This window comes from Halopseudomonas sp. Lyrl_26, from assembly GCF_051948695.1.
Classification (GTDB): Bacteria; Pseudomonadota; Gammaproteobacteria; order Pseudomonadales; family Pseudomonadaceae; genus Halopseudomonas; species Halopseudomonas formosensis.
In genome coordinates, this window is the sequence record NZ_JAYJLH010000001.1 from 392,917 (window position 1) to 449,493 (window position 56,577).

The following is a 56,577-nucleotide window of genomic DNA, read 5'->3' on the forward strand; positions in this document are numbered from 1 at the left end:
GGTCGACCTGCCTCCGGAGGAGGCCGAGGAGGTCGCGCCGCTGTTCCGCAGTCATGGTCTGGACAGTATTTTCCTGCTGGCCCCGACTACCACGCTGGAGCGTGCGCGGCGGATCTGCGAGAACGCCAGCGGTTATGTCTACTATGTTTCACTCAAGGGTGTGACCGGATCGGCTGCTCTGAACGTCACCGAGGTAGCAGAAAAGCTCAAGCAGCTGCGCACCATCACCGATCTGCCGATCGGTGTCGGTTTTGGTATTCGTGACGGCGCCTCCGCCGCCGCGATCGCCAGTGTGGCTGACGGGGTAGTGGTGGGTTCGGTGCTGGTCAGTCAGATCGCCGCCAACCTGGGCGACCCGGAGCAGGCCCGCGCCGGTATCGCGGCGATCATTCGCGATATGCGGGCAGCCATGGATCGCTGAGCGATCGGGCAATGTGATCAACCCAGACAACAGATAAGGATTGGCAATGAGCAACTGGCTGGTGGACAAGCTGATTCCCTCCATCGTGCGTTCCGAGGCACAGAAAAGCAGCGTGCCGGAAGGACTGTGGCGCAAGTGCCCCTCCTGTGACGCGGTGCTGTATCGACCCGAGCTGGAAAAGAATCTGGATGTCTGCCCCAAGTGCAGTCATCACCTGCGCATCAATGCACGCCGTCGCCTGGACATCTTCCTGGATGCCGATGGCCGCAGCGAGATTGCTGCTGAACTGGAGCCGGTGGACAAGCTCAAGTTCCGTGACACCAAGAAGTACAAGGACCGCCTGACCGCGGCCCAGAAGGAAATCGGTGAGAAGGACGCCCTGGTGGTCATGCAGGGATACCTCAAGGGCATGCCGCTGGTCGCCAGTGCCTTCGAGTTCAACTTCATGGGCGGCTCCATGGGCAGCGTTGTGGGTGCGCGCTTCGTGCGTGGTGCCGAAGTGGCCCTGCGCGAGCGCATTCCCTATGTCTGCTTCCCGGCCTCGGGCGGCGCCCGCATGCAGGAGGCCCTGTTCTCCCTGATGCAGATGGCCAAGACCAGTGCGGTGCTGGCCCGTCTCAAGGAGGAGGGCATCCCCTTCATCTCCGTGATGACCGACCCTGTCTACGGTGGTGTTTCCGCGAGTCTGGCCATGCTCGGTGACCTCAACGTGGCCGAGCCCAACGCGCTGATCGGCTTCGCCGGGCCTCGGGTGATCGAGCAGACGGTACGCGAGAAGCTGCCGGCTGGCTTCCAGCGCAGCGAGTTCCTGCTCGAGCATGGTGCGCTGGACATGATCATCCCGCGCAACGAGATGCGCGATCGTCTGGCCGGCATCCTGGCCATGCTGACCAATCAGCCGTCGCCGGTATCCGGTCCGGCTGAGGCGAGCGCGGTGGCATCACTCGGTGAGTGACGCCATGGATCTGGCCGCCTGGCTCAGGCGGCTCGAGGGTCTGCACCCTGTCGAGATAGACATGGGCCTGGGACGGGTAGCCGACGTGGCTGCCCGTCTCGGTATCGGCAAGCCGGCCCCGCTGGTATTCACCGTCACCGGCACCAATGGCAAGGGTTCGACCTGCGCGGCGCTGGACAGCCTGCTGCGCATGTCGGGTCGCCGCAGCGGCTGCTACAGCTCGCCCCACCTGGTGCGCTACAACGAACGGGTTTGCATCGATGGCCGACCGGTTGCCGATGAGGCGCTGTGTGAGGCGTTCGAGGCCATCGACCAGGCCCGGGGCGATATCTCCCTGACCTACTTCGAATTCGGCACACTGGCGGCCTTCTGGCTGTTCCAGCGTGCGGGGCTGGACGCGGTCGTTCTGGAGGTCGGACTGGGTGGCCGCCTGGATGCGGTCAACATAGTCGACGCCGATGTGGCGGTAGTGACCAGCATAGGCCTGGACCATGCGGATTATCTGGGTGATACCCGTGACTCGGTCGGTTACGAGAAGGCCGGGATCATGCGCCCCTCCGGTTTGCTGGTGTGTTCCGAGACCGATCTGCCGCCGCGCTTTGCCGCCGAGGTCGCGCGTCTGCAGGTGCAGATGTGGCAGCGCGGCCGTGATTACAGCTGGCAGCAGCAGGATGGCAGCTGGGAGCTGACCGGCCAGCGCGGCGGTGCCCCGGGGCGGGTGGGCCTGCCGCCGGTCAGTCTGCCGCGGGACAACCTGGCGACGGCGGTTCAGGCATTCTGGGCCGCGGGGCTGGACATGCCCGATGCCGGGATTGCCCGGGCCATTGCCGAAACCTCGGTGGCCGGTCGGCTGGATGCCCGTCGCATCGACTGGCGCGGCCAGTCCCGGCAGCTGCTGCTGGATGTGGGGCACAACCCCCAGGCGGCGGAGTTCCTGGCCGGGCACCTGGCACAGGATCTGGCGTCAGGTCAGGCCGCGGTCTTCGGTCTGCTCTCGGACAAGGACCTGGCCGGTATCCTGCTGCCGCTGCGCGGACGCTTTTCGAGCTGGGCAGTGGCTCCGTTGCCGACCCCGCGCAGCCGTCCTGCCGCGGAGCTGGCGGCCGAGCTGGAACGGGCAGGGGAGCGGGCCATGACCTTTGCCGATATCGGCGAGGCGATAGCCTGGCAGCTGGACCACACACCCGTTGATACGAAAATCATCATTTTCGGGTCGTTTTTCTGCGTGGCCGAAGCCATACTCTGGTTGGACAGACAACCCGGCGGAGGCAATTGATGGAACAGGGGCTCAAGCAGCGCATCATCGGCGCTGTGGTACTGGTTATCGCGGCAGTCATCTTTCTACCCATGCTGCTGTCCGAGCAGGATGAGACCGTTCAGGTGGAGGTCGAGGTGCCTGCGGCGCCGGTCATGGACGACAGCGACATGCTGAGTGCGCTGCCCCCGACACTGCCCGAACCTGCGCCGGTGCCGGAGATCCCAGCGCCGCCCGTCCAAGCCGAGCCGGTTTCGCCTCCCGTGGTCGAAGCGCCGGCGCCGGTCGCGCCGCCGGCGGAGCCCGCTCCCGTGGCCGAGCCTCCCACAGCCCCTCCGGCAGCCGAAGTGACGGCACCGACAGCCTCTTCCGCCCCTGCCATCGGTGGCTGGGTCGTGCAGCAGGGCAGTTTTTCCAGCGCCGCCAATGCCGAAAGCTTCCGCCAGACCCTGGCTGGGCAGGGCTACAACGCCTACACCCGGGTGGGGCAATCGGCGGGCAAGGAAATCGTCCGTGTCTATGTCGGTCCGCTCAATTCCCGGGAAGCCGCAGTGCGGGTGCGTGATGAGCTCGAGCGCCGACACAGCAGCAAGGGACTGGTGGTGGCGCACGATGAGTCGACCCGGGCTCCCTGAGCCGGGGGTCGAGGCGAATGCCAGGTGGTGGATTGCCTGTTCCGATGTGCAGGGTCGCTCTGGTAGAATGCGTTTTTCGTTTCTTGGTGCCTGACCGTGACACTCGTCGGCGTTGACTGGGCCATTGTTGCCATAATTGCGATTTCCGCCTTGATCAGCCTGGCCCGTGGCTTCGTCAAGGAAGCGCTCTCCCTGCTGACCTGGGTTGTTGCCGGGTTGGTGGCCTGGTTGTTCGGCGGAGCTCTGGCCGACCTGCTGGTGGACTATATCGCTACCCCATCCATCCGGGTGATCACTGCCTGCGCCATCCTGTTTGTCCTGACCCTTATTCTGGGCGGGCTGATCAATTACCTGATCGGCCAGCTGGTACTGGTAACCGGCCTCACCGGCACGGACCGCTTTCTCGGCATGGTGTTCGGTGCCGCCCGCGGTGCGCTGCTGGTGGTGGTGGCGGTAGGGCTGCTGAGCCTGGCGCCTGTCGAGGGTGATGCCTGGTGGCGCGAGTCAACACTCATTCCTCATTTTCTGCTGGTGGCAGATTGGTCAAAGAATTTCATTCTGGGGCTCTTCGGTCGCTGATGTCGGAGCGTTGAATCGCTTCCGGTGTGTCCAATTTTTCAACGAAAGAAGGTATTCAGCCATGTGTGGCATTGTTGGCATAGTGGGCAAGTCGAACGTCAACCAGGCGCTCTACGATGCTCTGACCGTCCTGCAGCATCGCGGCCAGGACGCCGCCGGCATAGTGACCTGCGACCGGGACAGGCTGTTCCTGCGCAAGGAAAACGGTCTGGTTCGCGATGTGTTCCACCAGCGGCACATGCAGCGCCTGGTCGGCACCATGGGGCTGGGCCATGTACGTTATCCCACCGCCGGCTCCTCGACCTCGGCCGAGGCCCAGCCGTTCTACGTGAACTCCCCCTACGGCATCACCCTGGCGCACAACGGCAACCTGACCAATGTCGAGCAGCTGTCCAAGGAGCTGTACGAGGCGGACCTGCGGCACGTCAATACCAACTCTGATTCCGAAGTGCTGCTCAACGTGTTTGCCCATGAGCTGGCCCGTGAGCGCAAGCTGCGCCCCACCGAAGAGGACATCTTCAAGGCCGTGCGAGGGGTGCATGAGCGCTGCCGGGGCGGTTACGCCGCGCTGGCCATGATCACCGGCTACGGCCTGGTCGGCTTCCGCGACCCCAACGGCATCCGCCCCATCGTCTATGGCAAGCGCGAGACCGACGAGGGCACCGAATACATGGTTGCCTCCGAGAGTGTGGCACTGGATGCCCTGGGCTTCGAGGTGATCCGCGACCTGGCACCGGGTGAGGCGGTTTACATCACCGAGGATGGCCGCATCTTCACCCGCCAGTGCGCCGACAACCCTAAGTATGCCCCCTGCATCTTCGAGCACGTCTACCTGGCCCGCCCGGACTCCATCATTGATGGCATCCTGGTATACAAGGCCCGTCTGCGCATGGGCGAGAAGCTGGCGGAAAAGATCCTGCGCGAACGGCCGGACCATGGCATCGACGTGGTCATCCCGATCCCGGATACCAGCCGCACCTCGGCGGTGGAGCTGGCCAACCGGCTGGGTGTCAAGTTCCGTGAGGGCTTCGTCAAGAACCGTTATATCGGCCGTACCTTCATCATGCCGGGGCAGGCGGCGCGCAAGAAGTCCGTGCGCCAGAAGCTCAACGCCATCGAGCTGGAGTTCCGCGGCAAGAACGTACTGCTGGTGGACGACTCCATCGTACGGGGCACCACCTGCCGTCAGATCATCCAGATGGCCCGCGAAGCAGGGGCGAAGAACGTCTACTTCTGCTCTGCGGCACCGGAAGTGCGTTATCCCAACGTGTACGGCATCGACATGCCTTCGGCCCACGAACTGATCGCTCACAACCGCACTGTGGACGAGGTGGCGGAGCTGATCGGCGCCGACTGGCTGATCTATCAGGACCTGGGAGATCTGGTCGATGCGGTCCGCGAAGGCAACCCGGCCATCACCCAGTTTGACTGCTCGGTATTTGACGGCAACTACGTGACCGGTGACGTCAACGAGTTCTACCTGGGACAGATCGAGCGCTCGCGCAACGATGCGGCCCGCTCCATGGTCAATGTCGACAACGAGGTCATGGGCCTGCACAACGACGGTGGAGAGCCGAAATGAATTCCCAATGGCAGCCGGGCCGGCTGAACAGCGATCTGGATGGAGCCGGATTCGATACCCTGGCGGTGCGTGCCGGGCAGACCCGAGGGCCGGAAGGGGAGCACGGTGAAGCCCTGTTCCTCACCTCCAGTTATGTGTTCCGCAGTGCGGCCGAAGCTGCCGCCTGCTTTGCCGGTGAGCAGCCGGGCAACGTCTATTCCCGTTACATGAACCCCACGGTGCGTACCTTCGAGGAGCGCATCGCGGCCATGGAGGGTGCCGAGCAGGCGGTCGCCACGGCCTCGGGCATGGCCGCCATTCTGGCCACGGTGATGAGCCTGTGCAGTGCAGGTGATCACATACTGGTGTCGCGCAGCGTGTTCGGCGCCACGGTCAGCCTGTTCGACAAGTACTTCAAGCGTTTCGGTGTCGAGGTCGACTACGTCGGTCTGTCGGATATCGACCGCTGGCGAGCCGCCTGCAAGCCCAATACCCGACTGTTCTTCGTCGAGTCCCCGTCGAACCCGCTGGCGGAGCTGGTGGACATCCGAGCCCTGGCCCGGGTGGCGCAGGAGCAGGGTGCACTGCTGGCGGTGGACAATTGCTTCTGTACCCCGGCGCTGCAGAAGCCCCTGGCGCTGGGCGCGGACATCGTCATCCATTCGGCGACCAAGTACATCGATGGTCAGGGCCGCTGCCTGGGTGGTGTGGTCGCTGGTCGGCACGAGCACATGCAGGAGGTCGTCGGTTTCCTGCGTACCGCAGGGCCTTCGCTGAGCCCGTTCAACGCCTGGGTGTTCCTCAAGGGCCTGGAGACCCTGCGCCTGCGCATGGCTGCCCATTGCGCCTCGGCGCTGGAACTGGCCCGCTGGCTGGAGCAGCAGCCGGAGGTGGAGAAAGTCTATTACGCCGGTCTGCCGAGTCATCCCCAGCATGCACTGGCCTGCAGTCAGCAGTCGGCCTTCGGTGCTGTGGTCAGCTTCGAGGTGCGGGGTGGACGCGAGGCGGCCTGGCGCTTCATTGATGCAACCCGGGTGGTTTCCATTACCGCCAACCTCGGTGATGCCAAGACCACCATCACCCATCCGGCCAGCACCACCCACGGTCGGCTTCCCGCCGAAACCCGCGAAGCCGCAGGCATCCGCGACGGCCTGATACGGCTGGCAGTGGGGCTGGAGGATGTGGAAGACCTGCGTGCGGACCTGCAGCGAGGTCTGGAGGCCGTTCGCGGCTGACCCGCGTCAGTGGCCTGTCGCCGCGCCGCTCAGGGTCACGCGGTTGCGGCCGGCCTGCTTGGAGCGGTAAAGCGCCTTGTCGGCCGCCTCGATCAACAGCGGGTAGCCGGTCATGCTGCCATGGATGCAGGCCACGCCCAGGCTGATGGAACAGCGCAGCAGGTACTTGTCATAGGCAATCTCCAGCCGTTCGACGGCCTGACGCAGGCGCTCGGCGAAGAGCGCTGCTCCCTCCAGTGAGGTATCGGTCAGCAGTATGGCGAATTCCTCACCCCCGTAGCGACCGGCGTAGTCGGTTTCCCGCACCATGCCCCGCGTCAGCGCCGCCACCTGGCGGATGACCTCGTCCCCGGCCTGATGGCCGTAGGTGTCATTCAACTGCTTGAAGTGGTCGATGTCGAAGATCACCAGGCTGGCCGGGTTGTTGTAGCGGGTATGCCTGGAAAACTCCCTCTCCAGACAGCTTTCCCAGTGCCGGCGGTTGAGCAGGCCGGTCAGACCGTCATGCAGAGCCAGCTGCTGCAGCTGCGCATTGGCTGCCTCCAGTTGCAGCTTGTTCACCGCTACATTGGTCACGTCATAGATGATCAGACACACATGCCCGGTGCTCGCGTTGACCGTGCGCAGGGGCAGTATGGTGACGTTCTGGTACATGTGGTCCGCCAGGCCGGTGATCGGCTGATAGTTGCTGAACCTCAGCAGGTAGGGGCGTTGCTCCCAGATGGTGAACACCCGGGTGCCGAGCATGCGCGCGGTTTCCACCTTGCTGGTGAACCAGGCCTGATCTATCTCCGGAAACAGCTCCAGCATCGAGCGCTGGCTGACCTGGCTGGCCGGCCTGCCCGAATGGTTTTCCATGAAACTGTTCCATACCTGGATGCGGTACTCCCGGTCCAGCACCACGACACCGACATCGATGCTCTGGACTATGTCCAGCAACCAGTGCAATTCACTGACATCAAGTAAGGTGGACATGCCGGTCTCCGCTTGCATTCTCAGTTGATCAACAGGGCGGTCTTGCGTTGCAGTACCTGTACCGATGCCTCGGTGAACAGCAACAGCAGGTCGAACTTGATGTCATGGTCCTCCAGCGCGTAGCTGATTTCCACCGCCAGGGTGCGCTTCCAGCGATTGCGGTTGACCCGGATCAGCTCCTCGATGGTGCAGTGCTGCCCCAGTACCATGGGGTGGCCCGATGACAGCTGCAGATCCAGCTGTTCACAGATGCCATTGAGGCAGGCACCGATGACAATGGCGGCCAGGTCCAGCTGCAGCTCCAGCGGCGAGCTGTTGCCGGACTGGTGCTTCAGCAACCGGGCAACATCACTGATCTGGGAGTCGTGGAATATCAGCAGGGCCTCGCCGGCAATGCCGCTACCGATATAGCCCTGGCAGATGGCCGAGACCTGGCGGTTGCCCTGGGCGTCAGCCAGGGCCATGTGCAGCTCGGCTACCTCGAGAATGTTGACGTTGGGGACGGGCAGCTTGATGAAGACGCCAAGAACGCGGGCCAGCAGCTCGGCTGCCCGGCCCATGGCGATATTGGCCACCTCACGGAAAGCATCCCTGAAGCCCACGCTGGGCAGATCCAGCTCCGCTGCCGGTAGGCTCGGGTCGATTGTCGGGGCGTGCACCCCCAGGGCCAGCAGCGCCTGTTCCAACTGGCCTGCATCGGCAGGCTTTCTGATGAAGCTGCGCGCACCCAGCTCAAGGGCGCGGCGGATGGCTTCCTCCTGCACGTCGCCGGAGATGACGATCACCTGAGCCTGCAGCCGTTCCTCGCGCATCCGGCGCAGGACCTCGAAGCCGTCCAGTTCGGGCATGGTCAGATCGAGCAGAACTATCTCGCCGAGGCCTGCGCGAATCGCCTCCAGACCGGCCTGGCCGTTGTCGGCCTGGGTGATGCGGAACGGCCAGCCCCTGGGCAGGGCCCGCATGAGCTGCTTGCGGGCCATGCCGGAGTCGTCGCAGATCAGCAGGGGGATCGCATCGGGCACGGCGCTTCCTTGGGTTCGGGTGTAGAGGCATTTTGGCATCAAATGCGGCGGCACGCTATAGAGGCCACAGACCAGACGCGTCGCGAGTGGGACGTTCTTCACAGATCCACGCTCTCGGGCTTCAGCCTGGCGCCGGTTGCAGGTAGCTTGCCTGTGCCGCAGGGAAGCTCAGCGTCATCGATGTGCATCGGTTCAGGTTTTCTCCCTCTGTTGCGGGTCCATTTCCACTAAGGAGAAAGTTCATGAAATCACTGATAAGCGCCATCATGCTGAGTCTGAGCGTCCTGCTCGCCCATCCCGTTCTGGCGGAAGTGAGCGAAGCGCCTCTGGTTACGGTCAACATCAACCAGGCCAGTGCTGCGGAAATCGCCGAGACCCTGAGCGGGATCGGTCTGGCCAAGGCCGAGGCCATCGTCAGTTACCGCGAGGAAAACGGCAATTTTGCCGACGTCGAGGAGCTGGCCATGGTCAAGGGCATAGGGCCGGCGACCGTCGAGCGTAACCGCGACCGCATCGCTCTGCAGTAACTCACCGAGTTCTTCCTCCGCGGCTGTCGCGGAGGAAGGTCTGCAGGTCAGGTCTTCAGCCGGCCCACGGCGGCATTGAGCTGGTGGGCGAGGGTGGCCAGCTGCTCGCTGGTGGCGGCACTCTGCACTGTCTGCATCACCGTCTGTTCGGTGACATCGCGGATCTGGATCACGCTCTGGGTAATGGATTCGGCGGCGATGCTCTGCTGCTCCACGGCCGAGGCAATTTCGCTGTTGCCACCGCTGATCTGGCTGACCGAGGAAGTGATCTCGGCCAGTGACTGACCGGCCTCTTCCACCTGCTGTACCGATTCGTGGGTGAGGCGGGCGCTGTCTTCCATATCGCCAACCGCTGCATGGGTGCCGGTCTGCAGGGCCTCGATCATGCGCTGGATCTCGTCGGTGGAGCTCTGCACCCGCTGGGCCAGGGCGCGCACTTCGTCAGCCACCACGGCAAAGCCGCGGCCCGATTCGCCGGCACGGGCCGCTTCGATGGCGGCGTTCAGCGCCAGCAGATTGGTCTGTTCGGCGATATCGCGGATCACCCGCACCACGCCACTGATCTCCTGGCTGTGGCCTTCCAGCTTCTGCATGTGCTGGGTGCAGCGCTCTATGCTGGTGGCCAGGCCGGTGATGGTCTGGCTCACCCGCAGCACCTGGTCCCGGCCATGGCGGGCGAGGGCATCGGCCTGGGTGGACTGGTCACGGGTCACGGCGGTGTTGCCGGCAATGTCCTGGACGGTTGCGCTCATTTCATTGACGGCGGCGGCAACCATGTCAGTCTCGCCCTGCTGGGTAACCATGCCGTCCTTGACGCCGGCCATCAGCCGGGCCATTTCGTTGGTGCCCTGTTCCAGCTGGCTTGCGGCAAGGCGCACGGTGCCGACGACTTCCTGCTGAGCACTCTGCATGGCGTTGAAGGCCCGGGCCATGGCCCCGACCTCATCACGGCTGGCGGCATCGGCGCGCAGGGTGAGGTCCCCGGTGTTCTGCACAGTGAGCATGACATCACGCAGGGCACGGATATTGGATGTGATGAAGGAGATCAGGATCTGCGACACGGTCAGCACCGCGAGCATCAGCACCAGTACCACCACCGCGTACAAGGGAGCCCGCTCGATGAGCAGCGCCAGGTAGTTCTGCTTTTCTACGCCCAGCAACCGGCCCTGGCCGTCCTTGTTCACGGCCCAGGCGCCCAGCAGAGGGGCTGAAATCGTTACCCGCAGAGCCTCGGCGGGGATCCACACCGGGCTGCCGGAAAGGCGGTTGCCCGCGGAGGACGCATCCAGCCAGCGCAGCCCGTCCGGAGCGCTGGCGGTACCACCGGGGATGACCAGTTCAGCAGCCAGGCGCTTGCGTTCGGTATGGATTCGATCCTGTTCGACCCCCAGGGCAACCAGTACCAGAATCAGGGTGCTGATGAAGGTTACGCTGTTGACAGCCCAGAACTTGTACTTGAGCTGTAGGTTCTGAAAAAAATCCATTTCGACTCCCGGATGGCATTTTCTGCAGTGCAGATTATATGTTGTCAGTCTCTTTATCGGTTGATGGCGATCAATCTTGAACCCTGTTGTCATCATTGATACAGGCAGAGATGGGAGTCGGTTACAACTTCTCGCCAAGTCGTCGCCCGCCGGGGCAGGCGGCTCGGGTATACTTCGCGCCGGGGCCGCATGGCCCGTTACGGAACTGGATAGCTTATGACGTCAACCGAGGCTCCCCCTCACATGATCACCTGCAATGCCGACCTCGCCGCCTGCTGCGAGCGCTGGCTGACGCTGCCCTTCGTGGCGATGGACACCGAGTTCGTTCGCACCGAAACCTACTTTCCCATCGCCGGGTTGATCCAGGTCGGCGACGGCTGCACTTCCTCGCTGATCGATCCGCTGGCAATCAGTGACTGGTCACCCCTGATAGCGCTGCTGCAAGCGCCGGGCGTGGTGAAGGTGTTCCACGCCTGCAGCGAGGATCTGGAAGTGTTCCAGCACCTGTGTGGTGCCCTGCCGGCGCCCCTGTTCGACACCCAGATCGCCGCAGCCTATCTGGGCATGGATTTCTCCATGTCCTACTCGCGCCTGGTCAGCGGCCTGCTGAACGTGGATCTGCCCAAGGAAGAGACGCGCTCCGACTGGTTGCAGCGTCCCCTGAGCCCCCGGCAGCTGCAGTATGCGGTGGACGATACCCAGCATCTGGCAGAGATCTACAAGGTGCTGGCTCCCCGGCTGGATCAAGCCGGGCTGACCAGTTGGCTGCTCGAGGACACCGCCGAGCTGGAGGCCAATGCCCGGCAGCTGCCTGACCCGGATCAGGCCTGGCGCAAGATCAAGCAGGCCTGGCGTCTGAAGCCGTCTGAACTGGCGGTGCTCAGGGTGCTCTGCGCCTGGCGTGAACGGACCGCCCGTCAGCGTGATGTGGCGCGCAACCGCCTGCTGCGCGAGTCTGTGCTCTGTCCGCTGGCCCAGCGTCAGCCTTCAACCCTGTCGCAGCTGTCGCGGATGGAGGACATGCATCCGCGGACCGTACGTCAGGACGGCGAGACCATATTGCGACTGATCGCCGAAGGCCAGCAGGTGCCGGAGCAGCAATGGCCCGAACCCCTGCCTGAACCCTTGCCGGCGGACGCCAACCGCCTGCTCAAGGCGCTGCGCAAGGTGGGTCAGCGCCACGCCGAGCGTCTGGGCATGGCCGCAGAGTTGATGCTGCGCAAGAAGACCCTGGAGGCCATGGTCCGCACCGGTTACCCCTGCGGCCCCTATCGCCTGCCGGATGAGCTCACCGGCTGGCGTCGCGAGCTGATGGGCGCAGAGCTGCTGGCCCTGGCCAATCCATCCGTCAACGAGGGAAACAAGGCATGAAAGTGCTGTGCTCTATCTATCGCAGTCCGCGCAAGGACGGCATGTACCTGTATGTCCCCAGGGATAAGGGGCTCGCCGGCGTGCCTGAGGACCTGCTGCGTCTGTTCGGCAAGCCCGAGCACTCCATGGACCTGATCCTCAGCCCCGAGCGCAAGCTGGCCAGGGAGGATATTCATCAGGTGCTGGAGAATCTGCAGGGGCAGGGGTACCACCTGCAGATGCCGCCCAGGCAGGAAGACTGGGTGATGCATCTGCCGGATGAGTTGCTGACCCGCAACGATCCGGTCTGAGCGGGAAGGGCCTGGCTACCAGGCCTTCTCTATGTTCTTCTGCGAGATCTGCTCGTTCAGCGTCCAGTAGTCGTAGAGCACGCCGAGCAGGAACAGGCCGCCGGTGAAGAAGTAGATGATGGCGGTGACCCACTTGCCCATGTACAGGCGGTGGGCGCCGAACACGCCGAGGAAGGTCAGCAGTATCCAGGTCAGGTTGAAGTTGATCCGCCCGGCGCGGAAGCGCGAATCCGCCTGCCGGTCCATGGACGGGATCAGAAACAGGTCAATGATCCAGCCAATGAAGAACAGGCCCAGGGTGAAGAAGTACAGGGTCCCCGTCCAGGGTTTGCCGTAATAGAAGCGGTGGGCCCCCATGAAGCCGAAAATCCATAACAGATAGCCGATGGCCTTGCTGTGGGTGTCTGTATACGCCATTGAATCTCCCCGTTGCTGGTTGTGCGATACTGGGCCCCTAGACCATACATGACTTCGGGGGTGCCTGCATGGCTGCGTTGAAGAAGCCGCACTGGATCACGGACTGGAAACAGCACGCCCCGGCGCTGGGCAACGCGCGGTTGCGGGTGGGGGTGACCGGGCTGAGCCGGGCGGGCAAGACCACCTTCATCACCAGCCTGATCAACCAGCTGGAGAACCACCAGCGGGGACTGCTGGCGCGCAGGCCCCCCTTTGACCGGCTGGAGGCGGTACGCTGGCAGCGTGACGGGGTAGAGCAGGCCTTCGCCTATCTGGACGCTCTGCAGGCGCTGTCGGACAACCCCGCGCGCTGGCCGTCCTCCACCACCGATCTGTCACGGGTGGTGATCGACCTGCGCTTTCGTCAGACGGGGCTGTTGCGGCGGGTGCAACCCAGCCGGTCTCTGCGTATCGAGATTCTCGATTACCCGGGGGAGTGGCTCCTGGACCTGCCGTTGCTGGAGCTGGATTACGGCCAGTGGTGCGAGCAGATGCGAGACTGGCTCGAACTCGAGCCCCGCCGCGGCCTGGCCGGCCCGCTGCGTGACCGGTTGCTGGCGATCGATCCGCAGGCACCGCTGGATGCGTCCCTGCTGCAGCAGCTGCGCCGGGATTGGACGGATTTTCTCCAGCGCAGCCGCAGCGAGGCGGGACTGTCGCGCAATCAGCCCGGTCGCTTTCTGCTGCCGGGATCCGGCATCGCAGCGGAGATGCTGCTGTTCGTTCCGCTGCTGGCAGGCAACCGGCATACCGCCACCGGGGCGGGCAGCTGGTGGGCCGAGTGTGAAGCGCGGTTCCGCTATTACCGGGACTTCGTGGTCAAGGGCTTCTATGACGAACACTTCAGCCGCCTGGACCGGCAGATACTGCTGGTCGACATGCTCAGCCCCATGGACGCCGGGCAGGCGGCGCTGTCCGATCTCAAGGGGGCGCTGGAGGCAGTGCTGCAGAGCTTCCGTTACGGGCGCAACAGCCTCTGGCGACGGTTCTGGCAGCCGCGCATCAGCCGCCTGGCGGTGTGTGCGACCAAGGTGGATCAGGTCTCTGCGGAGCAGCAGCGCGCGGTGCAGCAGTGTCTGGAGGATCTGCTGACCGACAGCCTCTCCGATGTACGCCACGGCGGCGTGGAAGTGCGCGGCTTTCCGCTGGCGGCGGTCCGCGCCACGCGCCAGGAGGGCGATGCGCTGGTGGCCGGTCTGCAGGGCCAGACCGGCTGGGTGCGTTATCAGCCCGGCAGCATTCCGACCCACCTGCCGCTGGATCTGCAGGTCGATGGCCCCGAGCTGCTGGAGCTGCGCCCGCCGCCGGGTCTGCATCGCAACGAGCCCTTTCCCCATTACCGCATGGATGAGCTGCTGGGCTGGATGCTCGAAGGAGCCGCACTGTGAGCAACAAGACGCGCATACTCGAAACCCTGAATGAGTCCGTTGCACCCGGACCGCAGGCCACCCGCATCCTCGGCGAGGCGGGTATGCAGCCTCCGCCCGAGGTTCGCGAGCCGATCGGCGCCACGCCTCCCGGGCTGGACAACGCACCGCCGCGCAGCCGTTGGCCCGGTCGGCTGCTGCGCCTGGTGCTGGTCACGGTACTGGGGGTGGCCCTGTGGGAGTGGGGGCAGTGGAGCTGGGCGGCCTGGCAGTGGCATCCCGTGGCCGGAGCAATGCTCGGCGGGCTGGGTGCGGTGCTCGCCGGCACCGGTCTCAAGGCCTGGGCAGATGTCCGGCGCCAGCGTGCCCGACTTACCGAAGTGGAACAGCTGCGGCTGGAAATGCAGGCGGCGCTGGCCGATCCGCGCGAGCGCCTGGCGCTGGACTGGCTGGATCGGCTCCAGGCGCTGTATGAGGACACGCCCCTGGCGGCGCAGATGAATGCGGCCTGCGCCGATCTGGACCAGTCCTACAGTGCCGACGAGATCAGTCGACGGCTGAGCCGGCAGTTCTATCAGCCGCTGGATGTCCAGGCGCGACAGATGTTGCAGCGTGACGCCGTGGCCACCGGGCTGCTGGTGGCGACCAGCCCCTGGGTGGCAGTGGATATCCTGCTGGTGCTCTGGCGCAACCTGCGCATGATGCGCCGGATCGCCCTTTGCTACGGCCTGCCGGTCAGTCAGGTGAGCAGCTGGCGGCTGGCCCGCCATGTGCTGCGCAACATTGCCCTGGCCGGTGGGACCGAGGTGGCCATAGGTGCGCTGACCGACAGTCTGCTGTCCGGGGTGCTGGAAAAGCTCGCCGCCCGGGTTGGCCAGGGTGTGGGGGTGGGCCTGTACAGCGCGCGCCTGGGGCACTTCACGCTGGATCTGTGCCGTGCGGTGCCCCTGCAGGATCAGCAGGGGCTGGTCGAGGACAACCGGGGAATTGTGCGGAGCATCCGCGAACGGCTGGGGCGGGTGACCGATGACAAGGCGTAGTGCCGAGTACCGGGCGCGCTTGCAGCGCTGGCTGGAGCAGGGCAAGGGGCAGCTGAAACAGGGGCTGGAGCGCCTGCAGGAGCAGCTGTCGCCGGTACCCTGGCCGGAACGCAGCCAGCGCCTCGGTGCGATCCCCGATGGCCATGCCAGCCGCTGGCAGCCGCGGCCCGGCTCCAGTTCTGCGGAGCTGGCCTTGCTGCTGGCCGATCTGCCGCTGGTTGAGCGTCAGCTGTTGGCCAGTCTGCTGGACGCGCCCAGTGCCGGTGTCCGAGCTTTGGTGGAGGCGGTCGAGCGGCTGCAGCTGGACTGGCGCCAGCGCCTGGATCCACTGCACAGCCATCGGGAATATGCCGCGCAGCTGGAGACCCTGGTCGCCTTGCTGGGGTTACCGGTGGCGGCCCGTTCGGCCTATCTGGAGAACGAGCTGCGCCTGTTCCGTGAGCTGGACAGTCTGCTGCTGGAATCCCTGCCGCTGCGCCTGCGGGGTGAGCTGGCCAACCGCTTCGTGGCGGGCGAGGGCCGCCTGATGCGCTGGTGGCACAGCCAACTGCTGGCCAGAGCCGGCGTGCCGGGGTATGGGGTCGAGGGGCTGGGGGAGGAGGACTGGCCGGATATGCCGCCCGCCTGGTTCGCCCTTGGCTGGATCGCCGGTCTGCGTCAGACCGGCGAGCGCGACCGCTGATCAGGGGCGCCGGGCGACCAGGGTGGCCCGCAGGGGAGCCGGGTAGCCTTCACGGGTGCGCAGCGGGTCCTGCGGGTCAAGGAAGTCCGGCAGGGACTGGAAGCGCATCCACTCGGTGCTGCGCTGCTCCTGCGTCGAGGTGCGGTTCAGGTTGATGCAGCGCACCTGATCATAACCGCAGCGGCGCAGGAAGCGCTCCAGCAGCGGGACCGAGGGCAGAAACCAGACATTGCGCATCTGCGCATACCTGTCCTCGGGCAACAGGCACTGCTGATCATCCCCCTCGATCACCAGGGTTTCCAGCACCAGCTCACCACCGGGTCTGAGACAGGCCTTGAGCTGCAGCAAGTGGTCCATGGGCGAGCGGCGGTGGTAGAGCACGCCCATGGAGAACAGGGTGTCGAAGCCGGCGGTGGGCTCGGGCAGCTCCTCCAGAGTGAAAGGCAGCTGCCACACCGGCGCTTCAGGCACATAGCGCCGCACCGCCTGGAACTGCGTGAGGAACAGCAGATTGGGATCCACGCCGATGACCAGCGCTGCCCCGGCCTGCCACATGCGCCACATGTGATAGCCGTTGCCGCAGCCGACGTCCAGCACCCGTTTGCCGCCCAGGTCCAGATGCGCGGCTATGCGCTCCCACTTCCAGTCCGAGCGCCACTCGGTATCTATGTGCACGCCGAACAGCTCGAAGGGGCCCTTGCGCCATGGGTGCAGACCCTTCAGTCCCTCGAGCAGCCGACCCTGCTGCTGCTCGTCGAGTTCGTCGGCGCTGCCAATACGCACGCAGGGATCCAACTCCACGCTGGCGGGACGGTGCTCGGGAAGCAGGGCAAGGCTGGCCTGCCAGCGGGGCAGATCGCCGTGGCGACGGGCATCCTCCAGACGCTGATCCAGCGCCTGTGGCAGATCGTCCAGCCAGTGATCCAGCGGGGTATTTTCGAGGGTGCGGAAAAGCGGGGAATAATCGATCACGCGTGCGCCACTATCGAGCCGAAGTTGAAACACTGGAACCAGCTGTAGGCCTGACTGAACCCTGCCTGCTCCAGGCGCGACAGGTGAATCTGCGGGGTGTCGAGCAGCATGACATTCTCGATGGCGCTGCGCTTCTGGGCGATCTCCAGGTCGCTGTAGCCATTGGCCCGCTTGAAGGCGTAATGCACCTGCTCCAGACGCTCCTGCTCCTGATCATCGGCGAAACGGAATTTCTCCGAGAGGATCAGAATGCCGCCGGGCAGCAGGGCCTGCCGGATGCGCTGCAACAATGCCAGACGCTGGGGAGGAGCAATGAACTGCAGGGTGAAGTTGAGCACCACCACCGAGCAGGGCTCGAAATCCAGATCGAGAATGTCCGCCTGCATGACCGTGGCCGGCACCAGTTCCTCGATCATGGAATCCTGTGCGCTCAAGTACTCGGCGCAGCGCTGCACCATGGCGGCGGCGTTATCCACCGCGAGGATGCGACAGCCTTCCTGACGAAGATGGCGGCGCATGGACTGGGTGGCGGCGCCCAGGGAGCAGCCCAGATCATAGATCAGGGTACCCGGCTGGGCATAGTGCGCGGCAATCACACCGATGTTCTCGACTATGGTCGGATAACCGGGAACCGAGCGCTTGATCATGTCGGGAAACACCCGCGCCACGTTCTCGTCGAAGACGAAATCGCTTACCTGCGCCAGGGGGGTGGCAAAGAGGCGGTCTACATCACTCATGGTGTGTCCGGTGGTTGCGCAAAGGACACCATTCTACCTCAAACCCGGGGCGCTGCGACGGCTCGGCGTGGCGTCAAGCAGGTGGCGAATCGGGCTTGGCGAGGGCGACAGGCTTCGGAAATTTGACGGTATTGTCGACCAGTTGTATTCGCTTGCTGTCGAAGTAATGTCATACTAGTGGCTATCTGCGGCCCGTCTTGCCAGACCTGGGCGATGCTCCAACCAACTCAGGGACGACTCACAATGAAAATTCAACGCCGACTGATACTGGGGGTGGCATCGCTGGCCGCCCTGCACAGCGGATACGGACTGGCGCTGGGGTTGGGGGACCTGCACCTGCAGTCGGCCCTCAATCAGCCCCTGGCGGCTACCATTGAACTGCGCGATGTTGCCGGCATCGGGCCGGGGGACATCCGCGCCAGCCTGGCCAGTGCCGAGGCGTTCGAGCGCGCCGGGATAGAGCGTCCCTTCTTCCTCACCGACCTGCGCTTCGTATCGACCGTCATCGACAGTCGGCTGGTGATCAGGGTTGAATCCAGTCGACCCGTGCGCGAGCCCTATCTGAACTTCCTGGTTCAGCTGGATCGCCCCGATGGCGCGTTGCTGCGCGAATACACCGTGCTGCTGGATCCGCCGCTGTACGCTCCGTCCCCGGTGACCATCGACAGCGTCGCTGCACCCCGGGCAGCTGTGCAGTCTGCCGCCGCGCCGGTACCGGCCCCGGCGAGGGCCCCAGCGCGAGAAGTGGCGCCTGCTGCCGTTGCCCCTGAAGCGGGGAGCGAGCGCTACCGGACCCGCCCGGGCGACAGCCTGTGGAGCATTGCCCGGACGACGCGCAGCAGTGAAGCCGTGTCCCTGCAGCAGCAGATGGACGCCATCCTCGCCCTCAATCCCCAGGCCTTCGTCAACGGCGACCCGACCCGCTTGCGCAGTGATCAGGTGCTGACGCTGCCGGCTGGCTCCCGGGAGTACCGGGCCCGGGTAGCCACCGCGGTGGCTGAGCCAGCGCCCAGTGCACCTGCCGCAGCCCCGGCATCGGAAAGGGTGGCCGGGGATCGGTTGAGAATCGAAGAGCCGTCGCCGTTACCGGTTGATGTGGAACTCGAGGAGCGCCTGCACAGCCTGGAACTGCGCTTCCGTGGTCTGATGGCCGAACTGGAAAAGCGCGACGCCCAGATCGCTCGCCTGCAGGCCGAGCTGGAACAGCGAAACCTCCACCGGGATAACGGCAAGGAGATCGCGCAGCCTGCCTCCGCAGAGCAGTCGGGCTTGTCGGGCACCGCGGGAGACGCGCAGCCGCTGACCGCGAACGCAGGGGCCGAGCCCCTCTCCGGCGCGATTGAGTCCACGACCGCGCCGGCCGAGGAGCTGGAGTCCGCTGCACCTCAGGACCAGCTGGCGGCGCAGGAGCAGGCAGAAGAATCGGGCTGGCTGGCACGCTGGTGGCCGCTGCCGACCTCGCTGCTGGCGGTGCTGGCGGGGGTGTGGATGCTGCGTCCCCGTCGAGAGCAGGAGCACGAGCAACCAGAGGCACTTGCAGAGCCTGCGCTGCAGCCGGTACACCAGCCGATCATCGTCCCGGGCAGTCGGGAAGTGGATCCCCTGACCGGGGTGGATCTGTATCTGACCTATGGGCGCTTTGCCGATGCCCGGATAATGCTGGAACGGGCGATTGCCGATGAACCCGAACGTCTGGAGCTGCGGCTGCGCATGCTGCGGGTACTGGCAGAACTGGGTGAGGGGGCGGCCTTCGCCGAGCAGGAGCAAGTCGCGCTGGAGCTGGGTGGCGATGCCGACCGCATTGCGCAGCTGAAAGCACGTTATCCGCAGTTGCAGCCGGCCTGAGGTTGCCCGGGAGGCGGTAGCGAAACAGAGAGGGGGCGGCATTGCCGCCCCCTTCGTTCAATCGAACAGGACCCTGGCCACATCCTCGTAGCGCGAGGCAAAGTGCAGGGTCATGCCTTCCTTGAGATAGGTCGGCAGTTCCTCGTAGTCTCCCCGGTTGGCTTCGGGCAGGATCAGCTCGAAGATCGACTGCCGTCGGGCAGCAATCACCTTCTCGCGGATTCCGCCCACCGGCAACACCTGACCGGTGAGGGTTATCTCCCCTGTCATGGCCACGCCCGTTCTGGGTGCCTGATTGCGTGCCAGAGAGAGCAGAGCGCTGGTCATGGTAATGCCGGCGCTGGGGCCGTCCTTCGGTGTGGCGCCTTCGGGGACATGCATGTGCACGAAGGCCTCGTCGAAGAATTTCGGATCGGCCTTGTACTGCTTCAGGTGAGCGCAAACGTAGCTGTAGGCGATCTCCGCCGACTCGCGCATCACCTCGCCGAGCTTGCCGGTGATCTTGAAGCCCCGATTGAGACTGTGCACCCGGTTGGCTTCGATCGGCAGGGTAGCGCCGCCCATGGAGGTCCAGGCCAGGCCGGTAACTACGCCGACGCCCTTGAGCACCTTTTCCGGCCGGAATACCGGGGTACCGAGCAACTCCTTGAGGTCCGCCGGGCGGATGCTGATCTTCTGGTCCGGGTCATCCAGCAGGCGGATGACCGATTTGCGCACCAGCTTGGCCAGCTGCTTTTCCAGGTTGCGCACGCCGGATTCCCGTGCATAGCCCTCGATCACCAGGCGCAGCGCCTTGTCGGTAATACGCAGCTGGCTGCGCTTGAGGCCGGCGCGCTCGAGCTGCCGCGGCCACAGGTGGTTCTTGGCTATGGCCAGCTTTTCCTCGGCGATATAGCCGGACAGTCGTATCACATCCATGCGGTCGAGCAGCGGGCCCGGAATGCTGTCCAGGGTATTGGCGGTACAGATGAACAGCACCTTCGACAGATCCAGGCGCAGATCCAGATAGTGGTCGAGGAACTGGCTGTTCTGCTCCGGATCCAGGGTTTCCAGCAAGGCCGAGGCCGGGTCGCCCTGGTGACTGCTGCCGAGCTTGTCGATCTCGTCGAGCATGATCACCGGGTTCATCACCTTGACCTCCTTGAAGGCCTGAACGAACTTGCCCGGCATGGCGCCGATATAGGTCCGGCGGTGCCCCTTGATTTCCGCCTCGTCGCGCATGCCGCCGACGCTGAAGCGGTAGAAGGGGCGGCCCAGACTTTCGGCGATGGAGCGGCCGATACTGGTCTTGCCGACACCGGGTGGTCCGACCAGCAGGATGATGGAGCCGCCGACCGAGCCCTTGAAGGTGCCCAGCGCGAGGAATTCGAGAATGCGCTGCTTCACATCCTCCAGCCCATCGTGATCGCGATCGAGCACGCGCCGGGCGCGCTTGATGTCGAGCCGGTCGGCATGGCTCACGCCCCAGGGGATGGAGGTCGCCCAGTCCAGATAGTTGCGCGTGACAGCATACTCCGGCGAACCGGTTTCCAGAATCGACAGCTTGGTCAATTCCTCGTCGATCTTCTGTTCGGCGGCCTCGGGCAGCTGCTTGCCTGCCAGACGCTCGCGGAACTGTTCGATATCCGCGGTGCGGTCATCCTTGGACAGGCCCAGCTCCTTCTGGATGACCTTGAGCTGCTCCTTGAGGAAGAACTTGCGCTGCTGCTCGCTGATGGTGCGGTTGACCTCGGCGCTGATCTCGCCCTGCAGGCGCGCTACCTCGATTTCCTGCTTGAGCAGTACCAGTACCTTCTGCATGCGGCGCAGCACCGGAATGGTATCCAGGGCGTCCTGCAGTTCGGTGCCCTTTGCCGAGGTCAGGGCTGCGGCAAAGTCCGCCAGAGGTGAGGGTTCGTTGGGGCTGAAACGGTTCAGGTAGTTTTTCAGCTCCTCGCTGTAGAGCGGATTGAGCGGCAGCAGCTCCTTGATCGAATTGATCAGTGCCATGGCGTAGGCACGCACTTCGTCACGCTCGTCGATCGGCGCTTCGGGGTATTCCACCTCGACCAGATAGGGCGGCTTGCGGCTGAGCCAGTGGGTGATGCGCACCCGGGTCAGGCCCTGGGCGATGAACTGGATCTTGCCGTCTTCCTTTACCGCGTGATGGATCTTTACCGCGCAGCCGGTGCTGGGCAGCAGATCCGGGTCCACCTCGCCTGAGGGCGGCAAGGGGCCATCCATCCAGAACAGCGATATGGCGTGATGGGGGGTATTGGCCACCCGCTCTATGGTTTCCGCCCAGGGCTGCTCATCGATGACAACCGGCATCACCTGGGCGGGAAAGAACGGCCGGTTGGTAATGGGCAGCAGATAGAGTCTGTCCGGCAGACGCTGGTTGGGAATAACCAGGCCAGTGCTCGGGGAGCTGTCATCGCGCTCGATATTGTCCACCCGGCCTTCGTGATCAGTCATGCAGCACCTTTATCAGTCAACTGTCGTTAGGGTAAAGGTGGTGCCTGTTACGCCGATTTCAATGGCAGCACGAGGCGTGACGGATATCACGCCTGGTTCGAACCCTCGCCTGCCACGGCCAGCAGGAAGCTGTATTCCTCGGCCAGCTCCTTCATCGACTGGTAGCGGCCGCTCGCGCCGCCATGCCCGGCACTCATCTGCACCCGCAGCAGCAGCGGGGCATCGTTGGTGCGATGGTGCCTGAGCTTGGCCACCCATTTGGCAGCCTCCCAGTACTGTACCCGCATGTCATGGAAACCGGCGGTGACAAACAGGGCCGGGTAGGCCTGTTCGCGGACCTGTTCGTAGGGCGCATAGCTGCGAATGCGCTCTGCTACCTCGGGATCGTTGGGGTCGCCCCATTCCTCGTACTCGCCAACGGTCAGGGGCAGCTCGGGATTGTTCATGGTGTTCCAGACATCAACAAAGGGCACGTCGGCCACGGCGGTGGCAAACAGCTCAGGGCGCTGGTTGAGTACATTGCCGATCAGCAGACCACCGGCGCTGCCGCCGGCGATGACCAGCTTGCCTGAGTCGGTGTAGCCCTCATCGATCAGGTGCTCGGCACAGGCGATGAAGTCGCTGAAGGTGTTGTGCTTATGCTCCAGCTTGCCGTTCTGGTACCAGGCCTCGCCCATGTCTGCACCGCCCCGGATATGGGCTATCGCAAAGACCCAGCCGCGGTCCAGCAGGGACAGGCGGGCATGGGAGAACCAGGGATCCATGCTGGCGCCATAGGCCCCATAACCGTAGAGGTAGAGCGGGGAGGGGGCGGCCATGGCCGCGGGGCGGCCGACCAGACTGATGGGGATGCGGGTGCCATCGGGCGCGATGGCCCACTCCCGGCGCACTTCGTAGTCGTCGGGGCTGAAGGGCCCTTCCACCGGCGTCTGCTTGAGGATCTGCTGGCTGCCGCCGGCAAGCTCCAGGGCGCGAATCTGCGCCGGGCGATTGAGCGACTCGTAACGCAGGCGGATGCGCGGGCTGCTGTACTCCTCACCGCCCTGCACATGGAGGCTGTAGACCGTATCGGGCATTTCCACCCGGTAGCTTTCACCCGCTGTCGGCATGACCTCGAGCCGGGGCAAGCCCTGTTCGCGGTAGTGCAGCACCAGTCCGTGCTGCTGGACACTGAAATCCTCCAGAGTGCGACCGGGGTCCACATCCACCAGCAACTCCCAGTAGGGGCGCAGTGGTCGCAGGGGGTCGGCCCGGTAGAGGGCGAAATTCTCGCCCCGATCATTGCTGCGGATCAGCAGACCCTGGGGCCCATGATCCACATGGTATTCATGGCCGCTGTGGCGGCGTGACAGCAGCTGCCAGTCGGCCGCGGGCTCATCGGCGGGTACTATCCGCACTTCGCTGGTGTTCTTGCTGTCGCTGGCAAGGATCAGCCACTGCTCGGAGCTGCTGCGATAGGCATGCAGGTAGAAGCGCTGATCGGTCTCATGGTAGACGCGCACCGCCGGTGTTCCGCGCTGCATGCGCCAGAGGGTGGCCGGGCGCGAGGATTCGTCCATGCTGATGGCGAACAGGGTAGTACTGTCGTTGGCCCAGACCAGACTGCCATCGGCGCGGTCCAGCGGCAGCTCGCTGATATTGCCGCTGGCCAGGTGCTTTAGATACAGCTGGTATTCCTCATTGCCCTGACGATCCAGACTGTAGGCCAGCCACTGGTGGTCCGGACTGACGGCAAAGTCGCCCAGCTGCAGGAAGCCGTCACCCGCCAGCAGGTTGAGGTCCAGCAGCAGCTTTTCCTGCTCAGGATCGGTTTCCAGGCTGCCATCGGCGGGGCGCGGGCTGCGGAAGTAGCGCGGGTACTCGGCACCGGCTTCGGTGCGCTGGTAGTACAGCCAGGGGCCCCAGATCGCCGGCAGGGACAGATCGGTCTCGCGGATACGGCCGCGGATCTCCTCGAACAGCTGCCCCCGCTGATCATTGTGTGCGGCAAGCCATTGCTCGGTATGCCGGTTTTCCGCGTGCAGGTGCTGGATCACTTCGTCGCTGTCGCGCTGCTCCATCCAGGCGTAGGGATCGGGCGTGGCATCACGGCGAGCTGACAGGGACATGGGTTTAAGACTCCAGGGACAAAAAAAGATATTATAGCTGTTCGTTCTTTCACTACCGGTTGCCAGCATGTTCAACGAAGCGGAATACCAGACAGTGTGGATGATTTATCTGGCGGCAGCAGTATGTTGCTGGCTGGCCTGGACACAGTTGACCCGCTGGGTCGGCTGGTGGTTCATTCGCGAACCGCTCTGGATCCTGATGGCGGTGATCCTGTTCACCCCGTCCAGGGTGGACCCCATGGAGCCCTGGCAGGCGCCGGCGTTCATCGGCTGGCTGCTGGAAACCCTGTTGGGTACGGGTGGAGATACGGCTGCACTGCTCGCGCAGCTGGCATTGGTGGGGTCGCTGGCGACGGTGGCCTATATCGGCTTTGTCTGTCTGCGGCTGGGCTGGCGGCACTGGCGGGGCGGCAGTACTGCCGCCTGATAAACCGGGTTATTCTTCGCTCTTCTGTTCGTACATCAGGCGCGCCAGGCGCATGATCTGCTCCTGAAACTCCGTGCGCTGGTTGTCGGTCATCGGGCAGATGCCGATCTGCTCGAACAGGCGGTAGCCGCGCACGGAGAAGAACAGCACGGCGGCCTGGGCCAGGCCCAGCGGGGACTTCTCGAGAATGTTGAACAAACCCTGGACATCGTCGGAGGTGGTCTGCAGCAGGGCAGGGTTGCTCGCGGCGGCGGCGAAGATCGCAGAGTCCAGGTTCTTCTCCTCGGTGGACTCGCTCATGTTGCTCAACAGCAGTGCCTTGAGTTCGCGCATGGGTTCGTCCGGCAGCACACTCTCGTAGGCGTTCCAGCGCACCCGGAAGCGCTCCAGGCGGTGTTCGATCATGGCTGTCAGCAGGGCTTCGCGATTCGGGAACAGGGTGCTCAGGGTGGCCTCATCCACACCGGTGCGTTCGCTCAGGGTGGCAAAGGTCAGCTGGGAGGCGCCGAGTTCACTGACAATGGCTTCCGCGGCGCGGAACAGGCTCAGGTGAAGTGATTGGGTCTGTTTCTGTTTGCTGCTGTCCACTGCGGAAACCTCTTGGTCAGGACGTCTGGAGCGAGGCGGCAACAGAATGGCGGGTGTCTGTCGCCCTCGTATCATTGCCGCATAGGGTACGACTTCGGGGCGGCACAGGCGAGTGATTTTTACCTGCCGGACATTATAGTCGGCCAGAAACGGAAAAACCCGGCCACGGCCGGGTTTTCCTCTTCAGAGTCGGGGATTAGCCGATGATCTGAATGTTTGCAGCTTGCTTGCCCTTGGGGCCAGTAGTGATGTCGAAGGACACCTTCTGGTTTTCCGCCAGGGACTTGAAGCCTTGAACCTTGATTTCGGAGAAGTGGGCGAACAGATCGTCACCGCCGCCGTCCGGAGTAATGAAGCCGAAGCCTTTGGTGTCGTTGAACCACTTAACTGTACCAGTTGCCATTTCAGATAATTCCTATCAAATTGAAATACTTGAGCAAATATTGCTCAATTAATAGCGTGGGAATCAAAGATCGCGAGAATGACAAACTTACGTACTGAAAGTGCGCTTGCAGCCTACTACTCTATCTCTTGAAAACCTACGCGCTCACTTTGCCCCTTTGCACCGATCAAGTCAAGAAATTAGTTTTGTCGAGTTGGGGGCAAGCAAACGATTTTCAGTATACGTCAGTTTCCAGAAATAGCACGCCCTTCGTCGGAATTTTTCAAAAAGGCTTGCAGCCTCGCTTCATCGGGGCTGCAAGCCTTCGCCGGCGGCTCGGTTTGATCACTGATCAGACCCGCTCCAGGTCTTTCTCCTCCGGTCGATGGTAGGGGTAGACGTCAATTACCTTGCCCTCGAGAATCTGCTTCTGCAATCCCTTCCAGTAATCGGCGTCGAACAGCTCCCCGTGCATCTGGGAGAACATCCTGCGCAGCCGCACGTCGGCAAACAGGAATACCGGAAACTCTTCGGGAAACACGTCGTTCGGTCCGACTGAATACCAAGGCTCGGAGGACATCTCCTGTTCCGGATACATCGGCTCGGGAATGTGGCGGAAGTTGACCTCGGTGAGGTAGCAGATCTCGTCATAGTCGTAGAACACCACGCGGCCGTGACGGGTGACGCCGAAGTTCTTCAACAGCATGTCGCCGGGGAAGATGTTGGCCGCCGCCAGCTGCTTGATCGCCAGCCCGTAATCCATCAGCGCCTCGCGGGTCTGGCTTTCGCTGGCGGTTTCCAGATAGATGTTCAGCGGAATCATGCGCCGCTCCGTCCAGCACTGGCGGATCAGCACGGTATCGCCCTCCAGCACCACCATGGAAGGGGCGACCTCCAGCAATTCGGCCAGGCACTCGGGCTCGAAACTGTCCCGGTGAAAACGGAAATCGGCAAAGTCCTGGGTGTCGGCCATGCGGCCGACACGGTCATGTCGTTTCACCAGACGGTACTTCTCGATCACGGTGGCGCGGTTGACATGCTTGGAGGGTGAGAACCTGTCCTTGATTATCTTGAACACGGTGTTGAAGCCGGTCAGGGTGAAGACCGTCATCACCATGCCGCGTACGCCTTCGGCCATGACGAACCTGTCCTCCGGATTGCGCGCCATGTAGTCGATCAGTGCCCGGTAGAACTCTGATTTGCCCTGCTTGTAGAAGCCCAGCGCAGTATAGAGTTCTGCGATCTGCTTGCTCGGCATCAGGCGCTTGAGGAAGTTCACCATTTCCACCGGTACCGCCACATCCACCATGAAGTAGGAGCGGGTGAAGGAGAAGATGATCGACACCTCCGATTCGTCGGTGATCAGGGTATCGACACTGATGCCTTCATTGTCGCGGTGAACCAGGGCCAGTACGAAGGGCCATTTCTCCCCCTGGCTCAGGATGCGCCCCACCAGATAGGCGCCCTTGTTGCGATAGAACACCGGCTGGATCAGCTCCACGGTCAGGCCGTGATCGAGCTGGGCCCAGTCCGGCAGGCCCTGGCGCAGGCAGTGCACCATGAGCTGGCAATCACGCTCGTAGTCGGCCCAGGGGGCATCGAAGCTGTATTCGTCGAGAATCTGCCGCGCCAGGCCCATCAGACAGCCGCCAGAGATGAAGCCCCGGGTCAGGGGGATGCGCGACGGTGGGCGCACCGCCGGACGGGTACTGTGAACGAACATGGTACGGTCGCTGATCTGGTCATGGCGGTGCATCTTGAAGAAGACCGAGTTGAACCAGGTTTCCGCCAGGTCATCATCGAACCGGCCGTCGATCAGCTCGATGAAGGCTGCCTTGATCTCGGGCCAGCGGTCGGCATCGAGAATGTCCTTGCAGGCCGGATCGGCCGACAGGCGGTCACGGGTCTCAAATATGCGTTCGTCATAGAGGTTGATTCGCGCCGTCGAAGCTTCCTGTATCTCGGCCCACTGGGCCTGTTCGAAGCGGGCGCGGGCGCCCATGGTCAGCTCGCGGAAGGCCGCGCGATAATCATCGAAGGCGTTCAGAAGACGGCGGGCAATGTGGGCGGCGGAGTCTGACATGTAGAGCACCTGTAACCTGTTAAAGTGCTCAGGATAGCCAGTCGCCGGGGTGGACGGAAGCAGGGACGAGGAAATTCGGTACCGGCCGCCGCCGGTACCGAAGCCGGGATCAGGGTTCCAGTTCCTGCTCGGTGAACAGGTCGCTGAACAGCATGGTCGACAGGTAGCGCTCCCCGGAATCGGGCAGGATCACCACTATGGTGCGGTTCTGCATGGCCGGCTCCTCGGCCAGGCGTACGGCGGCAGCCATGGCCGCTCCGGAGGAAATGCCGCAGAGAATACCTTCCTCACGCATGATGCGCAGGGCCATGTCCTTGGCTTCTTCGTCGCCGACCTGCTCGACGCGGTCAACCAGACTCAGGTCGAGGTTGCCGGGGATGAAACCGGCGCCGATGCCCTGGATCTTGTGCGGCGAGGGCTTGAGTTCCTCGCCCGCCTTGGCCTGGGAAATGACCGGCGACAGGGTCGGTTCCACTGCCACGGTGATGATGGCCTTGCCCTGGGTCTGCTTTATGTAGCGGGAGACGCCGGTCAGGGTGCCGCCGGTGCCCACGCCTGCAACCACGACATCCACATTGCCATCGGTGTCTTTCCAGATTTCCGGGCCCGTGGTCTTCTCGTGGATCTCCGGGTTGGCCGGGTTCTCGAACTGCTGCAGCAGTATGTGGCTGTCCGGATCGCTGTTGGTGATTTCCTGGGCTTTCTCGATAGCGCCCTTCATGCCCTTGGCCGGTTCGGTCAGCACCAGTTCGGCACCGAGCGCCTTGAGTACCTTGCGCCGCTCCAGGCTCATGGAGGAGGGCATGGTCAGGATCAGCCGGTAGCCCCGAGCGGCGGCGACGAAGGCCAAACCGATGCCGGTGTTGCCCGAGGTGGGCTCGACTATGGTCATGCCGGGTTTGAGCAGGCCACGGGATTCCGCGTTCCAGATCATGTTGGCCCCGATCCGGCACTTGACCGAGTGGGACGGGTTGCGCCCCTCGACCTTGGCCAGAATGGTGACGCCCTTGGGGCCGAGACGGTTGATGCGAACCAGGGGGGTGTTGCCGATGGACTGGGAGTAGTCCGCGAAAACATGACTCATGATCTGCTCCTTGAATATTTTTGCTGGCAACAGCCTATGCCCCGACCGGGAAAGCGTCAATCGGGGGCGCGCGCCCTGTTGCGAGCGCACTAGCGGAGACGGAATGATATCGTGAATACCTTGCCTGCGTTTACACCCATTCGGGGCCCGGGATATAGTCCGGGGCTGTTTATCGGTTGATCCCCGGCCAGCGCCGGGCCTGGCTCAAGGAATTTTTCATGAAGTTCGAAGGTACCCAGTCCTACGTCGCCACAGACGATCTCAAGCTCGCTGTCAACGCCGCCATCACCCTGGAGCGCCCCCTGCTGATCAAGGGTGAGCCCGGTACGGGCAAGACCATGCTCGCCGAACAGCTCGCCGAATCCATGGGCGCCAAGCTGATCACCTGGCATATCAAGTCCACCACCAAGGCCCACCAGGGGCTCTATGAATATGATGCGGTGAGCCGCCTGCGTGATTCCCAGCTGGGCGTGGACAAGGTTCACGATGTGCGCAACTACATCAAGAAGGGCAAGCTGTGGGAGGCTTTCGAGTCAGAAGAGCGTGCCATCCTGCTGATCGACGAGATCGACAAGGCCGATATCGAGTTCCCCAATGATCTGTTGCAGGAACTCGACAAGATGGAATTCTTTGTTTACGAGACCAACGAGACCATCAAGGCAAAGCAGCGGCCGATCATCATCATCACCTCGAACAACGAGAAGGAGCTGCCGGATGCTTTCCTGCGCCGCTGCTTCTTCCATTACATCGCTTTCCCCGATCGTGAGACCATGCAGCGGATCGTGGATGTGCACTACCCGAACATCAAGAAGGAGCTGCTCTCCGAGGCGCTGGACATCTTCTTCGACGTGCGCAAGGTGCCCGGGCTGAAGAAGAAGCCGTCCACCTCGGAGCTGGTCGACTGGCTCAAGCTGCTGATGGCCGATGACATTCCCGAGGCTGTGCTGCGTGACCGGGATCCGACCAAGGCCATTCCACCGCTGTACGGTGCGCTGGTGAAGAATGAGCAGGATGTGCAACTGCTCGAGCGGCTGGCCTTCATGACGCGGCGTCAGAACCGCTGAGTGCTTTCACCCTCTCCCCAGCCTCTCCCGTCAAGGGAGAGGGGGTTGTTCCGAGTATCACTGAGGGGCGATAGATGCTACTCAATCTATTCAATGAGATGCGCGCAGCCAAGGTGCCGGTATCGGTGCGTGAGCTGCTGGACCTGATCAATGCACTGAAACACCACGTGGTGTTTGCCGATATGGACGAGTTCTACTATATGGCCCGCACCGTGATGGTCAAGGACGAGCGCCATTTCGACAAGTTCGACCGCGCCTTCGCCGCCTATTTCAATGGCCTGCAGAACCTCGACGAGCTGCTCCAGGCGCTGATCCCGGAGGACTGGCTGCGCAAGGAGTTCGAGCGCCTGCTCACCGACGAGGAAAAGGCCCAGATCCAGTCACTGGGTGGGCTCGACAAGCTGATCGAGGAGTTCAAGAAGCGCCTCGAGGAGCAGAAGGAGCGTCACGCCGGTGGCAACAGGTGGATTGGCACCGGTGGTACCAGTCCCTTCGGTTCCGGCGGCTACAACCCCATGGGCATCCGGGTCGGTGATGCCGGGCAGCGTCAGGGGCGAGCGGCCAAGGTCTGGGAGATGCGCGAGTACAAGAACCTCGACGACCAGGTGGAGCTGGGTACGCGCAACATCAAGGTGGCCCTGCGCCGGCTGCGCAAGTTCGCCCGAACCGGTGCGGCCGAGGAGCTGGACATCGATAGCACCATCGACCATACCGCCCGGGATGGCGGGCTGCTGAACATCCAGATGCGCCCCGAGCGACACAATGCGGTCAAGCTGCTGCTGCTGTTCGATATCGGCGGCTCGATGGACTCGCACATCAAGGTCTGCGAGGAACTGTTCTCCGCCTGCCGTACCGAGTTCAAACATCTGGAGTACTACTATTTCCACAATTGCATCTACGAATCGGTGTGGAAGGACAACATGCGCCGAACCCAGGAGCGGATTCCGACCATGGATGTGATCCACAAGTACGGTTCCGACTACAAGGTGGTGATTGTCGGTGACGCGGCCATGGCGCCCTACGAGATCACCCAGCCCGGCGGCAGCGTGGAACACTGGAACGAGGAAGCGGGGCATGTCTGGATCACCCGCCTGCGGGAGAAATTCCCCAAGATGATCTGGATCAACCCCTACCCGAAGGACGCCTGGGGCTACACCACCTCGACCCGCATCATCCAGGATCTGATGGAAGATCAGATGTACCCGCTGACGCTGGAAGGGCTGGAGCAGGGTATGCGGTATCTGGCCAAATAGTGAAACAGATCATGCCACTCAAGCCCGGGCACTATCGCCACTATAAAGGAAAGGACTATCAGGTCATCGGCATCGCCCGGCATTCGGAGACCGGCGAGCAGCTGGTGGTCTACCGCACACTCTATGGCGACTTCGACCTCTGGGTACGCCCCGTTGGAATGTTCACCGAAGAGGTCGAGGTCGACGGCGAGTCATCTCCACGCTTTACCTTTATCAGCGAAGACGTGTAGGCTCTGGCCCTCCGGACCTGCCGTTCGTCGGCGGGTCGTCGGCTCCGGCGGCGCGGGCCACCGCATTCATTGATTGAGGAACACCAATACCCATGGGAAAAGCACTGGTCATTGTGGAGTCACCAGCCAAGGCGAAGACGATCAACAAGTATCTTGGCAATGACTTTGTGGTGAAGTCGAGCATCGGACATATCCGCGATCTGCCCACCAGTGGCAGCAGCAAGACCGAGAGCAAACCCAAGGGTGCCAAGGCGGCTTCGGACATCGACAAGGCGACCAAGGCAAGGATGCAGCTGGTCAACCGCATGGGCGTTGACCCCGAGAACGGCTGGAAGGCCCGCTACGAGATACTGCCCGGCAAGGAAAAGGTCATCGACGAACTGCGTCGTCTGGCCCGGGAAGCCGACACCATCTATCTGGCAACGGACTTGGACCGCGAGGGGGAGGCGATTGCCTGGCACCTGCGCGAGTCCATCGGCGGTGATGAATCCCGCTACCGTCGGGTGGTGTTCAACGAGATTACCAAGAAAGCCATCCAGGAGGCCTTCTCCCAGCCGGGCGAGCTGGACATGAACCGGGTCAACGCCCAGCAGGCGCGGCGTTTTCTGGACCGGGTGGTCGGCTACATGGTGTCACCGCTGTTGTGGCAGAAGATCGCCCGCGGTCTGTCCGCCGGCCGCGTGCAGTCGGTGGCGGTCAAGCTGATCGTTGACCGCGAGCGTGAAATCCGCGCCTTCGTGCCGGAAGAATTCTGGGAAGTGCACGCTGACCTGACCACACCCAAGAGCGAGTCCGTGCGCTTCGAGGTGGTCAAGGAGAATGGCGGGGCCTTCCGTCCGCTGAACAAGGAGCAGACTGACAAGGCACTGGCCCAGCTCAGGGCGGCCAGTTACCGCGTCACCAAGCGGGATGCGCGGCCGACCACTACCAAGCCGAGTGCGCCCTTCATTACCTCCACCCTGCAGCAGGCCGCCAGCACGCGGCTGGGCTTCAGCGTGAAGAAGACCATGATGATGGCCCAGCGGCTGTACGAAGCGGGTTACATCACCTACATGCGTACCGACTCGACCAACCTGTCAGCCGATGCCGTGAGCATGGCGCGGGGATATATCGAGAAGAATTTCGGCGCCCAGTACCTGCCCGAGACACCTAATGTCTATGGCAGCAAGGCCAACGCCCAGGAAGCTCACGAAGCCATCCGTCCCTCGGATGTGAAGCTCAAGGCCACCGATCTCAAGGGCATGGAGCGTGACGCCGAGCGCCTCTACGAGCTGATCTGGCGCCAGTTCGTGGCCTGCCAGATGCCGCCGGCGCGCTACCTGTCGACCACCATCACCGCCCAGGCCGGCAATTTCGAGCTGCGTGCCCGTGGCCGCATCCTGCAGTTCGACGGTTTCACCCGGGTGCTGCCGCCCCAGGGCAAGGGTGGCGAAGATGAGGTGCTGCCGGACATGCAGGTGGACAACGAGCTGGGTCTGGTCCGTCTGGATCCCAAGCAGCACTTCACCAAGCCCCCGGCACGCTATTCCGAAGCCAGTCTGGTCAAGGAGCTGGAGAAGCGCGGTATCGGCCGCCCGTCGACCTACGCCTCCATCATCTCGACCATTCAGGAGCGTGGCTATGTCACCCTGAATAACCGCCGTTTCTACGCGGAGAAGATGGGTGACATCGTGACCGAGCGCCTCAACGAGAGCTTCCCCAATCTGATGGGCTACGACTTCACCGCCCGCATGGAGGAGTCGCTGGATGACGTGGCCGAAGGTGAGGTGCCCTGGAAGGAGGTGCTCGACCGCTTCTATGCCGATTTCAAGCAGAAGCTCGAGGCAGCCGGTTCCAGCGAGGAAGGCAAGGGCATGCGCGCCAACCAGCCCACACCGACAGATATCCCCTGCGTCGAGTGCGGTCGGCCGATGATGATACGGACTGCTTCCACCGGGGTGTTCCTCGGTTGTTCCGGTTATGCCCTGCCGCCCAAGGAGCGCTGCAAGGCGACCGTCAATCTGGTACCCGGTAACGAGGTGGCGGCGGATGACGATGAGGGTGAATCCCGGGTACTGCGGGCCAAGCGCCGCTGCCCGATCTGCTCGACAGCGATGGACAGCTACCTGGTCGACGAGCGCCGCAAGCTGCATGTGTGCGGCAACAATCCCGACTGCAGCGGCTTCGAGGTGGAGCAGGGGCAGTTCAAGATCAAGGGCTATGATGGTCCGGTGATCGAATGCGACAAGTGCGGCAGCGACATGCAGCTCAAGACCGGCCGCTTCGGCAAGTACTTCGGCTGCACCAATGCGCAGTGCAAGAATACCCGCAAGCTGCTGCGCAACGGCGAGGCGGCACCGCCCAAGATGGATCCGGTGCTGATGCCGGAGCTGCGCTGCGAGAAGGTGGATGACGTCTACGTTCTGCGCGATGGGGCCTCGGGTCTGTTCCTGGCTGCCAGCCAGTTTCCCAAGAATCGCGAGACCCGCGCGCCTCTGGTGCGCGAGCTGTTGCCCCACGCCGAGGCGATAGATCCCAAGTACCATTTCCTGCTCGAGGCACCGGTCGCCGATCCGGATGGCAATCCCACCGTGGTACGCTACAGTCGCAAGAGCAAGGAGCAGTACGTGCAGAGTGAGATCGAGGGCAAGCCGACCGGTTGGCGTGCCTTCCATGATGGCAAGAACTGGGTGATCGAGGACGGCCGCAAGGTCAAGGGGTAATCCCGTGGCGGATGAGCTGTATACCCGTACCAATCAGGCGCTGGCCTTTGCCCGGCTGGCGCTGGGTGAATGGCACCAGGCTGCCGCTGCGACGGAGATCGGCGCGGCTACCCGGGTTGCCTATCATCGCGAGCACACCGTCTTTCATCTGTACCGCGGCCTGCTGTGGCTTATCCAGGAGGTTGCCGACGGCTACCGCTGGACCCTGACCGGGACCCAGAGCGTCGAACAGCTGCTGCGCGCAGAACAGATCGAGCGTTTTCCCGGACCTGAACTGGCCGAGCTGGCGCAGCTGAGGCAACGTTCTGACAGCTGGGTTGCGGGTATCCTGTCCGCCTGGCAGCAGCTGCAGGCGCCACCGGCCAGGGCGGGCGCCGCCGGTGCCCTTATCGTCGGTGGGGCTGCGACGCCACCCTGGGGATTGGCGGAGGCCGAGGAGGCGCTGGCGTCATTGCGCGCCCAGGTCGAGCGTTATCGTCAGAACCTTCAGGAGTGGTAGGGCGGGCGTCAGGCTCCCCCGCTGGGGTGTGGTACAATGCCAGGCTTGACTGACAGGAGACATCGAATGCCTTCACCCTTTCTCGAGATCATTGAGCTTGCCGACGGGACGGTTGCCCTGCGCCGTCCGGACGAAGAGGGCAAGCCGCTGTTGATCATTGAGTTTTCCGAGGAAGCCAGGGAATTTCTGCAGGGCAACTATGTCGAGGTGGCCAAGGTCATGATCGGCGCCGGCATGCAGGTTGCCGGGCAGATTCTCGAGGATGATCCGGATCTGGATCTGGATGAGCACCGGGTGCTGCATTGAGCAGCAGTGCCCGGTAACCGCCATTCCGGTCGGGTGAATGTCAGCTGGTAACTTCCATGCGAATATTCAGGCTGGCACAGTGTCCCGCCCGGGCCGATCGGTCCAGCAGCTCCCCATGGTCGGGATCGGACAGCCAGCTGACCACGGTGTGACTGTAACCCAGTTCCAGAATCTCGCAGCACAGCCTGAGTGAATCCATTCCTCGACGGGAGCGGATGATCAGGATGCGTTGCGGGTCCAGTCCCGAGGCCCGCAGCCACTTCTGGCTGATGGGCAGCGGCGGATCAATCAGGCTCAGCCATCCCGGGCTGTTGGCCTGGCTCAGGTCCCGCAGGATGGGTGCCAGCAGCTGCAGGCACTGACGGGGTGAGCCGTGCAGGCCGATCTCGCTGGAGCCGGGGGCTTCATCCAGTCCGTCGTCGTAGCTGGGTGCCTGCGTCAGTGACTGCATACCCGACTGGCAGGCCAGCAGGGCGTTATGCAACAGATCCGGTTGTACTGCTGAACCTTCGTTTCGTGCATACCGCATGGTCTACTCCTTCAGTGGCGAATCACGCCTACGCTCAAGCCTTCGATAATGAGTTCCTGCTCGCCCAGGTCGATCTCGATGGGGGCAAATTCAGGGTTTTCCGCGATCAGTGACACCTTGCGCCCCTGCTTGTGGAAGCGCTTGACGGTGACTTCATCGTCGATGCGGGCCACCACCACCTGGCCATTGCGTGCCTCGCTGGTGCGATGGACCGCCAGAAGGTCGCCGTCCAGAATGCCGATATCCTTCATGCTCATACCGCGGACCCTCAGCAGGTAATCGGCGCGGGGGCTGAAGAAGTCGGGATCGATGCGGCAGTGGTTCTCGATATTCTCCAGTGCCAGGATGGGCGCGCCGGCGGCTACCTGGCCGACGACCGGCAGGCTGTGCTCATCGGCTGCCTCGGCATCATTGGGCAGGCGGATGCCCCGCGATGCGCCGGGGATCATCTCGATGGCACCCTTGCGTGCCAGGGCCTTGAGGTGGTCCTCGGCCGCATTGGGGGAGCGGAAGCCCAGTTCGCGGGCTATATCCACGCGGGTGGGTGGATAACCGTTGCTGGCCATGTATTCCCGGATGAAAGCCAGTACCTGCTGTTGCCGTGCGGTGAGTTTCTGCATCTGGTCCATGCCTGTTTTTCTATACAGTTGCTGTGATTATATACAGCATTTGGCCCGGCGCAACCCCGGGTCGAATTTTGCACTTGGTACGGACTGTGGTAAAAATCTTCTGGTTGACACCCAGCCCGCTTGAAACGTATGTTTCAAACATTCGTTTTGATAGTGGAGTGGTCTGTGGCGCAGTCTGAAACAGTCGAGCGCATTCTGGATGCTGCAGAGCAACTGTTTGCCGAGAAAGGGTTCGCGGAAACCTCGCTGCGGCTCATCACCAGCAAGGCCGGGGTCAATCTTGCCGCAGTCAACTATCACTTCGGCTCGAAGAAGTCGTTGATCCAAGCGGTCTTTACCCGTTTCCTCAATCCCTTCGTTACCAGTCTGGAGCAGGAGCTCGATCGACAGCAGCAGGCAGGGGTCACAGACCCGACACTGGAACAGCTGCTGGAGATGCTGGTGCGCCTGGTGCTGGCGGTCAAGCCGCGCAGCGGCAACGATCTGTCCACCTTCATGCGCCTGCTCGGTCTGGCCTTCAGTCAGAGCCAGGGACACCTGCGCAAGTATCTCGGTGAGGTCTACGGCAAGGTGTTCAAGCGCTACATGACCCTGGTATTGCGCAGTGCGCCGGAGTTGCCGGTGGACGTGCTGTTCTGGCGGGTGCACTTCATGCTCGGCAGCGCCGCCTTCACCCTTTCCAGCATGAAGGCGCTCAAGGCCATGGGTGAGGCCGAGTACGGCGACCGGGCCAGTACCGATGAGATCCTGCGCCAGATGGTTCCGTTCTTCGCTGCCGGCATGCGCGCCGAGCTGGTGAACAACGCCGAGCCCGCGCCGGCGGAGTGAAGCTGCCGGCCGGGGCTTACCTCGCCGGCGCCGATCCGCTATCGTGTGGGTTTTCCCGCGGAGCTGCGCATGTCCCTGGATCTGATCCACATATCCATCGAGCACCAGTGCCTCACCGGCTATGCCGGAGGGCAGCAGGTCTGCCGCTTTCCGGTATCCACGGCACTGGCCGGTCCCGGTGAGCAGCAGGGCAGCGGCTGCACGCCCCGTGGCCGCCACCGGGTGCGCGCCCGTATCGGTGAAGGCCAGCCCCTGGGCGCGGTGTTCATCGGTCGCCGGCCGACCGGTGAGGTCTGGTCCGCCGAACTCGCTGCCGCCCACCCCGAGCGGGACTGGATACTGACGCGGATCCTCTGGCTGTGTGGCGAGGAGCCCGGCTTCAATCGGGGCGGCAATTGCGACTCCCAGCGCCGTTACATCTACCTGCATGGCACCGGGGATGATCAGCCCATGGGCATCCCCCTGTCCCACGGCTGCATTCGCCTGCGCAACAGCGACATGCTGGCGCTGTTCGACATGACCCCGGCCGGCTGTGCAGTCGTTATCGAATAATCTCTCATTGAAATCAGGAGCACTCCCTTGACCCATGGCTCATTGATGCTGGATCTGGCAGGTCACTGGCTGACACCGGAAGACCGCCAGCTGCTCCGGCAGCCCGAGGTCGGCGGCCTCATTCTCTTTGCCCGCAATACCGAGTCACCGGCCCAGGTGCGCGAGCTGGTGCACAGCATCCGTGCACTGCGTCCGGACATGCTGATCGCCATTGATCAGGAGGGCGGCCGGGTCCAGCGGCTGCGCCGCGAGGTGCTGCGTCTGCCGGCGCTGGGCCGTATTGCCCGTTGCGGAGATGCGGCGCCTGCGCTGGCCGAGGCTGCCGGCTGGCTGATGGCAACGGAGATGCTCGCCTGCGGGATTGATATCAGTTTCGCTCCGGTGCTGGATCTGGATTACCTGCGCAGTCAGGTCATCGGTGATCGTTCCCTGGGTGGTGATCCGCAACAGGTGACAACCCTGGGACGGGCCTACATCCAGGGGCTGCACGGGGCAGGCATGGCCGCCACCGGCAAGCATTTTCCCGGCCATGGCTGGGCCGAGGCCGACTCCCATTTCGCCCTGCCGGTGGACGAGCGCAGCGAAGAGGAGATCCGCAACAGCGATCTGCGTCCGTTCGCGGCCCTGGCCGGTGAACTGGACGGGATCATGCCGGCGCATGTGGTCTATCCGGCGGTGGACAGTCTGCCCGCCGGTTTCTCCCGGCGCTGGCTGCAGGACATCCTGCGTGGAGAGCTGGGCTTTGATGGGGTGATCTTCAGTGACGATCTGACCATGGCCGGCGCCCACGCCGCCGGTGACATGACCCAGCGGGTGGATGCGGCACTGGCATCGGGCTGCGACATGCTGCTGGTGTGCAACGATCGGGCGGCGGCGGAACAGGCGCTGGTGCATGCCCAGCAGGTCGGCATGCGACCCTCCGAGCGGCCGGCGCGGATGCTGGCCCGGCGCGTGGTCGGCGTCGACTACAAGGCCGATCCGCGCTGGGCGCGGTCGGTCGAGCTGCTGCGGCGGGCGGATCTGCTCTGAGAGACGGTACCGGGCGGCCCCGCCGCCCGGTCAGCTCAGGGCTGACTGGTGCGGATCAGGGCACCGAGGCTGCGATGGTCGAGATAGTGGGTCTCATCCAGGCGCAGGCGGCGGGTGGTCTGCAATCGTTCGCTCACCGGCTCCGCCGCGGTGGCATGGTTCAGCCACAGGGTGACCCGAGCGCTCAGCGGATCGGTATCCAGGCTGACCAGACCCTGTACCGGATACAGTAAGTCACCACCGGCGTCGGTCATGGGCTGGCCCTTCCGTACGGCTACGCTCAGGTGCGGGTCCGCCGGCTGGGTCCAGGCCCGGTGAAAGCGGATCTCGTAGCCGTTGCTTTCCAGCTTGCGTGCATCACTGTCCAGCCGGTGACGGGTGGGATCTATGCTGCGGATATCACCGCGCACCGTGTCGTCCAGCGCGGTGGCGCGCTCATCCCAGTCCGTTCCGGGGCCGGCGGCGGGGGTCAGCTGTGCGCCGGGCTGGCTGAACACCAGCAGTTCGACCAGATATTCCTGGGCTTCGGCCAGCAGGCTGCCGGTCAGCAGGGCGGTGGCGAGCAGCGGTTGCAGCCGGTTGCGGGTTATCGATTTCATCAGCGTTTTCCTTTGCCGGGGGCTGCGGCAGCGGGTTGCTGCAGCCGTTCGATCAGCGCTTCAACGGTATTCAGGCGCAGCGCGGCCTGGCCCATGGGGGCACTGAAACGCAGTATATTGCCACCTTCCAGCCGGTAGCGCTGCGAGCTTTCCTGAATCAGTCGGATCAGTACCATGGGATCGACACTGGTGTCGGCACCGAATTCGATGCGGCCGTGCTCGGGTCCGACGTCGATGCGGGTGATCCCCAGCGGTGCGCAGCGCAGCTTCAGCGAGGTGATGCGGAACAGGGTCTTGACCTGCTCCGGCAGCAGCCCGAAGCGGTCGATCATTTCCACCTGCAGATCCTTCAGCTCGTCGTCGTTGGCGGCATTGGCGATCCGCTTGTACAGGGTCAGGCGTGCATGTACATCCGGCAGGTAGTCGTCGGGGATCAATGCCGGCAGGCGCAGGTTGATATCCAGCACATCGCCCAGCGGATTCTCCAGCTCCGGCTCCTTGCCCTGCTGGATCGCCTTGATCGCGCGCTCGAGCATATCCATGTACATGCTGAAGCCCACCGCCTGGATCTGGCCGCTCTGGCCCTCGCCGAGCAGTTCACCTGCACCCCGGATCTCCAGGTCGTGGGTGGCCAGGGTAAAGCCGGCGCCGAGATCCTGGGCGGCTGCAATGGCCTCCAGGCGCTTCTCCGCATCCCCGGTGAGCTTGCGTCCGGCCGGGGTCAGCAGGTAGGCATAGGCCTGGTGGTGGCTGCGGCCGACCCGTCCACGCAGCTGGTGCAACTGGGCCAGGCCGAACTTGTCGGCCCGTTCGATGATGATGGTGTTGGCGCTGGGCACGTCGATGCCGGTCTCGATGATGGTCGAGGTCACCAGGATATTGAAGCGGCGATGGTAGAAATCGCGCATTACCTGCTCCAGCTGGCGTTCGGGCATCTGACCGTGGCTGATACCGATGCGCGCCTCGGGCACCAGCTCGGCCAGATCTGCCGCGCACTTCTCGATGGTTTCCACCTCGTTGTGCAGGAAGTACACCTGGCCGCCACGCAGCAGCTCGCGCAGGATGGCCTCCTTGATCACCGCCGGTTGCTGCTGCATGACGAAGGTCTTGACCGACAGTCGCCGTGCCGGCGGCGTGGCGATGATCGACAGGTCGCGCATGCCGGTCATGGCCATGTTCAGGGTCCGCGGGATCGGCGTGGCGGTCAGGTTGAGAATGTCCACCTCGCTGCGCAGGGCCTTGAGCCGCTCCTTCTGGCGCACCCCGAAGCGGTGCTCCTCGTCGATGATCACCAGCCCCAGATCGCTGAAGCGCACATCGCTCTGCAGCAGCTTGTGGGTGCCGATCATGATGTCCACCTTGCCCTCGGCCAGCGCTTCGGTAGCGGCCTTGATTTCCTTGGCCGACTTGAAGCGTGACAGCACCTCGACCTTCACCGGCCAGTCAGCGAAGCGGTCCTTGAAGCTGTTGTAGTGCTGCTGGGCCAGCAGGGTAGTGGGTACCAGTACTGCGACCTGGCGGCCACTGTGCACCGCCAGGAAGGCCGCGCGCATGGCCACCTCGGTCTTGCCGAAGCCGACATCGCCGCACACCAGCCGGTCCATCGGCAGGGGGCTGGTCATGTCCTTGATCACTGCATCGATGGCTGCCTGCTGGTCCGCGGTCTCCTCGAAGGGGAAGGCCTCGGCAAAGGTCTGGTAGTCCTGATCCGGATCGTTGAAGCTGTAGCCCTTGCGGGCAGCGCGGCGGGCATAGACATCGAGCAGTTCGGCGGCCACGTCCCGGACCTTCTCGGCGGCCTTGCGCCGGGCCTTCTGCCATTGATCCGAGCCCAGGCGGTGCAGCGGTGCGCTGTCGGTGTCGGCACCGCTGTAGCGGGCGATCATGTGCAGGTTGGCGACCGGCACATAGAGGGTGGCCTCGTCCGCATACTCCAGCTTGAGAAACTCTGCTTCCTGGCCCTCGACGCTGAGGTTGACCAGGCCGCGGTAGCGACCCACACCATGGTCGATATGCACCACGGGCGCGCCCTCGCGCAGCTCGGTGAGGTTGCGGATGATGGCGTCGCCCAGATCCGTGGCCTTGCCACGCCGCCGGCGCTGCATGACGCGTTGGCCGAACAGCTGGCTTTCGGCAATCAGGGCAATGGCCGGGTCGTTGCACAGCAGGCCCTCGTCCACCGGCGCTATGGTGATGGCGCAGGGCAGCTCGCCTTTGACAAACTCGGCCCAGCTGTCCACGAGTTCCGGCTTGAGCGGGATGCGGGTCAGCATCTCCAGCAGCACCTCACGCCGTCCGGCGGTTTCGGCGACAAACAGGGTGCGCCCCTTGAACTCGGCAGTGAACTGCTCGAGCAGATGCAGCGGCCGTTCCAGCTTGTTGTCCAGCGGCAGCTCCGGCGGAGGGCTGCAGTCGAAATTGACCACGCCCGCTGCGGCTGGCAGAGGGCTGTCGTGGCAGACGATGCGCGGGTAGACCTTGATCCGGGCAAAGCATTCCTCAACCGCCATGAACAGCTCCGCCGGCGGCAGCAGTGGCCGGGTCGGGTCTATGCCGTGTTCCTCGAAACGGTTGCGAACATCCGCCCAGAACTGACTGGCACTGTCCTCGATGCCGGGCAGGCTGAACAGCTGGGTACTGTCCGGCAGGTAATCGAACAGGCTGCCCAGTTCCTCGAAGAACAGCGGCATGTAGTACTCGATGCCGGGCGGCACCACACCGTCGCTCAGGTCCTGATACAGCGGGCAGCGCCGGTGGTCGACCTCGAAGCGCTCACGGAAACGCGCGCGAAAGCCCGTCAGGGCGCTCTTGTCCAGGGGGAATTCCCGGGCAGGCAGCAGGTGAATGCTGTCAACCTTGTCGATCGAACGCTGGGTCTCCGGATCGAAGGTGCGCAGGGTTTCGATCTCGTCATCGAACAGGTCGATGCGGTAGGGCAGGCGGCTCCCCATGGGGTAGAGATCCAGCAGCGCGCCGCGCACGGCGTAGTCGCCATGCTCGTAGACGGTATCCACGCAGCGGTAGCCGGCGGCATCGAGGTTCTGCCGCATGCGGTCGATGTCAAGCCGCTGTCCGACTTTCATCATCAGCACCGAGCCGCGGAGGAAGTTGCGCGGGGGCAGGCGGTGGAGCAGGGTGATCATGGGCACCACGAGAATGCCCTGTTCTATCTGCGGCAGGCGATACAGGGTTTCCAGTCGCTGGGAGATGATGTCCTGGTGCGGCGAAAACCTGTCGTAGGGCAGGGTTTCCCAGTCGGGGAAGCTGGTGATCGGCAGTTGCGGGGCGAAGAAGCGCAGTTCCTGCTCCAGCCGGTCGGCCTCGGCGGTGTCCCGGGTGATGACCAGGCTCAGGCCCTTGTGCTGCAGGGCGGCCTCGGCAATCGCCAGCGCCCGCGCCGCCGCCGGCAGGTTACCCCAGGCTGTACGGTTGCCGAGGTTGTTGCGCAGGGGGGCGGAGAACAGAATCGGGGTGTCAGACATGCTGATATGGATGTTCCGGTTTAAGCAAAACCGACATTTTAACCCCTTGGGCGGTTCCCTGCTGAAGATGTGTGTTTTTTGGTGGGGACGATTGGTGCAGCAGATGCTTGCAGGGTTGTGCAAGCCTCTGCGCTGGTACGCCCCTGCCACGACACGCCGTGAACCCGTCCCTGGGGGCTCGTTGATGTCATCCCTGACATCAAACGGTCGTGTCAGGGGCGTCCCAGCGCAACGGCAGAAACTTGGGAGTTGCTGGTGGTTTTTCTTCCAGCGGCTCGGAGTGTGTAGGCGGGCTGGGGGTGCAGGGTTGTGCCGACCGTCGGTTTTCAGGGATGAAAACCGCGAGCTTACAGGGACGTACTTGCAGCGTGTCGGCACGGCCCTGCACCCCAGCACGACCTGGCGCGGATTTGCAGCAGGGTCGTACCAACGGCAGAGGCCGGCACAGACATACAAAGATGCAGGCACGTAGAAATACAGATATACCGGGTAAGTGACGAATAACTATTTCAAGGGACCCCGTCGCCGCTCTGCTTGTCAGAGAAAAGGGGCGGCTATATCATGAGTGCCGCATGACGCCGGGCCCCTCTGGCGGTGGTTGCGGCCACCGTGATGTCGGAGTCATGAGTTGATTACATACCTTGACTGGAGGGGCCGATGGACTCGTTGCTTGCCTTTTTAACCACACCTTTTCTTGGCACTGCCGCCTGGCAGTGGTTCGCTTTCCTGGCCATAGTGCTGGGTATTCTCGCTTTTGACCTCGGCGTGCTGCACCGTGATGAGCACGAGATCGAGGTGCGCGAGAGTCTGCTGCTGTACAGCGGCTATTTCACCGTCGGCATGCTTTTCGGTCTGTGGGTCTGGTTCGACCGGGGGGCGGCCAGCGGGCTGGAGTTCTATACCGGTTTCCTGATCGAGCAGTCCTTGTCGATGGACAACGTCTTCGTCATGGCGATGATTCTCGGCTTCTTCGGTATTCCGCGTCTGTATCAGCACCGGGTCCTGTTCTGGGGGATTCTCGGGGTGATAGTGCTGCGCGCCATCATGATCGGCCTGGGCGCGGCGCTGGTGCAGGAGTTCGAGTGGATTCTGTACATCTTCGGCGTGTTCCTGCTGTTTTCCGGGGTGAAGATGTTCTTCAGCAAGGATCAGGAGGAGCATCAGGACTTCTCGCAGAATCCCGTGGTGCGCTTCATCCGCAAGCGCTTCCGGGTGACCGATGAACTGCATGGCTCGCACTTCTTCGTGCGCCTGCCGGACAAGACCGGCAAGGTCGTGCTGTTTGCCACTCCGCTGTTCCTGGCGCTGGTGCTGATCGAGCTGGCTGATCTGGTGTTTGCCGTGGACAGCGTGCCGGCGATCTTTGCCATCACTCAGGATCCCTTCATCGTCTATACCTCGAACATCTTCGCCATCCTGGGCTTGCGTTCGCTGTATTTTGCCCTGGCGGCGCTGATGCACAGGTTCGTCTATCTCAAGTACGCCCTGTCCCTGGTGCTGATCTTCATCGGCTGCAAGATCCTGCTCCATGGGCTGGATATCAAGATCCATGCGGGTATTTCGCTTGGTGTGACCTTCGCACTGCTGGCGGGAGGCGTTCTGGTTTCGCTCTACAGCACACGGGATAGCGGCAGTCGCTCTGTACGCTAGCGGCAATTGCGCGGTTTGCGCGGCCGCGTGCCCGTACCCTGTCGCCCGGTGATTGCCTCTCCGGGCAGGGGGACGCATAATATCGGCCCTTTGTTGGCCCTTTGGCTCCCATGACCTGGAAGGAAGAACTGTGACTCAAGCCCAATACGAGCAATGCCTGGACAATTGGACTGATCGGGAAGCAACTGCCGAGGCGATGATCCCCCTGATTGGACGCCTGTACCGTGAACACAATGTGGTCACATCCATCTATGGCCGAGCACTGGTCAACCGGTCGGTGATCAGCCTGCTCAAGTCCCATCGCTTTGCCCGCCAGATCGACGATAACGAACTGTCGGTGCATGACACCTTCCCGGTGATCAAGGCGCTGGTGGATCTGGATCTGGGGCCGGCCTCGATTGATGTCGCGCGCCTGGCGGTCAAGTTCCAGGAGGAGGGCTCCGGTGATCTGGATACCTTCCTGCGTCGCGAACTGGCCAGCATCATCGGCCGCAAGGGTGAAAAGCGCGAAGGGCGTGACGTGGTGCTTTACGGCTTCGGCCGTATCGGTCGTCTGCTGGCGCGCATTCTGGTCGAGAAGGCCGGCGCCGGTGACGGTCTGCGTCTGCGGGCAGTGGTGGTGCGCAAGGGTGCGGCCAATGACCTGGCCAAGCGCGCCAGCCTGCTGCGTCGGGACTCGGTACACGGCTCCTTCCAGGGCACCATCACCATCGACGAAGAGAACAACACCCTTACCGCCAACGGCACTCGCATCCAGTTCATCTACGCCAGCGATCCGAGCACGGTGAACTATGCCGCCTATGGCATCAAGGATGCCATCCTGGTGGATAACACCGGTGTCTGGCGCGATGAGGCCGGCCTGTCCCAGCACCTCAAGTGCGAAGGCATCAGTCGTGTGGTGCTGACTGCCCCGGGCAAGGGCGATCTGAAGAACATCGTTCACGGCATCAACCACAGCTGGATCACCGATGACGACAAGATCGTCTCTGCCGCTTCCTGCACCACCAACGCCATCGTGCCGGTGCTCAAGGCAATGAATGACAAGTTCGGCATCAACAATGGTCACGTGGAGACCGTGCACTCCTACACCAACGACCAGAACCTGATCGACAACTTCCACAAGGGCAACCGTCGTGGCCGCAGTGCGGCGCTGAACATGGTCATCACCGAGACCGGTGCCGCCAAGGCCGTGGCCAAGGCGCTGCCGGAGCTGGCCGGCAAGCTGAGCGGCAATGCCATCCGCGTACCGACACCGAACGTGTCCATGGCGATCCTGAACCTGAACCTCAAGACCGCCACCAACCGCGAGGAAGTCAACGAGTACCTGCGCTACATGGCGCTGCACTCCGACCTGCACAAGCAGATTGACTTCACCAACAGTCAGGAAGTGGTTTCCACCGACTTCGTCGGCTCCCGCCACGCCGGTGTGGTGGATGCCGAAGCCACCATCTGCAATGACGACCGGGTGATCCTGTACGTGTGGTACGACAACGAGTTCGGCTACAGCTGCCAGGTGATCCGCGTGCTCGAGGACATGGCTGGGGTCAACCCGCCGGCCTTCCCGGAGCTGTAACAAGTGGTAAATAAAAAAGGCGCTTCGGCGCCTTTTTTATTGGCCTCCCGCGGGCTCCTGATTTCCCCTGCGGGGGCATGGTTCGGGGGCGATCAGGGCCAACAGGGGATTTTTCGCCGCTCCGCTCGCAAGCCCCGGGAAAATCTGAAAAAGCCTGCAGTTGTGTAGCTTTGAAGGAGCATGGTCTTTATACTTGACCAGATTTTTTGAGCGGCGCCATGGCGGGCCTTGCCTGACTTTCACCTGTCAATTTCAGCGGGGCGTTCCTATGTCCCGGGCCGGCCCATTGCGCTCTACCCATTATAAAATGTGATTAGGCTATTCGTATGATAAAGATCAAACGGGGCTTGGACCTGCCAATCACCGGCTCACCAGAGCAGCGCATCGAAGACGCCCGTCCGGCGCGCAGCGTGGCGCTGGTGGGATTCGACTACCATGGTATGAAACCTACCATGGAGGTCCAGGTCGGTGACCGGGTGAAGGTGGGTCAGATCCTGTTCAGCGACAAGAAGAATCCAGGGGTGATCTATACCGCGCCGGCCAGTGGGGTGGTCAGCGCCATCAATCGTGGCGAGAAGCGCGTCCTGCAGTCGGTGGTGATAGACGTCGAGGGGGATGAGGCTGTCGATTTCGGCGCACATTCGCCCGAATCCCTCGATACGCTTGACGCCCAGCAGGTCCGCGACAAACTCATTGCTTCCGGCCTGTGGACTGCACTGCGCACCCGCCCCTACAGCAAGGTGCCGGCAGTGGACGCCACGCCGTCCTCGATCTTTGTTACTGCAATCGACACCCATCCTCTTGCTGCAGATCCGGCCGTTATCCTCCAGGGCTGTGCGCCCGACTTCGAGAACGGTCTGCGGGTACTGGCTCGTCTGGCCGGTATCTGGCTGTGCAAGGCCCATGGTGCGACCGTACCGGGCGAAGGGCTGGCCGGGGTGCGCACCGAGAGCTTCGCGGGCCCCCATCCGGCGGGCCTGGTCGGCACCCATATCCATATGCTGGAGCCGGTCAGCGAACAGCGCCGGGTGTGGCACATCAATTATCAGGATGTGGTGGCCGTGGGTCGCCTGTTCACCAGCGGTCAGCTGTCCACCGAGCGTGTGGTTGCCCTTGCCGGGCCGCAGGTCGAGCGGCCGCGTCTGGTGCGTACGCGTCTGGGCGTGAACCTGGCCGAACTCACCGCCGGTGAAATGAAGCCGGGCAATAACCGCGTCATCTCCGGCTCGGTGCTGGGTGGCCGGGTTGCCCGTGGCGCTGCCAACTACCTGGGGCGCTACCATCTGCAGGTGTCCGTGCTGCAGGAGGGTACCCAGCGTGAGCTGTTCCACTACCTGCGTGCTGGCGTCAACAAGCACTCGGTACTGAACATCTTCATTTCGAAGCTGAACCCCTCCAGACTGTTCGACTTCACCACCAGCACCAACGGAAGTGCGCGTGCCATGGTGCCGGTCGGCAACTACGAGGAGGTCATGCCTCTGGATATCCTGCCGACCCAGCTGCTGCGGGCACTCATCGTCGGTGACACCGACATGGCTCAGAAGCTCGGCTGTCTGGAGCTGGACGAGGAAGATCTGGCGCTGTGCAGCTATGTCTGCGCCGGCAAGTATGAATATGGCCCGATCCTGCGTGACAACCTCACGCGCATCGAGATAGAGGGGTAACCATGGGCTTGCGAAACTATCTTGACAAGATCGAGCACCACTTCGAACCCGGTGGTCGCTACGAGAAGTGGTATCCGCTCTACGAAGCCGTGGATACCTTCCTGTACAAGCCGAGCAGTGTGACCCGGACCACGGCTCACGTGCGTGACGGTATCGACCTCAAGCGCATGATGATCACCGTCTGGCTGTGCACCTTCCCGGCGATGTTCTTCGGCATGTGGAACGTTGGCTATCAGGCCAATACCATCTTTGCAGCCAACCCGGAACTGCTGGCCGCTCAGGACGGCTGGCGGCTGGCTGTCACCGCCATGCTGGCCGGCTTCGACCCCGGCAGCGTGTGGGACAACCTGGTCTATGGCGCCACCTGGTTCCTGCCGATCTACCTGGTGACCTTCGTGGTCGGCGGTTTCTGGGAAGTGCTCTTCGCCAGCATCCGCCGGCATGAGGTCAACGAAGGTTTCTTCGTCACTTCCGTGCTGTTCGCCCTGATCGTGCCGCCGAGCATTCCGCTCTGGCAGGTAGCGCTGGGTATCAGCTTCGGTGTGGTGATCGGCAAGGAAGTGTTCGGTGGTACCGGCAAGAACTTCCTCAACCCGGCCCTGACCGGACGCGCCTTCCTGTTCTTTGCCTATCCGGCACAGATCTCCGGTGACGCTGTATGGACCGCGGTGGACGGCTTCGCCGGTGCGACCGCCCTGAGCGTGGCGGGTGCGGGCGGTATCGACGCCATCGTCGAGGGCGGTCTGAGCTGGATGGATGCCTTCATCGGTACCATGCACGGCTCGATCGGGGAGACCAGCACCCTGGCCATCTTCATTGGTGGCGCCGTGCTGCTGCTGACCAAGATCGCCTCCTGGCGCATTGTCGCCGGCGTGATGATCGGTATGGTTGCGCTGAGCACCCTGTTCAACTTCATCGGTTCGGACACCAACCCGATGTTCTCCATGCCCTGGTACTGGCACATGGTCACCGGCGGCTTTGCCTTCGGCATGATCTTCATGGCGACCGACCCGGTTTCGGCATCAATGACCAATACCGGCAAGTGGGTATTCGGCATCCTGATCGGCGTCATGGTGGTGCTCATCCGCGTGGTCAACCCGGCGTTCCCCGAGGGCATGATGCTGGCGATCCTGTTTGCCAACCTCTGTGCTCCTCTGATTGATCATTTTGTAGTCAAGGCGAACATCAAGCGGAGGCTGGCGCGCAATGTCTAATCAGAAAGAATCTACCGCTCGCACGCTGCTGGTCGCACTTCTGGTCTGCCTGGTGTGTTCGGTGCTGGTGGCCGGTGCGGCCGTCGCACTCAAGCCCATTCAGGTGGTCAACAGCCAGCTGGACAAGCAGCGCAACATCCTGGCGATTGCCGGTCTGGGCGATCCCACCATGTCCGCCGCGGACGTGCAGCGTCTGTTCGACGAGCGCATCGTGGCCCGTCTGGTGAATCTGGAAACGGGGCAGTTCAGTGACGAACATGACCCCACGACCTTCGATCCGCTGGCCGCTGCCCGGGAGCCGAGCACCAGTCGTGTGCTGACCGGCGCCGAGGATATTGCCTCGATCAAGCGCCTTGAGAAGTTCAGCGTGGTCTACATCGTGGAAGACGCCAGCGGTGACATGGAAACTCTGGTACTTCCGATTCGCGGCTACGGTCTGTGGTCCACTCTGCATGGCTTCCTTGCACTGGAGAGCGACCTGACCACGGTGCAGGGCCTGGGCTTCTACCAGCACGCCGAAACCCCCGGTCTGGGTGGTGAGGTGGACAACCCGCGCTGGCGCGGGCAGTGGCCCGGCAAGCAGGTCTACGACGAGAATGGCAACGTCGCCATCCGCCTGGTAAAGGGCGGTGCCGATTCCACCGGCCCGGATGCCTCGCATCAGGTCGATGGTCTGGCGGGCGCGACCCTGACCGGCAATGGCGTCAACAATCTGCTGCACTTCTGGCTGGGTGAGAACGGCTTCGGTGCCTTCATCAACAATCTTCGCGCAGGGGAGGTCTGATCATGTCCAAGCACACAATCAGCGGTGTCCTGCTGGATCCCGTTTTCAAGAATAACCCGATCGGTCTGCAGATCCTGGGTATCTGTTCGGCTCTGGCGGTCACCTCCAACCTCAAGACCTCGCTGGTCATGTGTATTGCACTGACGCTGGTAGCCGGTTTCTCCAGCATGTTCATCTCACTGATCCGCAGCCAGATTCCGAGCGCCATCCGGATGATCGTACAGGTGGTCATCATCGCTTCGCTGGTGATCGTGGTCGACCAGGTGCTCAAGGCCTTCGCCTACGCACTGAGCAAGCAGCTGTCGGTGTTCGTCGGTCTGATCATCACCAACTGTATCGTCATGGGCCGTGCCGAAGGTTTTGCCATGCAGAACCCGCCGGTGCTGTCGTTCTTCGACGGTATCGGCAATGGTCTGGGTTACAGCGTGATGCTGCTGGCCCTGGGCTTTGTCCGGGAGCTGGTCGGTGCCGGTTCGCTGTTCGGCTACACCATACTGCCGACCGTCAACAACGGCGGCTGGTATCTGCCCAACGGCATGCTGTTGCTGCCACCCTCGGCGTTCTTCCTGATCGGTCTCTTCATCTGGGCTCTGCGCTCCTGGAAGCGTGAACAGATCGAAGTTCCGGAATACAAGATGGCACCTCAGGTATCCAACAAGGAGGCCTACTGATGGAGCATTACATCAGTCTCTTCGTCAAGGCGGTGTTCGTCGAGAACATGGCCCTGGCTTTCTTCCTCGGCATGTGTACCTTCCTGGCGATTTCCAAGAAGGTGGAAACGGCGCTGATGCTGGGTATCGCCGTGGTGGTGGTGCAGGTGGTCACCGTCCCGGCGAACAACCTGCTGTATACCTATGTACTGCGTGATGGCGCCCTGGCCTGGGCCGGTCTGCCCGAGGCGGATCTGAGCTTCCTCGGTCTGCTGTGCTACATCGGCCTGATCGCTGCGCTGGTGCAGATCATGGAAATGGTCATGGACAAGTATATTCCGGCCCTCTACGGCGCTCTGGGTATCTTCCTGCCGCTGATCACCGTGAACTGCGCCATCATGGGTGGCACCCTGTTCATGGTCGAGCGCGATTACAACTTCAGCGAGAGCGTGGTCTACGGTGTCGGCTCCGGTCTGTCCTGGGCGCTGGCCATCGTTCTGCTGGCCGCTATCCGTGAAAAGCTGAAGTACAGTGATGTTCCCGAGGGGCTGCGCGGTCTGGGTATCACCTTTATCACTGTGGGCCTGATGTCGCTGGGCTTCATGTCCTTCTCCGGCGTACAACTGTAAGGAATGGACATGTCGATAGTAGATCTACTGTTACCCATCGGAATGTTCACCGGCATCGTGCTGGCGCTGGTGGTGATCATCCTTCTCGCACGTTCCCGCCTGGTCTCCAGCGGTGATGTGAGTATCGAAATCAACGGTGAGCGGACCATCACGGTGCCGGCTGGCGGCAAGTTGCTGGGTACTCTCGCCGACAATGGCATCTTCCTCTCTTCCGCCTGTGGCGGCGGCGGCACCTGTGCTCAGTGCAAGTGCATCGTCGAGAGCGGTGGCGGCGGTATGCTGGCTACCGAGGAGTCGCACTTCAACAAGCGCGAGGCCCGTGAAGGCTGGCGCCTGTCCTGTCAGACCCCGGTCAAGCAGGACATGAAGATTCAGGTTCCGGAGGAGGTGTTCGGGGTCAAGAAGTGGGAGTGCACCGTCGAGTCCAACCCCAACGTGGCCACCTTCATCAAGGAGCTTACGCTGCGTCTGCCCGAGGGCGAGAACGTGGACTTCCGTGCCGGCGGCTACGTGCAGCTGGAGTGCCCGCCGCATACCGTTCACTACAAGGATTTCGACATCCAGCCCGAGTTCCACCCGGACTGGGACAAGTTCGACATCTGGCGCTACGTGTCCAAGGTCGAAGAGCCGGTGATCCGAGCCTATTCGATGGCCAACTATCCGGAAGAGAAGGGCATCGTCAAGTTCAACATCCGTGTGGCCACGCCGCCGCCCGGACGTGACGATATCCCGCCGGGCATCATGTCGTCCTACGTGTTCAGCCTGAAGCCGGGCGACAAGATCACCGTATACGGTCCCTTCGGCGAATTCTTTGCCAAGGATACCGACGCGGAGATGGTGTTCATCGGTGGTGGTGCGGGCATGGCACCGATGCGCTCGCACATCATGGATCAGCTGCTGCGCATCAAGACCAAGCGCAAGATCTCCTTCTGGTACGGCGCACGCTCGCTGCGCGAGGCCTTCTACGTCGAGGAGTACGACAAACTGGCCGCCGAGCATGAGAACTTCGAGTGGCATCTGGCACTGTCCGATGCGCTGCCGGGGGACAACTGGACCGGCCCGACCGGCTTCATCCATAACGTGCTCTACGAGAACTACCTCAAGGATCATCCGGCTCCGGAGGATTGCGAGTACTACATGTGTGGACCGCCGATGATGAACGCCTCGGTCATCAAGATGCTTCAGGACCTGGGTGTGGAGCCGGAGAACATCCTGCTCGATGACTTCGGCGGCTGACATGTTGCGTCGCCTCATCCAGCCCATCAGTGTTGCTGCCCTGGCAGCAGCCCTGATGGGCTGTTTCAATTCCAGCGAAGCTGTTGTCGAGATCTACGGCAGCACCATGGGCAGCACCTATTCGATCAAGTGGGTGGCGGACGCTGACAGTCTTCCTGCCTCGGAAGTCAAACTACAGGTGGATGAGATGCTCGAAGAGTTCGAGGAAGCAGCCTCGACCTGGCGTCCCCATTCCCTGTTGTCACGCTTCAACGCCGCTCCCGCCGGTACCTGTGAGCAAATGCCCCAGTCGATCCTCGATCTGGTGACATTGGCCGAAGAACTGCATGAGCAGAGCGAAGGCAGCTTCGACATCACCCTCGGACCGCTGATGCGGCTCTGGGGCTTCCACGGTGAAGCCGGGCCCCGTGTGCCGGACGCGGCCGCCATCGCTGCGGTGAAGGAGCGAACCGGGCACCAGCACCTGCAGGTGCGTGGCAATCAGGTGTGCAAGGACCGGGAGCTGGAGCTCGACATCAGCGGCCTTGCCGCTGGCTACATGGTCGACCGGGTAGCTGAACGTCTGATTGCAATGGGCATCGAAAGTTATATGGTAGAGCTTACCGGAGAGCTCAGGGCAGACGGACTCAAGCCCGGTGGCCTGCCATGGCGCATTGCCGTGGAAGAGCCCCGCGACGAGAGCCGGGTGGCACAGCTGGTACTGCCATTGCGCGGCTACAGCGTGTCGACCTCCGGGGACTACCGCAACTTCTTCGAGCAGGACGGCATGCGCTATTCGCATACCTTCGACCCGGTGAGTGGCAGCCCCGTTTTGCAGGACCTGGCGGCAGTGACCGTGCTGCATCCCTCCGCCGCCTGGGCGGACGGCCTGTCCACGGTGTTGCTGGTCAAGGGCAGTGAGCAGGGCTGGGACTACGCGATGGAACACGATCTGGCCGCGCTGTTCGTCATTCGCGAGGGGGACGGCTTCGTTTCGCGCAGTACCCCAGGATTCAAGGCCCTTCAGCAGGGCGAGGAGTAGAGCATGCTTTGGCTTGTGACCTTTGCGGTAATGTTGTTATGCGTAGCGGGCATGGCGGTAGGTGTCATGGCCGGACGCAAGCCCATCGCGGGATCCTGCGGTGGGATGGGGGCAGCGGGCATTGACAGCAGCTGCACCATCTGTGGCGGCAATCCCGCCAAATGTGAAGAATCGAAGCAGGACCCCGCAGAGTCCGGCGGCGTCGGTTTCTATGACGCGTCGGCCCGTGAACAAGACAGATAATGTGAGGGTGAGCCGGTTTACAGACCAATAGCGAATCCATACAGGCAGAAGGTGAATGGCTGTTTACAACTATGACGTGGTAGTGCTGGGCGCTGGCCCGGCGGGGGAGGGCGCCGCGGTCAATGCGGCCAAGCTCGGGCGCAGGGTGGCGATGGTCGAGGAGCGGAACATGGTGGGCGGCAACTGCGTCCATCTGGGCACCATCCCGTCCAAGGCGCTGCGTTACTCGGTCAAGCAGATCATCCAGTTCAACACCAACCCCATGTTTCGGGTGATCTCCGAGCCCCGGGACTTTTCCTTCCCCGACGTTCTCAAGAGCGCCGAGGCGGTGATCAACCTGCAGGTCCGGTCCCGCCACAGTTACTACGCGCGCAACCGTATCGATCTGTTCTACGGCAAGGGCAGTTTTGCCGACGCCAATACCATCGAACTGGTCAACGCCGACGGTGCCGTGGATCGCCTGGTAACCAGGGAAGTCATCATCGCCACCGGCTCGCGGCCCTACCGCCCGGCGGATATCGATTTCAATCACCCGCGCATCTACGACAGCGACACCATCCTCAAGCTCAATCACACGCCGCGGACGCTGATCATCTACGGTGCGGGGGTGATCGGTTGCGAATACGCCTCGATCTTCTGTGGTCTGGGGGTGAAGGTCGACCTCATCCACAACCGCGACCGGCTGCTGAGCTTCCTCGATGACGAGATCTCCGATGCCCTCAGTTACCATCTGCGCGCCAACATGGCGCTGATTCGTAACAACGAGGAGTACGAGAAGGTCGAGGGACTCAAGGATGGTGGCGTGGTGCTGCATCTGAAGTCGGGCAAGAAGATCAAGGCTGACGCCTTCCTCTGGTGCAACGGGCGCACCGGTAATACCGACGGCCTGGGATTGGAGAACGTCGGCCTGGAGGCTAACAGTCGCGGTCAGCTGACGGTGGATGAGCACTATCGCACCGAGGTGCCCAACATCTACGCAGCGGGCGATGTGATCGGCTGGCCGAGCCTGGCCAGTGCGGCCTTCGACCAGGGGCGTTCGGCTGCGGGCAACATCGTCGAGAACGACAGCTGGCGTTTCGTCGATGATGTGCCCACCGGTATCTACACCATTCCGGAGATCAGCTCGCTGGGCAAGACCGAGCGTGAGCTGACTGCAGAGCGGGTGCCCTACGAGGTGGGGCAGGCGTTCTTCAAGAACACCGCCCGGGCGCAGATCAGTGGCGAGCCGGTGGGCATGCTGAAGATCCTGTTCCATCGCGAGACCCTGCAGGTGCTGGGCATCCACTGCTTCGGTGACCAGGCCTCGGAGATCGTGCACATCGGTCAGGCCATCATGAACCAGAAGGGTGAGGCCAATACCATCAAGTATTTCGTCAACACCACCTTCAACTATCCGACCATGGCCGAAGCCTATCGGGTGGCGGCACTGGATGGATTGGGGCGCTTGTTCTGACTTGTCTGGCGGGGGTGAGTTCTTTGCAGGCCTTTGCATGGGTACGCCCCCGCCACCACACGCCGTGAACCCGCTCCTGTGGGCTCGTTGATGCCATCCCTGACATCCAACGGTCGTATCGGGGGCGTCCCAACGCAACGGCGGGCACTGCCATGCTGCTGACGGTTTTCCCGATGCAACTCAGAAGCTAATCGGCGGGCTGGGACGCGGGGCTGGGCCGATCACCCAGAACCGTCATGGCCAGGTGCGGCACATCGGTTATCAGACTGTCCACGCCCATGTCCCGCAATTTCAGCATCAGCGATGGCTCGTTCACCGTCCAGGCCGATACATGCAGACCATGGCTCTGGGCCCGGGCTACGCGGGCAGGGGTGCAGAGTTTCCAGCTCAGGGCGAGAAAGCGGCATTGGTAGCGCAGGGCGCTTTTTATCGGATCGAGCATGCCGTACTCCTCCACCAGCCCGGTGGGCAGGGGGCACTGGCTGTTTCGGGCCTGGCGCAGCAGGTCGCGGCTGGCAGAGGTAATCACCACCTTGTCCTGCAGCTGGTAGCGGCCTACCAGATCGGTGATCGCCTCGAGTACCGCGCCGGCCTGGCCCTTGGAGCCGCTCTTGACTTCCAGCTGATAGTGCTCGAACTGCGGGAAGGTCTGGAACAGCTGCTCAAGGGTTGGAATGGGGCAGGGTTGGGCCCAGCCCTTCAGACCCAGACGGGCATCCATGCGGCCCAGCTGTTCGGCGGTATGGGCGGCGACGCGGCCGCGAATACCGGTAGTACGTTGCAGGGTCGGGTCGTGGATCACCATCAACTGGTGATCGGCGGACAGGTGCAGGTCCAGCTCAACGCGGGTGACTCCGGCCTGCAGGGCACTGGCAAAACTGGCCAGGGTGTTTTCCGGTGCTTCGCCGCGGGCACCCCGGTGGCCGTATATGAGCATGTTGCTCCCTGTGGATCAGTTGCTGCGTGGAGTGTGATGACGCACCGCGTGGATCACGTGGTCATATTCGAAGTAGACGCTGTAGCCGGGGTAATCCCAGCGGGTGATGGGCGGTTGGCCCACTGCCGCATGGCGGGTAGTCGGCTCGCCGTGGGTGCGCTGTACCTGGGCCCTGCTGGTGCCCCGCTTCGGCAGGCTCTGCTGTACCGACCCGGCCTGCTCCCCGAGGGGAATGGTCAGGGTGTCAGCCTGGGCCGGTGTGGCCGTGAGCAGGGCAGCACTGAGGGCAATGGGCAATAGTCGCATCATGTCGAGGTCCTTTCGTTCTGTTTGGCGGCTCGGATGTCCTGCGCCTGTCGCTGCACTATGTACCTGGCCAGCAACTGGCGCTGGGTTTCACTGTGATGGAAGCTTACCTGTATCGCGTATCGTCCGGAAGCAGGATCCCGCCGGCTGTCGGCAATCCGTGCCAGGGTTGCCATACCGGTCACATTCGACAGCAGCAGACGCAGGGCTATCCACTGGCCGGATGCCAGGGAGACGTCGGTGGTGAAGCTCAGGCCTGCCTCGCTGATCACCACCGGAATCGGGCTGCCGAGGTCGCTGGTCAGCTGCAGGGCAGTGGCCTGCGCAAGCAGGTCGATGCGCTTGCTGAAAGTCTTCAGACAGGCGGCCAGAACCCGATCCCGTTCGCCGATCTGGCGCAGCAGGTGCTGGGATTCGTGCTCCAGCACCTGCAACTCGCCGAGCATGCCGAACAAAGGCGAGTCGGGGTTGTCCGAGGGGGTGTCCCCCGGTGGCTCCGTCAGCCGGAAATCCAGTGCCAGATGATCCTGGAGCTGGAAATAACCGGCATGCACATCGGGCGGATTATCTGGGCGCATGACATCTGACCTTGCTGGTTTACCGGGACCGGTTTCAGTGTAACATGTGCAGCCGAACAGCCCTCATCGGGACCATCCCACAGGTAAACTGGTATTCCATGTTCAGACCCCTACCGTTTTTCATCGGTCTGCGGTACACGCGGGCCAAGCGTAGAAACCACTTCATTTCCTTCATTTCGCTGATATCCATGCTGGGGCTGACGCTGGGGGTGCTGGTGATGATCCTGGTGCTGTCGGTCATGAATGGTTTTGATCGCGAGCTGCGTACCCGCATCCTCGGCATGGTGCCCCATGCCAGCATCAACGGTTATCAGCCGATCGACGACTGGCGCAGCCTTGCCACGCAGCTGGAGCAGCACCCGCAGGTGGTCGGGGTCGCGCCCTTCATCCAGATGCAGGGCA

General features: G+C 62.9%; 55 protein-coding genes (2 of these 55 cut by a window edge). 36 read left to right on the top strand and 19 right to left on the bottom strand.

Annotation, left to right across the window (positions count from 1 at the left end):
• The 7 genes from trpA to VF673_RS01970 form a co-directional block, all read left to right on the top strand.
• Positions 1–421: the 3' portion of a tryptophan synthase subunit alpha gene (gene trpA / locus VF673_RS01940; RefSeq protein WP_273126596.1), read on the top strand. It extends 383 nt beyond the left edge of the window; only the last 421 of its 804 coding nucleotides appear in the window; its start codon lies beyond the left edge, outside the window; the stop codon is at positions 419–421.
• Between the two features lie 46 nt (positions 422–467).
• Positions 468–1,376 (top strand): acetyl-CoA carboxylase, carboxyltransferase subunit beta, encoded by a 909-nt coding sequence (accD, locus tag VF673_RS01945; RefSeq protein WP_440290674.1) that lies wholly within the window; start codon positions 468–470, stop codon positions 1,374–1,376.
• A 4-nt stretch (positions 1,377–1,380) separates the two neighbouring features.
• Entirely contained in the window at positions 1,381–2,652 is a 1,272-nt protein-coding gene (gene folC / locus VF673_RS01950) for a bifunctional tetrahydrofolate synthase/dihydrofolate synthase (RefSeq protein WP_273126609.1), read from the top strand.
• Positions 2,652–3,266, top strand: coding sequence for an SPOR domain-containing protein (locus VF673_RS01955; protein WP_440290675.1), 615 nt, complete (start codon positions 2,652–2,654; stop codon positions 3,264–3,266). Before folC ends, VF673_RS01955 begins: the two co-directional genes overlap by 1 nt.
• Positions 3,267–3,362: 96 nt before the next feature.
• Complete coding sequence (locus VF673_RS01960) at positions 3,363–3,845, top strand: CvpA family protein (RefSeq protein WP_090538541.1); 483 nt, start codon at positions 3,363–3,365, stop codon at positions 3,843–3,845.
• Positions 3,846–3,906: 61 nt separating this feature from the next.
• A complete protein-coding gene (purF, locus tag VF673_RS01965; protein ID WP_440290676.1) occupies positions 3,907–5,427 on the top strand; it encodes an amidophosphoribosyltransferase in 1,521 nt (506 codons plus the stop codon).
• Positions 5,424–6,641: an O-succinylhomoserine sulfhydrylase gene (locus VF673_RS01970; RefSeq protein WP_440290677.1), complete on the top strand. Its 1,218-nt coding sequence runs from the start codon at positions 5,424–5,426 to the stop codon at positions 6,639–6,641. The genes purF and VF673_RS01970 overlap by 4 nt, the downstream gene beginning before the upstream one ends.
• Before the next feature lie 6 nt (positions 6,642–6,647).
• Here VF673_RS01970 and VF673_RS01975 read toward each other — a convergent pair whose 3' ends face one another.
• Entirely contained in the window at positions 6,648–7,616 is a 969-nt protein-coding gene (locus VF673_RS01975; RefSeq protein ID WP_440290678.1) for a diguanylate cyclase, read from the bottom strand.
• Between the two features lie 20 nt (positions 7,617–7,636).
• Positions 7,637–8,638, bottom strand: coding sequence for a response regulator (locus tag VF673_RS01980; protein WP_440290679.1), 1,002 nt, complete (start codon positions 8,636–8,638; stop codon positions 7,637–7,639).
• Positions 8,639–8,880: 242 nt separating this feature from the next.
• Between VF673_RS01980 and VF673_RS01985 the strand changes: the two genes are divergently transcribed.
• Positions 8,881–9,165 carry a ComEA family DNA-binding protein gene (locus tag VF673_RS01985; protein ID WP_090538545.1) on the top strand — a complete coding sequence of 95 codons (285 nt, stop codon included), beginning with the start codon at positions 8,881–8,883 and terminating at the stop codon, positions 9,163–9,165.
• A gap of 47 nt (positions 9,166–9,212) precedes the next feature.
• Here the strand turns inward: VF673_RS01985 and VF673_RS01990 are convergent, their stop codons facing one another.
• Positions 9,213–10,649, bottom strand: coding sequence for a methyl-accepting chemotaxis protein (locus VF673_RS01990; protein WP_440290680.1), 1,437 nt, complete (start codon positions 10,647–10,649; stop codon positions 9,213–9,215).
• A gap of 216 nt (positions 10,650–10,865) precedes the next feature.
• On the opposite strand from VF673_RS01990, the gene rnd reads away from it, so the two are divergent.
• Positions 10,866–12,020 carry a ribonuclease D gene (gene rnd / locus VF673_RS01995; RefSeq protein WP_440290681.1) on the top strand — a complete coding sequence of 385 codons (1,155 nt, stop codon included), beginning with the start codon at positions 10,866–10,868 and terminating at the stop codon, positions 12,018–12,020.
• Entirely contained in the window at positions 12,017–12,310 is a 294-nt protein-coding gene (locus tag VF673_RS02000; protein ID WP_090538548.1) for a YcgL domain-containing protein, read from the top strand. Before rnd ends, VF673_RS02000 begins: the two co-directional genes overlap by 4 nt.
• 15 nt (positions 12,311–12,325) lie before the next feature.
• On the opposite strand, the gene VF673_RS02005 is transcribed toward VF673_RS02000, so the two are convergent.
• The gene (locus tag VF673_RS02005) at positions 12,326–12,727 is read right to left on the bottom strand and encodes an NINE protein (RefSeq protein ID WP_090538549.1); all 402 of its coding nucleotides are present in this window, start codon (positions 12,725–12,727) and stop codon (positions 12,326–12,328) included.
• A 68-nt stretch (positions 12,728–12,795) separates the two neighbouring features.
• Here VF673_RS02005 and VF673_RS02010 point away from each other — a divergent pair, with 68 nt between their 5' ends.
• Genes VF673_RS02010 through VF673_RS02020 form a run of 3 tightly spaced genes read left to right on the top strand, consistent with a single transcriptional unit; the run spans position 12,796 to position 15,855 of the window.
• Entirely contained in the window at positions 12,796–14,154 is a 1,359-nt protein-coding gene (locus VF673_RS02010) for a YcjX family protein (RefSeq protein WP_090538550.1), read from the top strand.
• A complete protein-coding gene (locus tag VF673_RS02015; RefSeq protein WP_320330720.1) occupies positions 14,151–15,173 on the top strand; it encodes a TIGR01620 family protein in 1,023 nt (340 codons plus the stop codon). Before VF673_RS02010 ends, VF673_RS02015 begins: the two co-directional genes overlap by 4 nt.
• Positions 15,160–15,855 (top strand): hypothetical protein, encoded by a 696-nt coding sequence (locus VF673_RS02020; RefSeq protein ID WP_440290682.1) that lies wholly within the window; start codon positions 15,160–15,162, stop codon positions 15,853–15,855. The genes VF673_RS02015 and VF673_RS02020 overlap by 14 nt, the downstream gene beginning before the upstream one ends.
• Here VF673_RS02020 and cmoB read toward each other — a convergent pair whose 3' ends face one another.
• Together cmoB and cmoA are read right to left on the bottom strand one after the other, a co-directional pair.
• Complete coding sequence (gene cmoB, locus VF673_RS02025) at positions 15,856–16,827, bottom strand: tRNA 5-methoxyuridine(34)/uridine 5-oxyacetic acid(34) synthase CmoB (protein ID WP_273124877.1); 972 nt, start codon at positions 16,825–16,827, stop codon at positions 15,856–15,858.
• Positions 16,824–17,564 (bottom strand): carboxy-S-adenosyl-L-methionine synthase CmoA, encoded by a 741-nt coding sequence (cmoA, locus tag VF673_RS02030; RefSeq protein ID WP_090538554.1) that lies wholly within the window; start codon positions 17,562–17,564, stop codon positions 16,824–16,826. Before cmoA ends, cmoB begins: the two co-directional genes overlap by 4 nt.
• A 243-nt stretch (positions 17,565–17,807) precedes the next feature.
• Between cmoA and VF673_RS02035 the strand changes: the two genes are divergently transcribed.
• Positions 17,808–19,409, top strand: a complete 1,602-nt coding sequence (locus tag VF673_RS02035) for a type IV pilus assembly protein FimV (protein WP_440290683.1) — start codon at positions 17,808–17,810, stop codon at positions 19,407–19,409.
• Between the two features lie 57 nt (positions 19,410–19,466).
• On the opposite strand, the gene lon is transcribed toward VF673_RS02035, so the two are convergent.
• Both lon and VF673_RS02045 read right to left on the bottom strand, forming a co-directional pair.
• A complete protein-coding gene (gene lon, locus VF673_RS02040; protein WP_440290684.1) occupies positions 19,467–21,863 on the bottom strand; it encodes an endopeptidase La in 2,397 nt (798 codons plus the stop codon).
• An 86-nt stretch (positions 21,864–21,949) separates the two neighbouring features.
• The gene (locus VF673_RS02045) at positions 21,950–23,971 is read right to left on the bottom strand and encodes a S9 family peptidase (RefSeq protein WP_440290685.1); all 2,022 of its coding nucleotides are present in this window, start codon (positions 23,969–23,971) and stop codon (positions 21,950–21,952) included.
• Positions 23,972–24,038: 67 nt separating this feature from the next.
• Here VF673_RS02045 and VF673_RS02050 point away from each other — a divergent pair, with 67 nt between their 5' ends.
• Positions 24,039–24,398 carry a hypothetical protein gene (locus VF673_RS02050; RefSeq protein WP_440290686.1) on the top strand — a complete coding sequence of 120 codons (360 nt, stop codon included), beginning with the start codon at positions 24,039–24,041 and terminating at the stop codon, positions 24,396–24,398.
• A gap of 9 nt (positions 24,399–24,407) precedes the next feature.
• Here VF673_RS02050 and VF673_RS02055 read toward each other — a convergent pair whose 3' ends face one another.
• The 4 genes from VF673_RS02055 to cysK all read right to left on the bottom strand — a co-directional run bounded on the left by VF673_RS02055 (position 24,408) and on the right by cysK (position 28,535).
• Complete coding sequence (locus VF673_RS02055) at positions 24,408–24,986, bottom strand: TetR/AcrR family transcriptional regulator (RefSeq protein ID WP_440290687.1); 579 nt, start codon at positions 24,984–24,986, stop codon at positions 24,408–24,410.
• Positions 24,987–25,182: 196 nt separating this feature from the next.
• Positions 25,183–25,389, bottom strand: coding sequence for a cold-shock protein (locus VF673_RS02060; RefSeq protein ID WP_036989629.1), 207 nt, complete (start codon positions 25,387–25,389; stop codon positions 25,183–25,185).
• A gap of 331 nt (positions 25,390–25,720) precedes the next feature.
• On the bottom strand, positions 25,721–27,451 hold the full coding sequence (aceK, locus tag VF673_RS02065) for a bifunctional isocitrate dehydrogenase kinase/phosphatase (protein WP_440290688.1): 1,731 nt from the start codon (positions 27,449–27,451) through the stop codon (positions 25,721–25,723).
• Positions 27,452–27,560: 109 nt separating this feature from the next.
• A complete protein-coding gene (cysK, locus tag VF673_RS02070; protein WP_440290689.1) occupies positions 27,561–28,535 on the bottom strand; it encodes a cysteine synthase A in 975 nt (324 codons plus the stop codon).
• 218 nt (positions 28,536–28,753) lie between these two features.
• On the opposite strand from cysK, the gene VF673_RS02075 reads away from it, so the two are divergent.
• The 6 genes from VF673_RS02075 (at position 28,754) to VF673_RS02100 (ending at position 34,589) form a co-directional block, all read left to right on the top strand.
• A complete protein-coding gene (locus tag VF673_RS02075; protein WP_440290690.1) occupies positions 28,754–29,599 on the top strand; it encodes an AAA family ATPase in 846 nt (281 codons plus the stop codon).
• A 74-nt stretch (positions 29,600–29,673) separates the two neighbouring features.
• Positions 29,674–30,852 (top strand): vWA domain-containing protein, encoded by a 1,179-nt coding sequence (locus VF673_RS02080; RefSeq protein ID WP_440290691.1) that lies wholly within the window; start codon positions 29,674–29,676, stop codon positions 30,850–30,852.
• Positions 30,853–30,863: 11 nt separating this feature from the next.
• Entirely contained in the window at positions 30,864–31,082 is a 219-nt protein-coding gene (locus VF673_RS02085; protein WP_440290692.1) for a DUF1653 domain-containing protein, read from the top strand.
• 92 nt (positions 31,083–31,174) lie between these two features.
• Positions 31,175–33,784, top strand: coding sequence for a type I DNA topoisomerase (gene topA / locus VF673_RS02090; RefSeq protein ID WP_440290693.1), 2,610 nt, complete (start codon positions 31,175–31,177; stop codon positions 33,782–33,784).
• A 4-nt stretch (positions 33,785–33,788) separates the two neighbouring features.
• Positions 33,789–34,283 carry a DUF6586 family protein gene (locus tag VF673_RS02095; RefSeq protein ID WP_440290694.1) on the top strand — a complete coding sequence of 165 codons (495 nt, stop codon included), beginning with the start codon at positions 33,789–33,791 and terminating at the stop codon, positions 34,281–34,283.
• A gap of 66 nt (positions 34,284–34,349) precedes the next feature.
• Positions 34,350–34,589: a hypothetical protein gene (locus VF673_RS02100; RefSeq protein WP_090538566.1), complete on the top strand. Its 240-nt coding sequence runs from the start codon at positions 34,350–34,352 to the stop codon at positions 34,587–34,589.
• Positions 34,590–34,629: 40 nt separating this feature from the next.
• On the opposite strand, the gene VF673_RS02105 is transcribed toward VF673_RS02100, so the two are convergent.
• Together VF673_RS02105 and lexA are read right to left on the bottom strand one after the other, a co-directional pair.
• Positions 34,630–35,118, bottom strand: coding sequence for an SOS-induced cell division inhibitor SulA (locus VF673_RS02105; protein ID WP_440290695.1), 489 nt, complete (start codon positions 35,116–35,118; stop codon positions 34,630–34,632).
• 11 nt (positions 35,119–35,129) lie between these two features.
• Entirely contained in the window at positions 35,130–35,738 is a 609-nt protein-coding gene (gene lexA / locus VF673_RS02110) for a transcriptional repressor LexA (RefSeq protein WP_440290696.1), read from the bottom strand.
• A gap of 174 nt (positions 35,739–35,912) precedes the next feature.
• Between lexA and VF673_RS02115 the strand changes: the two genes are divergently transcribed.
• The 3 genes from VF673_RS02115 to nagZ all read left to right on the top strand — a co-directional run bounded on the left by VF673_RS02115 (position 35,913) and on the right by nagZ (position 38,156).
• Positions 35,913–36,575: a TetR family transcriptional regulator gene (locus VF673_RS02115; RefSeq protein ID WP_440290697.1), complete on the top strand. Its 663-nt coding sequence runs from the start codon at positions 35,913–35,915 to the stop codon at positions 36,573–36,575.
• 69 nt (positions 36,576–36,644) lie between these two features.
• Complete coding sequence (locus VF673_RS02120; protein WP_440290698.1) at positions 36,645–37,127, top strand: L,D-transpeptidase family protein; 483 nt, start codon at positions 36,645–36,647, stop codon at positions 37,125–37,127.
• 45 nt (positions 37,128–37,172) lie between these two features.
• Complete coding sequence (gene nagZ, locus VF673_RS02125; RefSeq protein ID WP_273124760.1) at positions 37,173–38,156, top strand: beta-N-acetylhexosaminidase; 984 nt, start codon at positions 37,173–37,175, stop codon at positions 38,154–38,156.
• Positions 38,157–38,191: 35 nt separating this feature from the next.
• On the opposite strand, the gene VF673_RS02130 is transcribed toward nagZ, so the two are convergent.
• Positions 38,192–38,755, bottom strand: a complete 564-nt coding sequence (locus VF673_RS02130) for a CsiV family protein (protein ID WP_440290699.1) — start codon at positions 38,753–38,755, stop codon at positions 38,192–38,194.
• Entirely contained in the window at positions 38,755–42,237 is a 3,483-nt protein-coding gene (gene mfd / locus VF673_RS02135) for a transcription-repair coupling factor (protein WP_440290700.1), read from the bottom strand. The genes VF673_RS02130 and mfd overlap by 1 nt, the downstream gene beginning before the upstream one ends.
• Positions 42,238–42,894: 657 nt before the next feature.
• Between mfd and VF673_RS02140 the strand changes: the two genes are divergently transcribed.
• From VF673_RS02140 to sthA, 11 genes are all read left to right on the top strand, one after another.
• Positions 42,895–43,887: a TerC family protein gene (locus tag VF673_RS02140; RefSeq protein ID WP_440290701.1), complete on the top strand. Its 993-nt coding sequence runs from the start codon at positions 42,895–42,897 to the stop codon at positions 43,885–43,887.
• 130 nt (positions 43,888–44,017) lie between these two features.
• A complete protein-coding gene (locus tag VF673_RS02145) occupies positions 44,018–45,460 on the top strand; it encodes a glyceraldehyde-3-phosphate dehydrogenase (RefSeq protein ID WP_273128478.1) in 1,443 nt (480 codons plus the stop codon).
• 326 nt (positions 45,461–45,786) lie between these two features.
• Entirely contained in the window at positions 45,787–47,124 is a 1,338-nt protein-coding gene (locus VF673_RS02150; protein ID WP_320330705.1) for a Na(+)-translocating NADH-quinone reductase subunit A, read from the top strand.
• A 2-nt stretch (positions 47,125–47,126) separates the two neighbouring features.
• On the top strand, positions 47,127–48,338 hold the full coding sequence (locus VF673_RS02155) for an NADH:ubiquinone reductase (Na(+)-transporting) subunit B (RefSeq protein ID WP_440290702.1): 1,212 nt from the start codon (positions 47,127–47,129) through the stop codon (positions 48,336–48,338).
• A complete protein-coding gene (locus tag VF673_RS02160) occupies positions 48,331–49,122 on the top strand; it encodes a Na(+)-translocating NADH-quinone reductase subunit C (RefSeq protein WP_440290703.1) in 792 nt (263 codons plus the stop codon). The genes VF673_RS02155 and VF673_RS02160 overlap by 8 nt, the downstream gene beginning before the upstream one ends.
• A 2-nt stretch (positions 49,123–49,124) precedes the next feature.
• Positions 49,125–49,793: an NADH:ubiquinone reductase (Na(+)-transporting) subunit D gene (locus VF673_RS02165; RefSeq protein WP_440290704.1), complete on the top strand. Its 669-nt coding sequence runs from the start codon at positions 49,125–49,127 to the stop codon at positions 49,791–49,793.
• The gene (nqrE, locus tag VF673_RS02170; RefSeq protein ID WP_090538577.1) at positions 49,793–50,401 is read left to right on the top strand and encodes an NADH:ubiquinone reductase (Na(+)-transporting) subunit E; all 609 of its coding nucleotides are present in this window, start codon (positions 49,793–49,795) and stop codon (positions 50,399–50,401) included. The genes VF673_RS02165 and nqrE overlap by 1 nt, the downstream gene beginning before the upstream one ends.
• A 9-nt stretch (positions 50,402–50,410) precedes the next feature.
• Positions 50,411–51,637 carry an NADH:ubiquinone reductase (Na(+)-transporting) subunit F gene (gene nqrF / locus VF673_RS02175; protein WP_440290705.1) on the top strand — a complete coding sequence of 409 codons (1,227 nt, stop codon included), beginning with the start codon at positions 50,411–50,413 and terminating at the stop codon, positions 51,635–51,637.
• Position 51,638: 1 nt separating this feature from the next.
• On the top strand, positions 51,639–52,658 hold the full coding sequence (locus VF673_RS02180) for an FAD:protein FMN transferase (protein WP_440290706.1): 1,020 nt from the start codon (positions 51,639–51,641) through the stop codon (positions 52,656–52,658).
• Positions 52,659–52,661: 3 nt separating this feature from the next.
• Complete coding sequence (gene nqrM, locus VF673_RS02185) at positions 52,662–52,901, top strand: (Na+)-NQR maturation NqrM (RefSeq protein ID WP_440290707.1); 240 nt, start codon at positions 52,662–52,664, stop codon at positions 52,899–52,901.
• 55 nt (positions 52,902–52,956) lie between these two features.
• Positions 52,957–54,354, top strand: coding sequence for a Si-specific NAD(P)(+) transhydrogenase (gene sthA, locus VF673_RS02190; RefSeq protein WP_440290708.1), 1,398 nt, complete (start codon positions 52,957–52,959; stop codon positions 54,352–54,354).
• A gap of 187 nt (positions 54,355–54,541) precedes the next feature.
• Here sthA and VF673_RS02195 read toward each other — a convergent pair whose 3' ends face one another.
• From VF673_RS02195 to VF673_RS02205, 3 genes are read right to left on the bottom strand one after another with little or no spacing between them, the layout of a single operon-like run.
• The gene (locus tag VF673_RS02195; RefSeq protein ID WP_440290709.1) at positions 54,542–55,291 is read right to left on the bottom strand and encodes a glycerophosphodiester phosphodiesterase; all 750 of its coding nucleotides are present in this window, start codon (positions 55,289–55,291) and stop codon (positions 54,542–54,544) included.
• Between the two features lie 15 nt (positions 55,292–55,306).
• On the bottom strand, positions 55,307–55,600 hold the full coding sequence (locus tag VF673_RS02200) for a phosphodiesterase (protein WP_440290710.1): 294 nt from the start codon (positions 55,598–55,600) through the stop codon (positions 55,307–55,309).
• Positions 55,597–56,175: a PilZ domain-containing protein gene (locus VF673_RS02205; RefSeq protein WP_440290711.1), complete on the bottom strand. Its 579-nt coding sequence runs from the start codon at positions 56,173–56,175 to the stop codon at positions 55,597–55,599. Before VF673_RS02205 ends, VF673_RS02200 begins: the two co-directional genes overlap by 4 nt.
• Positions 56,176–56,273: 98 nt before the next feature.
• Between VF673_RS02205 and VF673_RS02210 the strand changes: the two genes are divergently transcribed.
• On the top strand, positions 56,274–56,577 hold the 5' end (the start) of the coding sequence (locus VF673_RS02210) for a lipoprotein-releasing ABC transporter permease subunit (protein ID WP_440290712.1). 941 nt of this gene lie beyond the right edge of the window; only the first 304 of its 1,245 coding nucleotides appear in the window; the start codon lies at positions 56,274–56,276; its stop codon lies beyond the right edge, outside the window.

Bases quoted from the DNA above. Each gene is read 5' to 3' on its own strand.
- cysK (WP_440290689.1), bottom strand. From the start codon at position 28,535: ATGAGTCATGTTTTCGCGGACTACTCCCAGTCCATCGGCAACACCCCC.
- nqrM (WP_440290707.1), top strand. From the start codon at position 52,662: ATGCTTTGGCTTGTGACCTTTGCGGTAATGTTGTTATGCGTAGCGGGC.
- VF673_RS02045 (WP_440290685.1), bottom strand. From the start codon at position 23,971: ATGTCCCTGTCAGCTCGCCGTGATGCCACGCCCGATCCCTACGCCTGG.
- VF673_RS02160 (WP_440290703.1), top strand. From the start codon at position 48,331: ATGTCTAATCAGAAAGAATCTACCGCTCGCACGCTGCTGGTCGCACTT.
- mfd (WP_440290700.1), bottom strand. From the start codon at position 42,237: ATGTCTGACACCCCGATTCTGTTCTCCGCCCCCCTGCGCAACAACCTC.
- nqrF (WP_440290705.1), top strand. From the start codon at position 50,411: ATGTCGATAGTAGATCTACTGTTACCCATCGGAATGTTCACCGGCATC.
- sthA (WP_440290708.1), top strand. From the start codon at position 52,957: ATGGCTGTTTACAACTATGACGTGGTAGTGCTGGGCGCTGGCCCGGCG.
- VF673_RS02120 (WP_440290698.1), top strand. From the start codon at position 36,645: ATGTCCCTGGATCTGATCCACATATCCATCGAGCACCAGTGCCTCACC.
- VF673_RS02130 (WP_440290699.1), bottom strand. From the start codon at position 38,755: ATGAAATCGATAACCCGCAACCGGCTGCAACCGCTGCTCGCCACCGCC.
- VF673_RS02075 (WP_440290690.1), top strand. From the start codon at position 28,754: ATGAAGTTCGAAGGTACCCAGTCCTACGTCGCCACAGACGATCTCAAG.
- VF673_RS01955 (WP_440290675.1), top strand. From the start codon at position 2,652: ATGGAACAGGGGCTCAAGCAGCGCATCATCGGCGCTGTGGTACTGGTT.
- lexA (WP_440290696.1), bottom strand. From the start codon at position 35,738: ATGCAGAAACTCACCGCACGGCAACAGCAGGTACTGGCTTTCATCCGG.
- lon (WP_440290684.1), bottom strand. From the start codon at position 21,863: ATGACTGATCACGAAGGCCGGGTGGACAATATCGAGCGCGATGACAGC.
- VF673_RS02150 (WP_320330705.1), top strand. From the start codon at position 45,787: ATGATAAAGATCAAACGGGGCTTGGACCTGCCAATCACCGGCTCACCA.
- VF673_RS01975 (WP_440290678.1), bottom strand. From the start codon at position 7,616: ATGTCCACCTTACTTGATGTCAGTGAATTGCACTGGTTGCTGGACATA.
- VF673_RS02180 (WP_440290706.1), top strand. From the start codon at position 51,639: ATGTTGCGTCGCCTCATCCAGCCCATCAGTGTTGCTGCCCTGGCAGCA.
- VF673_RS02000 (WP_090538548.1), top strand. From the start codon at position 12,017: ATGAAAGTGCTGTGCTCTATCTATCGCAGTCCGCGCAAGGACGGCATG.
- nagZ (WP_273124760.1), top strand. From the start codon at position 37,173: ATGCTGGATCTGGCAGGTCACTGGCTGACACCGGAAGACCGCCAGCTG.
- topA (WP_440290693.1), top strand. From the start codon at position 31,175: ATGGGAAAAGCACTGGTCATTGTGGAGTCACCAGCCAAGGCGAAGACG.
- VF673_RS02195 (WP_440290709.1), bottom strand. From the start codon at position 55,291: ATGCTCATATACGGCCACCGGGGTGCCCGCGGCGAAGCACCGGAAAAC.
- VF673_RS02085 (WP_440290692.1), top strand. From the start codon at position 30,864: ATGCCACTCAAGCCCGGGCACTATCGCCACTATAAAGGAAAGGACTAT.
- VF673_RS02080 (WP_440290691.1), top strand. From the start codon at position 29,674: ATGCTACTCAATCTATTCAATGAGATGCGCGCAGCCAAGGTGCCGGTA.
- VF673_RS02050 (WP_440290686.1), top strand. From the start codon at position 24,039: ATGTTCAACGAAGCGGAATACCAGACAGTGTGGATGATTTATCTGGCG.
- purF (WP_440290676.1), top strand. From the start codon at position 3,907: ATGTGTGGCATTGTTGGCATAGTGGGCAAGTCGAACGTCAACCAGGCG.
- VF673_RS02010 (WP_090538550.1), top strand. From the start codon at position 12,796: ATGGCTGCGTTGAAGAAGCCGCACTGGATCACGGACTGGAAACAGCAC.
- VF673_RS01970 (WP_440290677.1), top strand. From the start codon at position 5,424: ATGAATTCCCAATGGCAGCCGGGCCGGCTGAACAGCGATCTGGATGGA.
- nqrE (WP_090538577.1), top strand. From the start codon at position 49,793: ATGGAGCATTACATCAGTCTCTTCGTCAAGGCGGTGTTCGTCGAGAAC.
- VF673_RS02205 (WP_440290711.1), bottom strand. From the start codon at position 56,175: ATGCGCCCAGATAATCCGCCCGATGTGCATGCCGGTTATTTCCAGCTC.
- VF673_RS02165 (WP_440290704.1), top strand. From the start codon at position 49,125: ATGTCCAAGCACACAATCAGCGGTGTCCTGCTGGATCCCGTTTTCAAG.
- VF673_RS02035 (WP_440290683.1), top strand. From the start codon at position 17,808: ATGAAAATTCAACGCCGACTGATACTGGGGGTGGCATCGCTGGCCGCC.
- VF673_RS02060 (WP_036989629.1), bottom strand. From the start codon at position 25,389: ATGGCAACTGGTACAGTTAAGTGGTTCAACGACACCAAAGGCTTCGGC.
- cmoA (WP_090538554.1), bottom strand. From the start codon at position 17,564: ATGAGTGATGTAGACCGCCTCTTTGCCACCCCCCTGGCGCAGGTAAGC.
- VF673_RS02020 (WP_440290682.1), top strand. From the start codon at position 15,160: ATGACAAGGCGTAGTGCCGAGTACCGGGCGCGCTTGCAGCGCTGGCTG.
- VF673_RS01985 (WP_090538545.1), top strand. From the start codon at position 8,881: ATGAAATCACTGATAAGCGCCATCATGCTGAGTCTGAGCGTCCTGCTC.
- VF673_RS02140 (WP_440290701.1), top strand. From the start codon at position 42,895: ATGGACTCGTTGCTTGCCTTTTTAACCACACCTTTTCTTGGCACTGCC.
- aceK (WP_440290688.1), bottom strand. From the start codon at position 27,451: ATGTCAGACTCCGCCGCCCACATTGCCCGCCGTCTTCTGAACGCCTTC.
- VF673_RS02200 (WP_440290710.1), bottom strand. From the start codon at position 55,600: ATGATGCGACTATTGCCCATTGCCCTCAGTGCTGCCCTGCTCACGGCC.
- folC (WP_273126609.1), top strand. From the start codon at position 1,381: ATGGATCTGGCCGCCTGGCTCAGGCGGCTCGAGGGTCTGCACCCTGTC.
- VF673_RS01990 (WP_440290680.1), bottom strand. From the start codon at position 10,649: ATGGATTTTTTTCAGAACCTACAGCTCAAGTACAAGTTCTGGGCTGTC.
- VF673_RS02005 (WP_090538549.1), bottom strand. From the start codon at position 12,727: ATGGCGTATACAGACACCCACAGCAAGGCCATCGGCTATCTGTTATGG.
- rnd (WP_440290681.1), top strand. From the start codon at position 10,866: ATGACGTCAACCGAGGCTCCCCCTCACATGATCACCTGCAATGCCGAC.
- accD (WP_440290674.1), top strand. From the start codon at position 468: ATGAGCAACTGGCTGGTGGACAAGCTGATTCCCTCCATCGTGCGTTCC.
- VF673_RS02155 (WP_440290702.1), top strand. From the start codon at position 47,127: ATGGGCTTGCGAAACTATCTTGACAAGATCGAGCACCACTTCGAACCC.
- VF673_RS02100 (WP_090538566.1), top strand. From the start codon at position 34,350: ATGCCTTCACCCTTTCTCGAGATCATTGAGCTTGCCGACGGGACGGTT.
- VF673_RS02105 (WP_440290695.1), bottom strand. From the start codon at position 35,118: ATGCGGTATGCACGAAACGAAGGTTCAGCAGTACAACCGGATCTGTTG.